This is a genomic window from Sphingomonas panni (genome assembly GCF_022664435.1).
In the GTDB taxonomy this organism is placed as follows: domain Bacteria; phylum Pseudomonadota; class Alphaproteobacteria; order Sphingomonadales; family Sphingomonadaceae; genus Sphingomonas; species Sphingomonas panni.
Genome location: NZ_JAKREU010000008.1, coordinates 111,583 through 161,335 on the forward strand (window position 1 = coordinate 111,583; position 49,753 = coordinate 161,335).

Below are 49,753 nucleotides of genomic sequence, written 5' to 3' on the forward strand. Positions count from 1 at the left end.
CATATTCACCGGCTTAGCTGCGCTCGCCGGTGCGTCCAGGCCCCGCGAACCGCGGTTGTGGGCGAACGCGGTCGTCGCTGGCCTCCTGCTCCAGGGAATTTATCTGGCGGGCGTGTTCTGGTCAGTCAGCCATGGCCTGCCGGCAGCGGTCTGCGCCCTCATCACAGGCCTGCAGCCGCTCCTGACCGCAGCGCTGGCCGGGCCGATGCTTGGCGACCGCGTCACCCGTCGGCAGTGGATGGGAATCCTGGTCGGCTTGATCGGCGCGACAATGGTGCTCGCCCCGCAGGTGACCTCGTCCGTCCACGCGGCGGCTCCCGTCACCGTCGCGGTCGCGGCGCTGGCGACCGTCGCCATCACGCTCGGCACCATCTGGCAGAAGCGCAGCGGCGGTGGCGTTGACCTACGCGTCGGCGCGGCGATCCAATTCGCCGCCTCGGGCCTCGTCATCGCGCCCGTCGCGCTCCTGACCGAGGATATGCGCTTCGATGGCAGCTGGGAGGCGTGGAGCGCGCTAACCTGGTCGGTAATCGGCCTGTCGGTCGGCGGGATGACCTTGCTCCTGATGATGATCGGGCGCAGCGCGGTCTCGGTCGTCGCCTCGCTGTTCTACCTTGTGCCGCCCGTCGTGGCGGTGCTGGCGTTCATGCTCTTTGGGGAGGCGCTCGGCGCGGTGCAGATCGCCGGCCTGATCGTCGCCTCCGCGGGGGTCGCGATCACGACACGGGACAGAAGCTGACGTATGTTGATGGTCTAGGAAGGGCGCCGGTGAGAGGATGGTTCAAGTCGTACGCTAAGCCCGGCGACTGCTCCGATCGGGATGGTGAAAGGGGAATGCTAGCGGGAGGTCCGCTGGCTTGGGATTAGCGCCCGATCCCGGACCGGCCGTTCGCGACACCATTTCAAAAGAGGATCGTTTTCTCAGGGAAGGATGCTGTTAGATGTCATTGGAGCTAAATAAGGCGAACGTGATCGCCTTTTACGAGATGATGTTCAACGACTGCCGACCTGCTGAGGCAATCAAGCAATATGTCGGCGGAGAATATATCCAGCACAACCCTCAAGTCGCTACCGGAAAGCAGGCATTTATCGACTATTTTGAGCGGATGGCACGAGAGTGGCCTGGCAAGAGAGTCGAATTCAAGCGGACTATTGCAGAAGGAAATACCGTGGTCCTGCACTGCCATCAGCACTGGCCCGGAGACCACGACTACGCTGGCATCGACATCTTCCGATTAGATGATGAGGGTCGTATCGTCGAGCATTGGGATGTGCTTCAAATTATCCCCGACCACTTTGAAAACCCGAACGGCATGTTCTGATGAGGGGTCCGTACTCCCACATTCTGCCATTGAGCCTGCTCCGTACGGTCCCGAAGGCTGCCAGCCATTTATCGATCGAGTACCGCCTTTGAGCGCCCGCCGGTTCTTCGTAACAGGGAGCCTGCAGTGAGACAGCCGGGAAGTATGCGCTGATCGCACGGGCAGGCGATGGGCTTGCCTACCCTGACCGATTCTGCTGAGCCTACGTCCTTGATGCGGGCACCGACGGCTGACGGCCTCAGGCGGGTAGCGCGGCCCCCGGCAGCTCGTCCGGAACGTGCGACCTGTACCGCCGAGCGAAGAGCATCATCGCCGCGACCGAGATCAGCCCCGGCACCGCGAAAGCGACGAAGTTCAACGCCATCGGCAGCTTGGCAGCGAGCAGCAGTCCGCCCAGCAGCGGCCCGACGATCGCTCCGACCCGACCGACTCCCGAGGCCCAGCCGAGCCCCGTCGTCTTGATAGAAGCGCCGTAGAAGTCCGCCACGGTCGCGTAGAGGAGGATCTGCGTGCCCGTCGTGCCTGCTCCCGCGACGAATATCAGCAGGTAGAGGACGGCCGTCGGGCTCTTCGCGCCGAGCAGCGCGATACACGTCGCGCCGATCGCGAAGGAACTGACCACAACGCGCACCAGTCCGTAACGGTCGGCAAGCCGCCCGCCGCCGATGGCGCCGAACATACCGCCGAAGTTGAGGGCAAGAAGAAACGACAGGCTCGAGCCGAGCCCGTAGCCGGCGGTGCGCATCAGCTGCGGCAGCCAGGAGCCGAGCGCGTACACCATCAGCAGGCAGCAGAAGAAGCATGTCCACAGCGCCAGCGTTCCACCCGCCCGGCCATCGTGAAACAGCGCGGCGATGGAGGATGAGCCCGCTTTAGCGTCCCGCAGGACCAGTTGGCCGCCCGGGACCGTGCGGCCGGGTGCGATCTTCGTCAGAATGGCACTCGCACGTCCCTCGTCCCCCCGACGTATCAGAACGGCGAGCGACTCAGGTAGCTTCCAGAGCACGATCGGGAGCAGACAAAGAGGCACCGCGGCAGCGAAGAACATGGCACGCCAACCAAACGTCGGCAGCAGCCAGATGCCGAGCCCGGCGGCTACCATGCCGCCGACTGCGTAGCCACTGAACATCAGCGCCACGAGCGTCGTTCGCAGGCGTTTCGGTGCATATTCATTCGTCAGCGCCACGGCGTTGGGCATGAGCCCACCGCATCCTAGTCCCGCCAGGAAGCGCATGACCCCGAACTCCGTTGTGTTCCCGACGAAGCCGTTGACGATCGTCGACACGCTGAAGATGGAGAAGCAGATGGCGATGCAGCGCTTGCGCCCGATCCGGTCGCCCAGCGATCCGAAGGTTAGCGCGCCGATCATCATGCCGAACAGCGCCCAGCTTGCGAGCGAGCCCGCCTGGGGTGGGGTGAGGTCCCACTGTTCCATCAGCTGGGGCAGGATCGCGCCATAGATGAAGACGTCGTAGCCATCGACGATGAGGAGCAGGCCGCAGAGGACGACGATTGTCCAGTGGAAGCGGCCGAACGTGGCCTCGTCGACAATGTCGTTGACCACGGTGCCTGCCATAGACCTACTCCCCTGCAAAATCGGTGACGTCTCAGACACGCTCCAGCATGAGCGCGATCCCCTGGCCGACGCCGATGCACATGAATGCCATGGCGTAGCGACCACCGGTGCGATGCAGCTCCTCAACGGCCGTCATCGTAATCCGCGCACCCGACATGCCGAGCGGATGGCCGTACGCAATAGCCCCTCCGTTCCGATTTACGCGCGGATCATCCTGCGCGATGCCAAGATCACGCAACGTAGCGATGGCCTGACTGGCGAATGCCTCATTCAGCTCGATCACGTCGAGCCGATCAAGGCTAATCCCGGTATTCCTGCTCAGCTTGCGCGCCGCCTCGATCGGACCGACGCCCATGATCCTTGGCGCGATGCCAGCTGCTGCCATGCCAAGCACACGTGCGCGAGGACGAAGCCCGTTACGTGATGCGGCGTCTTCGGAGGCGACGAGCATAGCTGCTGCGCCGTCATTTAGCCCGGAGGCGTTCCCCGCCGTCACCGTACCGTCGTGGCGTACCACCGGCTTCAGCTTGGCAAGAGCGCCCAGGCTTGACGCGCGCGGATGCTCATCCTGTGAGAAATCGATCGGATCGCCCTTTCGCTGAGGAACGCTGACCGACACGATTTCAGCCGCCACACGACCACTAGCGATAGCTGCTGCGGCCTTCTCCTGGCTGGCGAGGGCGAAGCGGTCCTGATCTTCGCGTGATACGCGCCACACGTCAGCGACGTTCTCGCCGGTTTCGGGCATGGAGTCGACGCCATAGGCGTGACGCATCGCGGGATTGACGAAGCGCCATCCCAGCGTCGTGTCCTCAATCTTCTGAGAGCGGTCAAAGGCTGAATTAGCCTTGCCGAGCACGTACGGTGCCCTGCTCATGCTCTCGACACCGCCGGCGATTATGAACTGTGCATCCCCGCAGCGTATCGCCTGCGCCGCGATGCCGACAGCGTTTAGGCCTGAGCCGCAGAGGCGATTGACGGTTGTACCTGGCACGGCTTCAGGCAACCCGGCCAAAAGCACGGCCATGCGCGCGACGTTGCGATTGTCCTCTCCCGCTTGGTTGGCACAACCAAGGATCGTGTCGTCAACGGTTTCCCAGTCTACGCCTGCGTTGCGTGCGGCGAGCTCGCGGATGGGGATGGCCGCGAGGTCGTCGGCGCGGATCGATGACAGGCCGCCATTGAGCTTGCCGATGGGGGTACGGATGGCGTCGCAGATGAAGGCGTCAGGCATGGGACCTCAGACGAAGGCGTCGATAATGGCGTCGGCAAGGGCGTTTGGTGCGTCAAGCGGAGCAAGGTGAGCAGCATCGAGCATGACATGTTGAGCACCCGAGATGCGTTCGATCAGGTGCTCGCCATGACCGACGAACGGTGTCGAGGTATCGCGGTCCCCCGAGACGACGAGCGTTGGAACGGAGATTGTTTGCAAGCGATCAGCGATGTCCATGTCACGGATAGCAGCCGCGCACCCGGCATAGCCTGCCGGCTCCATACAGAGCAGGCCACGTCGTACGCTGGCGGCGATCTCGGGCCTGGCTTGCACAAAGCTTGGCGATAGAAACCGCGACATGGCAAGGTCAGCGATCCCAGCTACGCCTTCCTCCCGCACCTTCTCGACCCGAGCCGTCCAGGCGGATCGATCCATCGTTGCCGAGGTGCATATGAGCGCCAAGCCGGTAACTCTTTCCGGCGCGTCCATTGCAAGCTGCATGGCGATCATGCCGCCCAGGGACACGCCCGCCACCAATGCGGCTTCAACGTCAGCTGCATCCATAGCCGCTGCCACGTCGCCTGCGAGCATCGACAGCTCATAGTCTCCTGCCGGGGCATCGGATGCGCCGTGACCACGGGTGTCGATGCGCAAAAGCGAGAACCGATGCCTAAGCGCGGGAATTGCCGCGTCCCACAGGTCCATGTCGGTCCCAATGGAATTCAGCAGCACCAGCGACGGAGCAGCGGTGTCGCCTTCGACCTTCCAGTAGATGTCAGCGCCTTGCGATCGGATGAAAGGCATCAGGCAGCGCGCTCTAACGCGGTTTCGTCTGTGAATGATGCATCAGTCTTCGCCCGCACCTCGTCCACGGTGATGCCTGGGGCCAGCTCGATCAGGCGTAATCCAGGCTTGTCGCATGCGAGAACGGCCAGGTCCGTGATGATCAGATCAACGCACGCCTTGCCGGTGAGCGGCAAGGTGCAGGCCGGCAGTATCTTAGATACGCCTGCCTTGTTGGCGTGATCCATGACGACCACAACACGCTTGACGCCGGCGACGAGATCCATCGCGCCGCCCATGCCTTTCACCATCTTGCCCGGGATGGTCCAGTTCGCGATGTCACCAGTCTCGCTGACCTCCATCGCGCCGAGAACGGCCATGTCGATGTGCCCGCCGCGGATCATCGCAAAGCTGTCCGCCGACGAGAAGAAGCTGGACGTGGGCAGCGCTGTAATCGTCTGCTTGCCGGCGTTGATGAGATCAGGATCGACCGCATCACGCGTAGGAAATGGGCCAATTCCGAGCATTCCGTTTTCTGACTGAAGCGTCACGTCAAGACCTTCAGGAACGTAGTTGGCTACCAGCGTCGGTATGCCGATGCCGAGATTGACATAGAACCCGTCTTGCAGCTCGCGAGCGGCCCTCGCCGCCATCTGTTCGCGGGTCCAGCCCTTCGTATCGCCGGCCATCACGCGTCCTCCTTCTCGCGAACCGTCAGCTTCTCGATCCGCTTCTCGTTGATGGTCGACAGGACGACCCGGTCGACAAAGATGCCGGGCGTGTGGATGCAATCGGGGTCGAAGCTGCCCGCTTCCACGATCTCCTCGACCTCCGCCACAGTGACCCGACCCGCTGTCGCCATGTTCGGGTTGAAGTTGCGCGCGGTCTTGCGGAACATGAGGTTGCCCGCCGGGTCCGCCCGCCAGGCCTTTACGATCGACAGGTCGGATCGCAGCCAGGTCTCGCGGACGTACTCCTCTCCGTCGAAGTTCTCGACGGGCTTGCCCTCCGCCACGACGGTGCCGACGCCCGTTTTGGTGTAGAATGCCGGGATGCCCGCACCGCCCGCACGAATGCGCTCAGCCAAGGTTCCTTGCGGCGTAAGTTCAAGGTCAAGCTCGCCCGAGAGGTACTGCTGCTCGAAAAGCTTGTTTTCGCCCACGTACGACGAGATCATCTTCGCGATCTGTCGGGTCTCCAGCAGCATCCAGAGGCCGAAGCCGTCGGCGCCGGCGTTGTTGGAGATGACGGTCAGCCCCTTCACCCCGCTTGCGCGAATTTCCGGGATCAGGCTTTCGGGATTGCCGGACAGGCCGAAGCCGCCCGACATGATCGTCATGCCGTCGAAAAGCAGCCCGTCGAGGGCCGCCGCCGGATTGTCGTAGACCTTGTTCTTCATGTCGCTCCGATCAGCCCAGGTCACCGCCCGCGACGGGCAGGATGGAGCCGGTGATGTACGATGCCTCGTCCGAGGCGAGGAAGAGGATCGGCGCGATCTGCTCATCGAGCGTCGCGTACCGTCCGAGGAACGTGGACGTCGTGACCTGCTCGACCGCCTCAGCCATCCAGGCCTGCTCACGTGCGTCGTCCCCGTCGGGATTGCGCGGCACCATGCGGGGCGGGGCCTGCGTTCCGCCCGGCGCCGTAGCAACGACCCGGATGCCGCGGTCACCGTATTCCATCGCCAAGCTTTGGGTCATTGCGTTGATGCCGCCCTTGGCCGCCGAATAGGGTACCCGTCGGATGCCACGCGTCGCGTTGGACGAGACGTTGACGATCGTACCCACTCCCTGGTGGAGCATGATTGGCAGGACGGCGTGGCAGCTCCAGAGCGTTGGCATGAGCGATCGCCGGATTTCGGCCTCTATCTGCTGCGGCTCAAACTCGGCGAACGGTCGCATACGGATCGCGCCGCCTACATTGTTGACGAGGATGTCGACGCGGCCGAACTCGGTTTCGGCCGCGCGCATCGCCGATACGGCACCCTCGCTCGTCTCGAGATCGCAAACAAAGGCGCGCGCGGCCCTGCCTGCTTCATGTGCGACATCGGCGACAAAGTCGGCGCGATCGACAAGCATGACGGCCGCACCTTCAGCGGCCGCACGTAGCGCAACGCCGCGGCCGATGCCCTGCGCCGCGCCCGTCACGACCATCGTCTTGCCACGGAACCGGTCGGCAAAGATCATGCCGCAGCCTTTACCGAACTCTCGCTGGGCGCGAATTTTTCGTAGTGGAAGTGCTTTGGCTCAACGCCCTTGTCCCGCAGAAAGGTGCGTACAGCCTCGACCATGGGCGGCGGTCCACACAGGTAGATGTCACAGTCACCGGCGTTGAGGTGGTCGTCCGAAAGATGCTCGGTGACATAACCCTTGAGGGGATGTCCGCTCTCCGGATCGGCGACGCATACCGCAGAGGTCAGCGTCGGCAGGCGGGCGGCCAAAGCGTCGATGCGCTCCATCTCGACCATGTCGCCATCTTTGGTCACGCCATAGATCAGGTGAAGCGGCTGCTCGGTGCCCTGATCAGCAAGGACCTCCAACATCGACAGGATCGGCGCTAGGCCGGTGCCACCGGCGAGGAGTATTGTCGGGCGATCGACGTTTCGCAGAAAGAAGCTGCCCTGCGGTCCGACAAAGCTCATCCGAGCGCCGGGCTGCGCCTTCTCGCTAAGCCAGCTGCTCATCAGGCCGCCCGGAATGTTGCGGATAAGGAAGCTGGCTTCCGCCGCGCCAGGTTTGGAGCTGAACGAATAGGAGCGGTGTTGCCCAGTGTCCGGAACCATCAGGTTCACGTACTGGCCCGGGAGGAAGCCTAGAGCGGCGGGATCGTCCACCCGCAGCGTGAGGATGATCGTGCTGTCGGAGACCATCTCCACGCTGGCAACTTCGCCGCCATGTATGGCGGGCTTCACCTTGCACGCCGACGACGGCACCGGCACTGCGATCACGCAATCGGACGAGACCTGCATCTGGCAGGTCAGGACCATGCCTTCTTCCGCCTCGTCCTCGGTCAGCGCTTCTTCGATGTACTCGTCGCCAAGCTCGTAGCTGCCCTGCTCGCAGCGGCACTTGCATGTGCCGCATACGCCGTCCGAACAGTCCATCGGCAGGTTGATCTTCTGGCGGAACGCGGCGTCGAGCACCTTCTCGCCTGCGTTGCAGTCGATGAAGCGCGTAGCGCCGTCCTCGAAGTTGAGTGCGATACGGTAGCCCATGTGATCCTCTCGAGCCCGGCGTCAGATGTGATAAATGTCGATCACCTGGCGGATGTAGTCGTTCTTGAGCACGACCTTCTTGTTGGTAATGACCGGCTGATCACCAGTCGCGTCGATGGTGTAATAGGATGTCCCGAAGAAGCTCAGCGTCTCCTTGTAGCGGTGACTGAGCGTATGCCAGTTGAACCGTACCTCAAGCACACCGTCTGTCTCGCTCGTCACCTCAATGTTTGTGACGGCATGGTTCGTACGTGGCTCGGGCATACTTGCTCCCGATCGCTCGGTCTTGATGCGGAAGACGCGATCTTCCAGCCCATCCCGATTGGGATAGTAGATCAGCGAAATCTCACGCTGAGGGTCTTCGACCAGTTTGTCGTCGTCGTCCCAAGCCGGCATCCAGAACACTGCGTTGGGCGCGTAGCAGGTCAGCCATTCATCCCACTGCCGATCGTCGAGCAGCCGCGCCTCCCGAAAGAGGAACGCGGCAACCCGGTCATAAGCGAGTGTCATGCTGCCACCCGCAAACGGTCGACCTGCCGGACAGTGCTGCCGCCGTCGCCACCATCGTCCTTGTCGAGGGCCGCGATCAACGTCTGCGCCCAATATTCGTGCTGCCGCACGAACAGACCCTCATCCTCGCTGCGATTGCCGCTGAGCGTAGGCTCTAGACCCATCGCCGTGGCGTTCTCATCAGGACCCGCGATCCAGTGCGTAGCGCCGCGGCTCAGATCATTCCACAAATCGCCTGCGCCTTCGTAGGCGGTCTGGCAGGAGCGGAACTCCTCCAGATCGTCAGGCGTGCCCATCCCACTGACGTTGAAGAAGTCCTCGTACTGACGGATGCGAAGCGCCCTTTCGGCGTCCGCCTCGCCTTTCGGCGCGAAGCAGTAGATCGTGACCTCGGTCTTATCCACGCTCACCGGACGGATGACCCGGATCTGCGTCGAGAACTGGTCCATCAGATACACATTGGGGTAGAGGCACAGGTTGCGCGTCTGATCGACGATCGGCTTGGCACGCTCCTCGCCCAGTCGCTCCGCCAGCTCCTCGCGGTGTGCGTATACGGGGCGAACCTCAGGGTTGAGGAGCCGTGTCCACAACAGAATGTGGCCGTTGTCGAAGCCGTAGACGCCGCCAACGCTCTTCGACCAACCATCGGGGTCGACTGCCTTGGTGGCCTCCTCCTTGCGCCGGCCGGTCGTTGCCGAGTAATTCCAGTGGACTGCGCTGACGTGATAGCCGTCCGCGCCATTCTCCATCTGAAGCTTCCAGTTGCCGTCGTAGACGTAGGATGAGTTCCCGCGAAGCACCTCCAGCCCTTCTGGCGCCTGGTCGACCATCTGGTCGATGATCACGCGGGTCGAGCCAAGCCAATCCTCCAACGACTGCACGTCGGGGTTGATGCTGCCAAACAGGAAACCGCGGTAGTTCTCGAAACGCGCTACCTTGGTCAGATCGTGCGAACCCTCAGTGTTGAACGCCTCGGGGTAGTCTCCCGTCTTGCCGTCCTTAACCTTGAGAAGCTTGCCCGCGTTGCTGAACGTCCAACCATGGAACTGGCAGGTGAAGCTGCCCTTGTTGCCATGCTTCTTGCGGCAGAGCATCGCGCCCCGGTGCGCGCAGGCATTGATGACCGCGTTGAGCTGGCCAGTTTTGTCGCGCGTGATGATGATCGGCTGACGGCCGATGAAGGTCGTGAAATAGTCGTTGTTCTCCGGTATCTGGCTCTCGTGGGCGAGATAGACCCAGTTCCCCTCGAAGATGTGCTTCATCTCGAGGTCGAACAGGGCCGGATCGGTGAATACGTCGCGTCGGCAGCGGAATGCGCCCGTGGCGGGATCGTCAACGACCGCGGTTTCGAGGCGTTCGCGGATATTTGCGCGAAGGTCGGTCATGGTGCTTCTCCTTTGCGACGAATGTCAGGCGACGGCGAGCCGGGCGCGGTTTGAGAAGGCCTCGTCGTCTGCCACCTCAGCGCGCTGCAGCTGGAAATCGAAAGCGATGTGAGCGCTGTCGCCCTGCCGGTTCGGCACGGGCAGCAGGCCTTCGCGGGTGCCGAAGGCGAAGTCGTCCGCGGCGAAAGGATCGTCACCGAAGTTGATTTGTGTCGTCAGCTGCCTGTAGCCGGGAGCCTCGATGAAGAAGTGAACGTGGGCAGGGCGATTGCCGTGTCGACCCAAGACCTTCATCAGCTGATCTGACGCACCACCCGGCGGGACGCTATAGCCGTTCGGCATCTTGGAATGGAACGAGTAGCGCCCATCGTCGCCGAGCTTGATCCGCCGGCGGTTATTGAAGGGCGTCTGTTCGTGGGTCGGATCGAAGTGCGAGTAGAACCCACGCGAGTCCGCGTGCCAGACGTGAAGTATGGCATTCTTCACCGCCTCCCCGTCAGGTCCCGTGATCTGACCTGTCATGTAGAGGGTGGTCGTCTCATCCGGGTCATCCGTCAGATTGGCGTCGTTCTCGACTAGCGGAGCGCCTTCGACGTAAAGGGGGCCTTCGATCGTACGCGGTGTGCCGCCGGTCTTGCCCGCCTCCGCATCCTTGGCGTCCATGTACAGGTCGAGGAAATGCTCGATGCCCGTACCGGGCATGAGGAGGCCAAATTCTCCGGCAGCCGATTGCAGATAGTTGACCGCACTCCAGACCTCGTTCTCACTGATATCGTGACGGACGATGATCGTCATGGTTGCTTCGACGAGATCGCGCATGATGGCCTTCACCCGAGGATTGCCGTCGGTTGACGCTGTACCGGCAACGCGGTCGAGCAGGTCCTGGATTGCGGGGGTCTGTACGAAGGAAACGTCCATGGGGGTCTCTCCTGGAATTCTATCTGGTCGCCGCCTTGGGCGGTCTATCAGTTGCGGCTGCTTCAGCGGTCGTCGTCGTGGAGCGATGACGGGTGGCGGCACAGGGCAGTGACCCGCATCGTCATGAAAGGGTAGAGCGGCAGGCTCATTAGAATGTCATGCAGTTCGGCATTCGAAGCGACATCGAAGATGCTGACATTCGCGTATTGGCCTACGACCCGCCAGATGTGCCGCCATGTGCCCGCACGCTGGAGATCCTGGAACCGCGCCTTTTCGGCAGCTTTGAGGCGGGCGCCTTCTTCGGCGTCGAAGCCGATCGGTATGTTCACGTCCATCTCTACCTGGAACAACATGGTCGTCAGGCCCTCTCTGCAACGACGTGGAGTGTGGGTGCGGTGCGGTCTCGACGATGGAAAGCCACGCGGTCCTCATCGAGCGCCACACCGAGGCCGGGACCGGTCGGGACCGCGAGCTCGAAGTCGGCGTAGCGAAGCGGTTCTGCCAGTATGTCCTGGGTAAGCAGCAACGGACCGAACAGCTCTGTGCCCCATGCGAGCGTCGGAAGGGTTGCACACAGATGGGCCGACGCCGCTGTCCCGACACCGCCTTCAAGCATCGTCCCGCCGTAGAGGCCAACACCGCCGGCATGGGCAATCGTCGCGACAGCATGTGCGGGTAGCAGACCACCCGATTGCGCGATCTTCACCGCGAAGATGCGGGCGCCCGAGCAGGCGGCAATAGCGAAGGCGTCACAGGGACCATGTAGCGCCTCGTCCGCCATCAGCGGCACGATGTGCTTAGCCGACAGCCGCGCCATCGATGCGTGCGCATGCCTTGCGACTGGTTGCTCGACGAGGTCGACACCGGCATCTTGCAATAGACGCATACCGAGATCGGCCTGTGCTTCATCCCAGTTCTGGTTGACGTCGACACGGACGCTGCCGCGGTCACCAACCGCCTTTTTGATGGCAGCGACATGCGAGACGTCGTCGCGGACCGATCGCTTGCCGATCTTGAGCTTGAAGATGTTATGCCGGCGAAGATCGAGAACGCGCTCCGCTTCCTCGATGTCGCGCGCGGTGTCACCGCTCGCCAGCGTCCACGCAACCGGAAGACTGTCGCGGACGCGTCCCCCACCGATCAGCTCGGACACCGGTACTCCCAGGCGCTTGCCTGCCAAATCTAAAAGCGCCGTCTCCACCGCACACTTAGCGATATGGTTGCCGAAAACGCTTTGCGTCACCTTGGCCATGGCGGCGCCGACTCTAGTCGGGTCGCAGGTCCTGAGCACAGGAGCGATGTAGCTGTCGATGGCGAGTTTTATACCTTCAGGGCTCTCCTCACCGTAGCTGAGGCCGCCGATCGTCGTGCCTTCACCGATACCTTCTAAACCGTCGGAGTCGCGCATTCGCACCAGTACGATCGACTGGTGATGCATCGTCGCCATCGCTAGGACATGCGGACGTATCGTCGGAATATCGACGATGAAGGTATCGATCTCTGCGATCGTGACCATGACCTCTCCACATCCTCAGCTCTACGTTATCCCAGCATAGGTACGTCGGAGGGGCTGGACGCGCAAAGATCAATGTGGTTTGCTCACGATACTCACAGGGTATTCAAGCGATGGATCTTCGTCAGTTTCGCTATTTTGTGACCGTCGCGGCCGAACGGAATTTCAATAAGGCGGCAGAGCGGCTGCACATGGCGCAGCCGCCCCTCAGCCGGTCAATCCAGCAATTGGAAGCCGAGATCGGTGCAGAATTGATCGATCGTACGAGCAGGCCGCTTTCCCTGACGCCCATGGGGCACTTCTTCCACGATCAGGCCGTGCAAATTCTGCGGCGTGTCGAAGACATGCGTGCGATGATGGAGGCCGCGATCGCGACCGATAAGCGGCGCTTTACGATTGGGTTCGTGTCATCCACGATCTACGCCCGGCTGCCGGCACTAATACGTGAGTTTCGCTCCGAGCTACCCGATGTAGAGTTGACGCTGGTGGAGAGTACGACCCTTGATCAAATCGCTGCTCTAAAGGAAGGCCGTATTGATATTGGCTTTGGGCGCATCCGATTTGAGGATCCTGCCGTGCGACGCACCGTCCTGCGACGAGAACCCCTAATCGCAGCGGTACCGCTTGCCAGCACACTGGGCATAGACGGCGGTCCCATTTCATTGGCGGCACTCGCTCGCGAAAAAGTAATCCTTTACCCGAGCGCTCCGCGGCCGAGCTACGCCGATCAAGTTCTGTCGCTGTTTCATGACAATGGTCTCACGCCCAGCGTCATCCACGAAGCTAGAGAATTGCAGATTGCGATTGGCTTAGTGGCGGCGGAGGAGGGAGTCGCCATCATTCCAGAATCCGTAAAGCGAGCACGCCCGGACGACGTTCGTTACCTAGAGCTACTAGAACCCGCCCATTCACCTATCATTATGAGCCACCGTGTCGGCGATTTTTCACCAGAAATCTCTGCTTTCATGCGTATCATCGCGCGCAAGTACAACGACTGGAAATATCCTGTGCCCGAAGCGCTGTTGATCACGGTATAACTAAACTAGCAGCATCGACGCCCTCTTTTTAAGTAAGCTTAGGGGCCATCGCGAAACCTTCCCTGCGCGATGGCCTCGCCCAAGTCTAGGTCGATGCCTGCGGTCAGCTGAAAGTTGCTCTCCTACTTCTTGTCGGAACCGATCAGCAGGAGCCGCGAGCCCCGCAACCTGCATGGCGCCAGCTGCGAGGCGGGCTGTCGGTGGAAGCGCGTCGACGATCGGACATCGCGCTCTGTTTGTCTGACATCCGCCATGCTAATCAAAGCTCGGGGAGGCGGGCCGGTGCTCACACAGATACGAAGGATCAAGAACCTCGGGGTCTTCGGTGACTATTCGCGCAGCCCTGAGGTCCCCGACCTGAACCGATACAACCTGATCTATGGCGAGAACGGCTCGGGCAAGACGACGCTCTCGCGTCTGCTCGCCTGCCTCGAGGAGGGCGAGCACGCGGATCACCCTGACCTAGAGTTCACAATCGAGACCCAGTCGGGCGCGTTGGCGCGCGGAACCCGGTATGGGCGCAAGGTGCGGGCGTTCAACAGCGACTTCATCGAGGCGAACATCGGCGGTTTGGACGGGCCGCTGCGTCACATCCTCATTTTGGGTGAGGAGAACAAGCTGGTCGCGGCGGAGATCAAGTCAGAGATCGACACACGAGACGCCCGCCTCCGGCGCATCGCGGAGTTGGACGCATCGGTCGCCAAGCTGGAGACGGAGCGTGGGCGCTTGTTCTCGGGCATCGCGAAGACGATCGGCGAGGCGACGAGCGGGGCGACCCTGCGCAGCTACCGCAAGCCTGACGCGGAGGGCGCGTTCCGGAATCTTACCGGGGGCGAGCAGCTGTCCGACGAAGAACTCGCCCTCCACCACACCACCGTCCACCAGGACATGATGCCGTCGATCGTCCAAATCCAAGAGCCGAGCGTCCGGATCGGCGTTGACGAACCAGAGAGCGCCATCGCCGTAGCGCGAGGCACTGCGCTGCGCGCGTGCGACCTGGCGGCCGAGTCCGCGCAGTCGAATGTCCTGGAACGCCTGTTGGGGAAGCCCGACATCGCAAGCTGGGTCGAGCAAGGCATATCCCTGCACGGCCGGCATTCCTCGGAGACCTGCGAATTCTGCGCGCGACCGATGCCTGCTGAACGGCTCGCAGCTTTGGCGGACCACTTCAGCGCGGAGGACCAACGACTGAAGGCGCGCATCGAGCGCGAGCGCGACCGGTTGTCAGCGGCAATCGAGGGCCTGAACCGGATCATCGCGCCGGACCGCCTCGCCCTTTATTCCGAACTCCGTGACAGCTACGACGCAGCAACCAAAGAACTCGACGCCGCGCTCATAGAGCTCAAGGCCCGGCTGGGCGAGGTTGACGCCACGCTCACGAGCAAGTTGGCCAACCGCACCCGATCATACGAGGCCACGGCGTCCAGTGATACGGCCAGGCTGGCGCAGTCCTTCACGAACCTAAACGCGATCATCGAGCGCCATAATGAGAAAACCGCCGGCTTCGACAGCGCACGCAGTACGTCGCGTGACGCGATCGAGGCACATTACCTGCGTTCAATCAAGGGGCAGGCTGATGAGCTGGCCGAGCGGATAGTCGCCGCCACGGTCGAGATCGCCCTGCTGCGGAACGGTGGCGAGGGCCTGCCGGACGTGCGCGGCATCGCGGCGCTGAACGCCTCCATCGCGGCGAAGCAGGCTCAGGTCTCGAACGAGCACAAGGGCGGAGAGAACCTGACGAGGGATCTTTGTCAATTCCTGGGCAGGACCGATCTACGGTTCGACTCAGGCGTGGACGGCTACCATGTCATGCGACGAGGCAGGCCGGCGAGGCGCCTCAGCGAGGGTGAGAAGACCGCGATCGCGTTCCTATACTTCCTAGTGCAGCTGACGGACCGCGACTTCGACATGTCGGAGGGAGTGGTGGTCATCGACGACCCGATCTCAAGCCTCGACGCCTCGGCGATCTACCAAGCCTTCTCGTTCCTGAAGAACAGGACGCAGGGTGCCAAGCAACTCTTCATCCTCACCCATAACTTCGAGTTTCTCAGACTAGTCATCAACTGGCTTCAGAACATTCCAGGACCCAGAGCGGAGAAGACCTTCACGATGGTCCTCTGCTCCGAAACGGAGGAAGGCCGTTCCGCACGCCTCGCGCCGCTCGACCGGTTACTCATCGATCACGCGACCGAATACCACTACCTGTTCAAGGTGCTGCACACCTTCAAGTCGGACGGGACGATCCTCGGCTGCTACCACGTCCCGAACATAGCCCGTAAGGTGCTTGAGACGTTCCTCGACTTCCACGTGCCCTCCAACCGGAGCCTGCACCGGAAGCTCGAGGAGACCGACTTCGACCCGCACAAGAAGACGGCGATCTACAAGTTCGCCAATGACCTCTCGCACCACACCGGCAAGTCGTTCGACCCAGCCCTCGTGGCGGAAACCCAGAAGAACACGATCTACCTGCTCGAGATGATCGAGGCGGTCGCACCACTCCACTACGGCGGCCTGAAGGCACTCGCGGAGGCTTAGACCCCGCGCGCCACCTTCGCCCGCTTGACGGCACCGGCGTTCATCCGACACACCAACCCGCCCGGATTTTGCAGGCAAAGACGCGGTTGGGAGCGCCGTGGACCATTTCGGCGATCGGCGACGTGTTGATCGGCAAGGGCACCACCGCAGCGAGCCGGGGTGGTAATCGGCGAGCCGTAGCTGAACGAACGTCCGCTTACGCCGATTGCCATCCGAACTCGGTCGGGCCGTAATCCTACCAGAACGTGTAAGTTTCGCTACCGATCTCCCGTCAGGCTAATCCGATTGCCAAGATGGCGGAAGGCGCGATCACGACAGGTGAGAAGGATGATCTGCATCCGCGTTGCCGCCTCCGTCAGGATTTCAGTCATGAGATCGAGGCGGGTATCGTCCGAATAGACCAGCGGGTCGTCCAGGATCAGCGATACTGGCATTCCCTGCTCGAGGAGCATGTCGGCAAAGGCGAGCCGCGTAAGGACTGCCAGCTGCTCCTGGGTGCCCCTGGAGAGATCGCCGCAACTCTCGCCCAAACCGCCCCGCGCAATCGACGCCAAGCCAAGGTCGTCGCCAAAGCCGGGATTCGCACCCGGCAGCAGCCGTTCGATGTGCCGGCGCGCACGCCGCGCCACCGGCCCGACGAATGTCCGTGACGTCTCGGCGCGCGCACTCTCCAACATGTCGCGAAGCAACTTCAGCGTTTCGGCTTCCTGCGTCACACGTGCCAGGTTGGTAGCTGCGGCATCAGCCTCCTCGCGCGCGACTGCGGCGCGGTCGGCCAGCCCCTTGCCGCCTTCCGCCTCGATCCGCGCCTCGAGCCCGGCAATCACCTTTTCCAGGTCGGTACGCTGGGCCCGGGCCACCTCGACCCGCTTGTCCAGCAGGCCGATCTGCCGTTCGATGGTAGCAACGTCATGCGCAGTCGCTGCGCGTTCGGCATCCTGCAGGTTGACGAGCGCTGCCGCCTCCTGCTGGCGCGCATCGCGCAAAGCGTCGTCAAGCGAGGCCACCTCGGGCCTGGCTTCCAAGGTGGCAAGCTGTGCCGCGGCGTTCAGCGCATCCCGCTCGGCGCCAGCTTCCTGCACCATCAATGGAGTATTGCGCGCCTCCACCTCGCGCAACTGCTCGGATGCCACTGCATCGACACCTTCCGCCCTTGCGAGCGCCGTATCCGCCTCACCTAACGCGATGGTCAGCGCCTCGACGTCTGGTTCCTCGCCACTCCCCTCCCCTTCCGCGCCTTCCTGCAATTCGACGATGAAAAGCTTCAGGGCCGACGCGCCCACCTCGATTCCGAGCAGCGTCACGGCAGGCGTGATCCCGATGATCCGCGCCTCGAGCGTGCGAAGGTTGGCGACCGCGTCTCGCGCGGCCTCGTTGCGAGCGCGAGCCGCAGTGACGCTCTCCACCCCGTGCTCGGCCAAGGCCGCGTTCAGATCATCGGTCGCATTGGCGAGCGCCGTCTCGGCGCCTTGCAGCCCGACCGGCGGACGGATGATCAGTTCGGCATCGCCCAGTTGGATGCGCGTCTCGCGAGACAACATCCGGTCTCCACGCTCCGCCGCAGATCCGTCGATCGTCAGGCCGCTGACATCACCGGCGAACTCGATCCGCGTCGCACCGGCATCCACGGCCGCCCGCGCCTTGTCCACGGCACGTTCACGTTCTTCGAGGGCCTTGATGACGGTGGTGGGGATCACCGCAGTCGCGAGCTGTCGCGTCACTTCGTATTCGGCCTCCAGCGCAACCAGCTCGGCATATCGCCGTCGTGCCTCGCCGACTGCTACCCGGCGCTCGCGCTCGGCAGCCCGTATCCGAGCAGCGTCAAGTGCCGCGTGGGCGGTCCGCCCAGTGTCACGAGCACGGGTTAGCAGCTCACGGGCTGTCGTCGCTCGTTCCTGCGCGGCCGCCAACTCCCCGATCAGGCTGGATCGACTATCCCGTGCCTTGCTGAGCGCTGTAGCCGTGTCGCTGACAGCTTTGCGGGCGATTGCGAGGCGCGATGCGAGATCCTCAAGTGCCCTGACACGGTCGACAAGGCGGCCCTGCTCAGCGCGGCGTGTGTCGAGCAGCTGAGCGGCAGAGCGCGCCACGTCAAGCTGGCCTACCAGCGCCCGACGCTGCTCAGCATCGGTTGTATCGGCAAGATCGCGGTCGAGCAGCTTCAGCCGCGCCCGTGCGGCCTCGAGGTCGGAAAAGCCCTGCTCTAGGGCGGCAAGCCGAGTGGCCGCCTCGCTCGCGGCGCGCTGCGCGGCGTCATGCTCGTCGCGGGCCGCAGTCTGGCGACCAGTCAGCCGACCGCTGTTGGTCCAGTATTCCGCGTACTGACTGTCGATGCGGGGGCGAACACGCTGGTAGGCAACACCGCCCATGATCGTGCCGACCTCAGCTTCCAGGGTAGCGCGAACGCTGTCGCGCACGATCTCGCCTGGCGCAGTCACTTCAAGCGCCTGCGCCTGCCCGACCCACAACAGACCGAGTGCGCCGTGGGCGGCCGCGTCGCCGCCCTGGCTGGTGTCGCGACGCGCGCCGAGCAGTGCTTGCAGCTGCGCCTCGGCATCCTCGCCCTGCGCACGCCCGTTCGGTCCCCGAACCTCGACCGAAGCACTCTTCAGGAAGCGCTTGCTGACTTCCCACGCCTCGCCTTTCGCCTCGAAGCCGATCTCGATCTGCGGGGCGACGGCCTCGCCGTAAGGCGCATAGCTGCGCGCAAGCCGGTTGGCGGTGTTGTGCCGGATGAAGAAAGCGGCGCGCATCGCTTCCAGCAGCGTCGACTTGCCGGTCTCGTTGGGCTCTATGATGACGTTGAGCCCATCCGTCAGCCCGTCGAGCACGAAGGGGTCGCGGTATTTGCGGAAGTTTGAGAGCGCGATGCGCCGGATCCGAAGGCTCATGCCGCGTCCTGCCCACGCTGATGTTCCACGAACAGGCGCTCGAGCGCCCGCCTGGCAATGGCGCCGTCGCTGCCACCGGCCTCTATCATGCTCATCAGCTTGGCCGCGGCCGTGCCGATCATACCCTCGACCCGCAGGTCTGCCAGATCCTGTTCGCTCGGCCGACCGACGAGATCGTCGGCGGTGACCGTCAGATGGCGGAGGCGATGGCGCAGGTCATTGTCGAGGCGCGCAAGGATCGCGATACGATCGGATAAACTGACGATACCCGAGAGCGAGAGCTGCAGGAGGGTTGCCGATGGTTCGACCTGCGCAAGCAGCCGGTCGCACTCGGCGGCAAAGCCCTCCGCGTCGGCAACCGTCCACGAACGCATCAGCCACTGGAACCTGCCAGTACGGATTGGCGATACCGACGGCTCCGCCCCAGCCTCAAGCGTCACGAGCAGAGCGTAGCCCGGCTCATCCCGCTGGAAGCGATCGGTTTCGGGCGTGCCTGAGTACCAGGTGCGCGCATCGACCCGGAGGCTCCCGTGCCAGTCGCCAAGCGCAAGATAGTCGAGGTTGGAGCGCTGCGCGCGATCAGGCGCAATCTGGTTCTGCGCCTCGCCGCGCGACGAGAAGTCGCGGATCGAGCCGTGTGCCAGACCGATGCGCAAGCTCGCGCCTGGCGTCTCCATCGTGTCGAACAGCGCGGTCGGATCGTCGAGATTATGCCGGTGGGTCAGTGGTGCCGGTAGCAGCCACTGCCCGGGCTCCAGCTCGCATGGCACCGGCTCGGCGAGGATACGGACATTGGCGGCGCCTTTGGCGCGGACACGATCCCACAAGCCGCTGTTGCGGGCGAAGTCATGGTTGCCGGGCAGCAGCCACCAGGTACAGGCATAGCGCTGCATCCGTGACACCGCCTGCACGATCACGCGGTCTTCCGGTCCCTCAGTATCGAACACATCGCCAGCGACCAGCACATGCGCGACATCATGCTCCGCAGCTGCTTTGCCGATCGCGTCAATCGCATCGAACCGCGCCTCGCTAAGCGCAGCGCGCACGTCGCTGTCGAAGCGGCCATACGGCTTGCCGAGTTGCCAGTCGGCAGTGTGGATCAGGCGTAGCATGGAAACCTTCTGGCGGTGTGGGTTATGGCTGTCGAGCCGGACGTCCTGCCCCCTTCCCTACCCCGCCACCATGTAAAGTCAGCGGATCGCGACAACCTTGACCTCGACGGCATCGGCGATCTTCTTCCAGTTCTGGTCGCTGGTCCATGCGGGCAGACCGTCCCGTCGGGCAAGAGCCAGACAGAAACGGTCACCAAGGCTGAGTCCCGCCTCCGCTGTTGCCGCCCGCAACCGCCCGGCAATCTGCGCGAGTGCCTTGTCGGCCGGCACGACCGTCAGCGGCAATGGATCGAGCATCGCATCGACTTCGCGCTCGGGCATGCCGGCATGGACGAAGTGACTGACTACCTCGGCATAGTTAACGCTGCTCACCCGCGCCCCACCGATCTCAGCCGCGACCTTTGTCGCGCCGCGTTCGCCCTTGAGCATCGCGATGATCGCAGACGCGTCCAGCACCACGCTCATTCGCCGCTCTCTTCCCGACGTCGGGCAAGGAATGCGTCGACGGATGCGTCGGGATTACCGCCAGTGTACTGCTTGGCCAGAGCCTGGGCACGTGCCACAGCCTGACTTGCCGTCCGCAACACCACGCCGTCCTCCGTCTCATCAAGGTAGACCGCACCACCGCCACTCAGGCCAAGGCGCTTCCTCACGTCTGCCGGCAGGCTCATGCGCCCGTTAGGCGTAATGTTGATTTGCAAGGTCATGTTTGCACGCCAGCCCTGATGTACCACGTTGACGCAACATAGCTGACGCCCCCGCCGACGACAACAATGTCGATATTGCGTCTGTCCCTTATACTAATGTCACAGCTGGTACGTTGTGCCACGCCGCCACGATTCTGCCAAATACGCATTTTAGGAGGTACGGTTTGGGTATACCTCTGAAAGACCGGAGCGCGCCCGGTCTTTTTTCCGTCAAACGCGCTCTCAAAAAAGACTGGACATAACAAGACCGTTCATAAAGGACTGAAGCATGTTCGTCCGGGCTTATCTCCGCGCATCGACCGCTGAACAGGATGCGACCCGCGCTCGCGCAGCGCTGGATGCGTTCGCCGCCTCACATGGATTCCGTATCGCATCGCGCTATGTTGAACACGAGAGCGGCACTCGCCTCGCCCGGCCGGAGCTTTTTCGACTACTGGACGATTGCGGCCCCGGTGACGTGTTGCTGGTCGAGCAGGTCGACCGTCTATCGCGCCTCAGCTCGGCCGATTGGAGCAAGTTGCGATCGGAGATCGAGGCACGCCAGGTTCGGATCGTGTCTCTCGATCTGCCAACCTCCTGGAACCTGATCGCTACCCCCGACGACTTCACAGCTCGGATGTTCGCCGCGGTAAATGCAATGATGCTCGACGTCCTCGCCGCGGTCGCTCGCAAGGATTATGATGATCGTCGGCGCCGGCAAGCCGAAGGCGTCAGCCGAGCTCGAACCGCAGGCCTCTACAAAGGCCGCGTTGAGAACACTGCCCGCAACGCCGCGATCGCCCGGTCACTGAAGGATGGGCAGAGCTGGCGCGAGATCATGATCGGCACGGGCTGCAGTCGGACGTTGCTCGCTAAGATTGCTCGCCGCCTGAAGAACGAACGGTCGGGCGACGCCAGCGGCACTGATCCGTGCGCTGTCGAGGACATCGCCTGAGCGCCAGCAATTCGGGCTTCCCCTGCCCTTCCAACTCGCCAAGCCGCTGTGCCGTAGCGTCGACGCCGTCGTCAGGCGCGTTTTCCCAAGGCTTTAACAAAATTCCTTCTGGCTAACGATCCAACAGTCGTTACGGGCGTTATCAATATCGCTGAGCTGATTTCCCAGATACGGTAGACGGCGCAGCAGATGCTGCCTTTTGGCAGTATTTGGGAGGCGTCGGTTAACCATGATGGACAAGGAACTGCTTCGCGGTCTTGAGGAGCATCACCGAGTCATCCGGGTTGGCCTCACGTTAATTCAGAGTCACTGCGCAACCGACTGCGCGAACATTGCCGGTCTGGAAAAGGCTCGCTTAGATCTAACCCGCGCAAGCCGCGAAAGGTCGGCGTTTGTTAGCGACTGCATTATTCCGCGTTTACTGGAAACGGCAGACAGCGACGATCGTGCTGCGCTGTCGGATTTCCTTGTCGCCTTCACCTCTAAGAGGCTCATCTCAGACAAACACATCGAAAGGTGGACCGACGACAAGATCGCAGCCGACGTACCTGGCTACTGCGCGGCCGCTCGTACCATCTGGTCAATGATGGAGGAGCAAATGGAACGCGAAACTCGCGTGCTCGGAGCGCGCTTGCTGCGCAACTCCGAGCTATGCAGCGCGCGACGCTGAGCCTTTACCGTCGCCGCGACTGACGGCGGGGTTGTCTCAAGCGGAGGCGATAGGCGAGCGCCCATACTTTTCGAACAGCAGGTTCAGGGCTTCCGCCATGAGTTTGACTTGGTCGGTGTCGTGCTCGACAGCCAGCATCGCAAGCTGCTTACGAACCGCGGGATCGAAGTAACCGGCAATGTTCACCTTGCCGTTCCGGCGAGGGCCCGGCGCCGCCCGAACAGGCCCGTCCCCCTCCCCCGCCTCGACCGCCTCGGCCGGTCGAGCGATAGGCGACGGCGCTGGCGCAACCTTGCCGCCAATCTCTCCCAGCTTACCCAGACCTGCTGCGAAGCCAACCTTTCTAGTCATGCCGCCTCACCCTTCTTCTTACGCTGCGCAGGTGCACGTGTGCGAGTGTGCAGCTGTGCGACCACCCAGTCAAACAAGGCGGTCACCTCTGCGGCAGCTTTTCCGTTCGGCTCGACCTCCTGCGCTGCTTGGCCCGAAATCATACAGCGGCTGAAGGCGACGCGATCCCCAAACGACGGGTCCGCGACCTGAAGCCCGAACGACGAAGCGATCGTCTCGGCCGCCTCCTGGCCACCAGTGCCTTGGTGAGGCACGCTGTTGAGGACCGCGAACGCCGTTTTGCCAACCAGCTTCAACAGCTCGACTGTCTTCGCCATAGCCCTGAGATCCATGATCGTGGGCTGACACGGTACGAGGATCAGATCTGCCGCCTTTGCCGCCTCGAGAGCTGTGCTCTCGCTGTGCGGAGCCGTGTCGAGGATTACCACGTCGGCCCCCATCGACTTCGCTTCCTCGAGAACCTTTGTCAGCCTGGATGGCTGGATCGATAGCACTGCGGGCGTCTCATCCGCGCGATGATCCTTCCATTCGGCTGCGCTGGCCTGTGGATCGAGGTCGAGGAGCAAGGTGTTCTTGCCGGTAGCGGCGAAAGCTGTCGCAAGGTGGATCGCGAGCGTCGTTTTTCCGACCCCGCCCTTCTGCGCAATGAGAGCCACTGTCTTCATCTTGATATCCTCGCTTTGCCCTATGCACAGTCGTGACTGTGCACACGTGCGCGATTGCGTTGGTACGTATGCCCACACTCGCGCTAGCGCACAAGCGCGAAAACGCACGTGCGCGCGTGTGCACAGGTGCACGGTCGCACCAGTGTCTGAACCGTTGTTGCGTTGAATGACCTTGTTCAATGGTGCCAACACAGCTGCTCAAGCCAGCTCGGCTCAAAGCAATGACGCTGCGCCGGTGAGCCGACTGGTTTCTGGGGCGGGTCTCGCACGTGCGGGCTCTACCCTGCGTCGCTTAGCTGGCGGCGTCAGGCCGCCCCTAAGCACCTCCTCTTACCATCCTCGGTGAGCCCTTCCCGTTCAACATCCATCAGCTACCCACACGACAAGCAGCCCGACTACAGATCCTTCGCACTATCGCGTAATCACGACCGTGCGACGACGCACCCTCGCACCTGTGCACACCTGCGACAGTGCATTATCGCAATAGTGCGCCGAGCCAATGCAGCCCTTAGCGCCGTGTCGCAGAGATCGCGTCGGCGACCTGTCGTCCCTCGGCCGAGCCAGAGCCATGCGCCACGCAATCACGGCGGTCGCATCGCACCTGTGCACCAGTGCACCGGTGATTCATTCCATCGCAGGGTGTGGAGCATAACGCTTTCGCACGATCCCCAACGCTAAGGGGGCGGGTGAAAAGGGAGCTTCTGAACTAGCTGGCGCCTTCGGGGGGAGGGCACCCCACGACCTTGGCAGGCTAGAGCCAAGCGCACTCGCTCACGCATACGCTCCCAGACATACGTGCATCGACGCGCGGGTGCGCTGGTGCACAGAAGCGTAATTGCGACGTCGCAGACGTGCAAGTGAGCACCTGTGCACAGGTGCGCGGTCGCACACTCGCGATACCTATATCAGTATGCCGACGATGACCAACATCAGGGCGGCGTTGGACGCGAGGATCTTCCCGACGCCCAGCGCGCGAGCCGATCGGCCTTTCCTCCTGGTAGACCAGGTGCGGTCGATCCCGGTACGTACTGCCAATATCCCGTCGACGGCTAGGACGGACCCTATAACGAACAGCATCAGGGTGAAGGCCTTCACAAATTCTCGACCTGATGACGGCGATATGGCGAACGCAGCCACGAGACAGACCGTCGCGATCCCGTAGAGCGATGCGCCAGCATCGAGGAGACCGGACATCAGGAGACGGCGAGGTTGGCTCCACGGGATCGGCACAAACATCGTCGGCCTTCTGCAGACGCGGCACGGCTCAACCGGACTGGCGGGCGGCCACGCTCCGAGGCGATTGCCGCAATATCCGCATGTCGGCGCAGTGGGGGAGGGGGCCGTTTGCATCGACTACGCTGACGGATCCGTGATGGTTTCGTCTGCCGGCACGTCGGCGCGCATGGAGGCATTGTAGCAGGCGGGGTCGCAGAACAGCATAGGACGGCCTCTACACGTCATCTGGTGCCCCTCCAGCATGACGGGCCTGCTTGCCAGTCGCTGGCATCGCTCGTTGGTCTTCGTCATGAAGCCGCAAGGGATGGCGATCGGTTCACCACGCGGCGCCTCCATCTCGGCCGCGTCTAGCGGCTCTATGTTGAGGTCCGGGGCAGGATCGAAGAAGTCCCGCTGCTGGATACGCGCGTGTTTCATATGGACACCTGACGACGATGGGGGAGGGGGCTCTCGAGCGATGCTCTCGCTCGCCTGCTAACTCCCTCTCCCCTCTAAAGCTTATTGCCTCGGCGCTGGTGGTGCCATCGGAGGCGCCGGGGAGGGCGCCGGTCCGATCGAAGCTCCAGTTGGTTGGGGCAACCGCGTCTGTGCCTGATTGGTCAGCTTGACGAAGGCGTCGAGCATCGCGACCGAAGTGATCTTGCCCATGTCGGTGCTGGTATACGCACCTCCGAGAGCGCCGACGCCGGCGTTGGTGAGCAGACCGCCTCCCAGGATCGACAGATCCTTTTTGCGGGCCGAGCCCGTCGCGATCGCCTGTTGGATGCCGGTTTTCACCTCGATCAAGGTAAGCATGGTCTGGCTCGACTTGACCTTCTGTTTGAACCCGAGGCCGCCGGGGAACATCGTGCCGAGCCCGCCTCCGCTGCCACCCGCATCAGAATCCGAATAGAGCACCTTGGCCTGGAGAAGGTAATCCGCGGCCTTCAGAGTGGCTTGGTTGTTCGCGCCAGCGACGCTTCCACCCGCTGCGAGCTGACGCTCTCGCTGCAGGGCGTCGAAGCCTTCTCCACGATCGACGACCTGGAAGCAGCCCGATTGAGCAACGAGAAGCTTCAGCAGGGGGATCGGATCAACACGCTGACTCCCGCCGTTCTGGGCTTCTGCCATCCGCATCAGCGCCGCAAGGCCCGGGGGAATGCCCTCGGCGGTTCCTCCAGCGGCGCGCTCCTCCACCAACGCGATGGTCCCGTAGGGTCGATCGCAGCGTGGAACCTGCGTATTCTCGTCGATCCCGATCCCCCCCTTACCCGCCTTCTGGGCGAGCGCCGGCGAAGCCGACGCTGCGAGCAATGCCATGATTGCGATAGTACGGCGCATTGTATCCCTCCCTCGTTCGATGATCGTGTACCATAGGTTTGTTGCTATCTCAGTGCGTTGCGACTGAAATGACCTATTCCAGAAAGCCCTTTGCGCTGTCGGCTTTGACCTCGAGAGCGCGAGCAAGACCGGTCTGCAGCCGGATCGTCTTGTCTGTTGATCCGACCACCTTCACCGGAGCCATCATTTCCTTTGCTGTGGTCGAGCCGAAAAGGCGGTCATTCCCGTGCCAGAAGGCCGTCAGCCCCTCCGCAATCCTGACGCGGTAGGTCCCGACCTGGACCGGTGTTGCCGTCTTCTTCCCCCCAGCTACGTAGATCCCCAACACATCCTTGTCGGTCGCGACGTCGTTCAAGACGACCACGTAGCCATGATTGGGCCTGTCTGGAGCGCGAAACCTTAGAATGCCCTGTCGACGGTTAAGGTCGGTTGCCGGTGTGGTGAACACCGTGCCGCTTTCCGGGAATGGCACTGGAATCATCCTCTGAAATGCCGACGTCATCACCGAGGTGTACGTCCTATAGATGACATACATGCCCCCGAGCGCGACGGCCGGAACTAGGATTGCTTGAAGTAGCGCACGTCCGACGCCGGCCATTTGCCATCTTGCGTTGGTCCATGACGATCCCTGGCCCATTTCCACACGCCCGCGCTTGTCGTTCCAGATCGTCGGGCCGTCATCGATACCCTGGCGCCTCCGATACCGGGCCCGCATATAGTCGCGATCATCAAGCCCCATGACGTGCCGCTCCAGTTGTTATGGCGCGCTTCGTCACGGCGCGGTGATGCAGAATCTTCAGCTGCTGCATGAAGTCGGCGATGACGAAGGAAAACTCGTCTGCGACCTCCTTCTCGGCCGCACATTCCGGCGCGATCGAAGCCGCGGCGAGCACCAAATGAGCCGCTGCAATCGGATGCTCATCCATGAGGTGAAAGGCTCTCGTGCGAAGATCGTCGGCCAGCTCCTCGGCGGGGGTGTGTACCCCGGCTTGGCTGGTAGGGGCGCTCTGAGCGTCATCTAATCCGCTGGCTTCGGCAGATGGACGTGATCGTTCGGCTATTGCCATGGCTACATGACCTCGTGGCGGGGAAGGTTCTGTGCGGGGAGGGGTCGCAGCGACGCGACGATCGGCATGACGTCGTTGAAGTTGGGCTGCACGCGCCCGGGCACGCGGATCGTGCGATATCCCGCATAAGCCGTCATTTCGTCGCGAACGCGGTCCTTGAACGGGTTATGCGACCAGTCGTCGACCTCGATTAGCGCGACGATCAGGCCCGTCGCACGATCCTGCGCCACGAAGTCGACGATCTTCTGCGAAAAGGCATTCCGGTCGGAAATCTTGCTCTTCCGCATTGGGCTTTGCGGTACGCGCAGAAGCGCTCCCATCGCGACTTGCGCATGGATACGGCAGTGCGGCAGGGCGCGCTCGAGGACGTTGAGCATGGCCGTCTCGCGCGGGGTCAGGAAGCGTTTCGCAACCGGGCGCGGTGGACCGAATATGTTTCGAACACCTAGCGCCTTCAGGATGAGGACGGCCGAGACCAATGCGATCAGGAGGGGGAGGGGCTTGTCCATCATCGGACGGCACTCAGAGGGATCGAATCCGATGTTTTGCCGCTCTCAGCCGCTGATAGCCGGTTTTCGGACATAGAAAGCCACTGCACCTCTTTTGATGATGCTGGCCTTCCGGGGATGAGCTGCGCGGCGACGACGATGATCGCGAATATGACTAGGACCCGGGCGAGTTGAACGATCATGCGCCGATCGATCGATCGGCGCGCATCGTCCTTCTTCTCCAGTTCGGCTGCACCCTGCAGACAGGCGAGCGCTCCGTCACTCAGGATACGAGCATTTTGGGTTTCGTCGTCAAACAGGGTGGCGTCGCCACTCGAAAACCGACTGGCTCGAATAGCGAGCAGATCATGCGCGAGCCTGCGCAACTCTTCGGACGTGGGTTTGCTCTGAAATATCGGGCTCATGGCGTTCCTCACATATCCAGGCTTAGATTTTTCTGAGGGAGCCCCGGCAGCTGGTCGCCGTGGCCAGGCATCGCGGGCAGGGAGCTCAAATCGTCCATGTCGAGCGGGCGCATTCCCAGCTCGTCGTCCTTCCGCGTCTCCGGGCGCTTCTGGCGATCCTCGTCATCCTTGCGGTCGAGCGCGAGGCCGTCACGCTCCATCTGCTTCGGATCCGAGTAGTCGTTCTCCGACTTGCCCATGGGTGGGAGGTCGTCAGCCGACGTCAGCGATGCGTCGAAGATGATCCGCTGCCCGTCATCGCGATCGAGTGTCGCTGCTGCTGCGCTAAGCGCGTCGTCGGCCGCCTTGGTATGTCGCCCCGGGCCGTCGATATCGAGGCGTCCGAGGGTCTCGAGCGACGCCGTCTTGTTGCCGGGGTTGCTGTCGAGTTGTCGGTCCAGCTTCTGAAGGTTGTCGATGACCATCGTCAGCTCGAACCGCACGCGGGTGACGGCGACGTTGAAAAGGCGCTGGTTGGACAGGTTGCGCTCGAAGCTGCGCATGGCGACTATCGCGTCGTTGGTCGTGACGCCCTGTGCCATGTGCATGTTCAGGGCGTATGCGAGATCCATGCGGTGCATCATCCGGTCACCGTTCTCGAGCGTGACCTCGTCTTTGTTGGCCAGCTGTACGGTGACCTTCCCGTCCTCGATCCGAGTGATGGTGCCGAGCGAGGCGTTGAAAATCCCGCGGTCCTTGTCGTTATCCGTCCACCTGATGCGATCGCCCTCATGGATGCGGATCGTCTCCAAGGTCGCGAGCGACATGCGATCCTTGCCGATCATGGGGTCCATGCGCTGGGGATTGAATTTGATGGCGCGCCCATTCTGGACCACCTCCACCCTGCCGTTGGCGAAAGTGCGTCTGACCTCCGCCACGCCGCGGCGCAGGCCGAGCTCCGGGATCACCTCCTGTATCTGAAGCTGCTGACCCTTCTCGTAGGATTGGGCGTACCGCAGCTCCTCGCGGGTCAAATTGATGTTCTGCAGGACTGTAACGAACAAGCCATCGCCCTTGAGCGTGCCCTCGTCCCGCAAGCCCTTCTGGACCGCATCATTGATGTCCGCTCGTGTTTCGCGCCCGGAGGCGAAGATCGCCGTTTCAGCGCGCTTCTCCGGCGACAGGTCGAGCCATAGCTCCGCCGCACGCGCGGCCGGGTCTTGGTGTTCGACCACCTTGTCACCGAGCACTTTTAGCGCCTGGCCCGCCTTTCCGACGTTGGCGAGTGCTGCAACCGTCCGAAGCTGGTCGGTCTGCTGTCGCAGATTTTCATCCATCCGAGCCATGCCGATCATCGCCGCCTGCATCATCGCGAACGCCTTGCCGGCGTCGATCGGGAGCAGCTGCTGTCGGTCGCCGATGAGCGCGATACGTTCGATGCCGAGCGCCTCTGCGATCGTCAGCATCTTCAACATCTCCTGGTTGGAGACCATCGACGTCTCGTCGACGACGATGACCGTGTCCTTCAGCTCGTCCCGCCGCGCCTGAGCAGCCGGCGTGTTCGGGTTTATGGCGTGCTTCTCATTGTGCCAGATGAAGTGCGCGATCGTCTCGGCGCTGACGCCGGCGGCCTGCATCTGGTCGACCGACATCTCCCGATTGGGGATCGCATCGGGCCGGGCCATGCCCTCCTTCATGTCGGCGACCATCTTGTTCTGAAAGGCGAGGCCTAGCACCGACTTGCCTTCAGATTCCGCCACGCGTGCGACAGCTTGGAGCATCGTCGACTTGCCCGCGCCGGCGATGCCCTGCACCGCGACGATCTTGTCAGGCGAGGACACGACCAGCGTTGCGGCTGCAAGCTGTCCTTCGTTCAGCGCGTGAGGGGAGGCGGCCTGTAGGCGGTCTGGTGCCTCCGAAGGGGCAACCAGCGGTGTCGCAGTGCCTTTGCCGGCCTCTACTCGCTCAAGGATCCGTTCCTCGGTTCTGAGGGATTCCGGCGTCGTTACGGCGGCCACCATCCCGGCGCTGCTACGGATCTCGCCGGCAAGCAGCTTGCCCTTCTCGGTCAGCTGATCGATGCGCGCCTCGACGTGATCGATCGTCACGCCCTTCAAATTGAAGTCGAGTGCCTTCTTGGCGACCTGGTTCTTCTCGAATGCCGCCTCGCGCTGGCCCAAGGTCCGGATCGCCGAGGCAACGGCGAGCTGCGCGTTGGCTTGCCCGGCGCTCTGCGCCATTCGCACGAAACCGCGGTCGACGAGCGGGTCGGGCGAACGCATCAAGCCCGACACCGTTTCTCTCGCCACCTTCACGGCGTCTGCGATGGCATTGTAGCTGCGGCCAATAGCCCCGGCGTTCTCACGCTGCTCCATCTTCGCGGCGGCGTTCATCGCACCCTCAAGCAGCGCCTTTCCGTCCCAACCGGCTGCGGCTGCATCCTTCATCCAGTCGAGGACCAGGCCGTCCCGATCCTCGAGGTTGAGTTTGGGATCGCGGGTTGTGACGGTGACACCGTCTCGCCCCTTAGGTGATACGATACCCAGCTCGGCCGCCTTCTCGAGGATCTGCTCACGGCGCTGGCTGAAGGTCTCGAGGACGTCCTTGGGCACCCCGACAATCTCGAACGTGCCGTGCTTTCCGGTCGCTACAAGTTGGTAGCCGAGCTTCTCCAACTCATTGCGGAGATACGCATGGTAGATTGCGCCGATCACGGTGTTGTTCGCCCAGATTTTGTCAGCGTGGAGCGCATGCCACTCGCCATCCGGCCCCTTCGTCAGGTTGGCCAGGATCGCATGGATATGGAGCTGGGGATCGAGCGCGCGGCTCGTGTCGTGCTGAAAGAGTGCGTAGACCAAATTGCCGGTCTTCACCGCCTCCGTTTTGCCGTCCTTCGTGATGCGCGTTTCAGCGAGGTTCTTCTCGATCCATGACAACGTCTGCTGGACCGCCTTGGTATGGGCTCCGTCCGGGCCGAGGATACGCTTGTCCCCTGCCACATAGGCCATGAGCGAGACTGACTTCGGTGCCGAGAAGGTGAGGTCGTACCCCGGCCGCCGACCCTCTCGTTGGTCGACCTTCTCTCCTGAAGGCAGCTCGCCATGCAGTGCCTTCGCGAAAGCCTCTTGGCTGACCGCGCCGGTAAGGCCTGCCGTGGCGGCGCCTTCCCCGCCCCAAAGGCTGACGTCTCCAGCCTTCTCGTCGGTGTAATAATCACCTGCGACATAGTCGTCCTTGGTGAAATACTTCGCCGCGCCGGAGGCCGATTTCACGGTAGCGATCGAGTGCATCGTTACAGCCCGATCCCGTCGTCTTCAGGGAAGGCGTCACGCGCTTCGCGGACGGACAGATCCTCCGGCCGCTCCGCGGTCGGTGTCGGATCGTCACGCAACCGTTCGTCGCTGCGCGCAGGGGCGCTGCGCCCATCCATGGACCGGGCCCGGTCGTCACGCTCATCATCGCTGGTCCGGCCGCGATCGGCCGGCGATCCCGCTTCGGTGCTGCTCACCACCGTCGCCTCCGACGATGGGCCGTCACGGGAGTTATCGACCTCCCCTTCGCTGGGCTGGGAGAGGATATTCGCGGCGAGATTGTTCGCGACGTTGGCCGGTTCTACCTCCTCCTCCGACAGTGCCAGCGACTCCCCACGCCCGCCGTCATCACCACCGCTGTTCGGCTTTCCACCACCTCCGCGACCAGACGCCGCAGGCGCGTCAGGATCGCGCGGTTTCCGCGGGACGAAACCTTCCGCGACCTTCGGGTAGTGCTCCCACTCGAGCTGGATGCGCGCGGCAGGGAAGCCGTCAGGAAATTTGACGAAGCCGTGCATGGATGGAAGGTTCGTAATGTCGTCTGGGATGACCAGCGGCTCGACCTGCTTCCGAGGCGTCAGGGTCGAGGCATCGCGGGTGTTGTTGTAGCCGTAGCTATACCCCTCATCCATCTGCCGGATTTCACGGTTGCCGATGTATCTGGCGCACTGCTCCGCGGTATCGAGATCGGCCGCAGCCAGGATCAATTTGGTGCGCGCGAGCGACGACAGATTGCGGGCGTTTTCCTCGCCGTAGACCTGCACCAGCTTGTCGAAGGAGTGGAGCCCAAGGATCATCGCCCCGCCGAAATTTCGGGCGGTCTGCAGGCCGCTTTCGATCGCCGGGAGCCGGTGAAGGGCACCGAGCTCGTCAAACATGAACCACGTCCGCAGCGACCGGGTTTTCGGCATCGTCATGAGCGAGTGGATGGCGAGGTTCGACCACAGCGTGAGCAGCGCCCGGTTCATCTCGAGATCGGTGTAATTTGAGGTGATGAAGAGGATCGAACCGGGCTTCTTGTCGCCGGTCATCCAGTCCTTGATCGAGTAGGTGCGCCCCTCGTCGGGGAGGAAGCGCAGGACCTGCGCATTGGTGTTGAAGACGGCGCGGATCGACTCCGCCATGCGCGCGGCTTCAGGCGCCGTCAGAGGGTCTGCGATCGTCTTGGCTAGGTGCTTGTGAACCTGCTTCAGGTCGGCCGTCATGAGGTTGTCCGCCAGTGCCTGGTTCGTTGTCATTTTCTTCTCGATGAGCTTCATGCACATCTCGATGAACAGGGTCCGCGCGGCGAGCGCCCAGAAGGGCTCGGAGGAGCCGCCATCGGACGGAATGAGGGCGGCGGCAGCGGCCGTGAACTCGCTGTAGGTCCGGCAGTCGTTGAAGATCGACCAGGCCGGGCAGCGCGCGTCCATCGGGTTCAGGATCGTGTCCCGTTCGGGGTCGTAGAACGCCTCGACATAAGCCCCTGTCAGATCGAACACGACGGCGCTGTCTTGGCGCTGCCGGATCTGTGCGATGGTCTTGCGGAGGGCGGTCGTCTTACCGGCGCCGGTCGTGCCGAGAAGCAGGGAATGGGACTGCTCAAGGCGGTGCGGGTAGGGGATGCCCGCGATCGTGTACGGATGGTGGATGCCTCCCGCTTTGCGGGCTCCAAACGGCAGCTTCAGGACCTGCTCCGGCGTCTTGTTCGGGAACAGGCTTTGAGCCTCTTTCACGAACTCGATTTTGTTGTGCTGGACGATCTCGGCATAGAGGACATCGCGCTCGACCAGCATGGCTCCGCGCTCGTGACGCTCCTGAACCATTGCCTTGCCGCGCCGCTTGGAAAAGTCGACGTACCAGATGGCAAGGGGCACGGTGACGCAGGACGCGATCATGGCCGATCCGATCACCCCGCGGACGGCTTTCGTCCAAGCCCGAGCGACTTCCGGAACGTAGGGCACATAGCCCATGATCGTGCGGTGCAGACTGTTGTCGGGCATCCGCAAATCGACCTGCTTCAGGTTGTCCAGGGCGACCCAATTCCAGAGACCCGCTAGAACCCGCATGCAGATCAGCTGGACGTTGTTTTCATCGAGGGTGATGGACAGGATAATGACGTAGGCGAGAGCGAACACGCCGAGCCACATCAGGATCGGCAATTTGGCCCCCTGCAGCCACATCAGCACCTGAGTGTTTAGGAGCTGCGAACCACGCGTGAAGTTGCCCGAATTGCGGGGGAGTTCGCCTCGCGCCGAGTGGTGTTCCTGAGGGATAGGACGGCCGTCATTGCGGATGTCACGCCGCATGGCCTTGGGGTCATCGCGCGCCATGATACTGCTCCATCCGAAGGTCAGTCTGGGCGATCAAATGGTCGCGCAATTCGGGGTGGTTTTCGCGAATGATCGCGTCGAGCGCGATCTGCGTATATTCGGTCACGCGCATGTGGCGGAGCTGGCTGTCGTCGGCACGCTTCGCACCGGCGACGAATTGCTCGATCGCCAATCGGATCACGTCTGACGTGCTGCGATTTTGGCGTGCCGCTACCGCATCGACCTGGTCACGTAGATCCCGCGGGATCCGGACCGTGCAGTGTGTTTTGGTACTCAAGAACCAGCTCCCTAGCAGGGGGGCTGGTGGGCACTCCGTGGTGTAGTTTTTAGCGGGTCTTCAATGCTCATTCAAGCCGCTCGTTGATTTGCGCCTCGAAATCGTGCCACATCGTAACACGCAAAAAGCGCGGTTTTCTGCGGTTTTCTGAGTGTGTTACGTTGTGCCACAAAGCGTAACACATTGTGACCCTCATTCGTCATCTGCTAACCTGTTGAAATTGCTCGGGAAAAGGCAAGCGAAGCTTGCGTAGGGTGTGCTCTACTGTAGTCCCGATTCCTTCGTATTGCTCTGGCTGTTCCGGTCCGTCGAGACGGCTCGGGATCGCCTCGGTTTTCCGCCGGGATCCAATCCGCCGCTAGGCGGAAAGCAGCTGCCTGAAGGGCGCTGCGCGCCGGGCGTATGGTCCTCTTGTAGGGGGATAGCCAAGGGTTTCGCTCCATGGTCGTTCGAGTGGCTTCCTGTGCGATCCATAGGCGGCTATATCGGTCCCGTTCAGAGCCGATAAGCCGTACCGAAAAGGACACTTTATGGCGAAGTCACTGGACGCTGAAATGGCCGCGATCGCGGCCGACGAACGCAAGCTCGCCGAGCGCCGTCAGGCGCATCAGGCGAAGGTGCGGGAGGCGGCTGTCGGAGCAGTCGAGAAGGCAGGGCTGTTCAAGGTCCCGCTCGATCGACTGGAGGGGCTGATGAAGGCGGTGAAGACGCTGGGCGTCGACGAGGTTGAGAAGCGGCTCATGGCGCAAGCCTGAGCCGGTTCGAGGCCGATGGTCACGGCGATGGCCGCATGGGGCTGCTACCTCATGCGGCCATTCTGTTTTCTGGTCAGGACGCGGCGCAGCCGGCTTGAGGTTGGCAGGCAAAAAAAGGGACGCGCCAGCCGATAGGCTGGGCGTCCCTGCGGGTCGCTGAGCGTGGCTCGCTTGGCCGTCAGGCCCATGCGAGGTGGTATTCTCCCTCGACCGGCTTCAGCGCCGCCATGGTGGTCAGCGCTTCGACGTATCGAGACATCTGGGGATCCTCGTCGAGCCGTCGCCGGATGCGCGGATCCATGAGCCGCTGTCGGAGCTGCGACAGCGGGATCGCGCCGCACGATTCCTCGTCCAGACCGAGGCTGGCGAGAAGGGCGAAGGCGTTCCCGTTGGCGACCTCCAATTCGGGTGCGCCATCGGGATTGAGGCCAAGGCCGAGCCGCAGATCGCCGGTCGGTTCCTGTTGCCAGACGCGGACGCGGCGTGCCCGGAACTGGGCCTCGTCGATGACGGCAATAACGGCCGGATCGTGGTCGAAGCAGCGCGCGATTGAGGCGAGCGCGAGAGGGCACACCCGGACCTCGATCTCGAACGACCCGGAGGCTGGTTCACCGTGGATCGGGATGACCATCGGAGCCCCGGTCCGGCCGCTATGCTCGTCGACAAGATCGCGGAGCGCGCCGAGCTGGTCGGGAGTGATAACGGCGGGTGAGGGCGACAGGACATTGTGGCCGTCGTCGACGCGGAACGTGATGGTCATCTCGACCTCCTTCGTTGAAACCGCTTCTCCCTTTCTCTCTCCTCTCCGGCGACGATCCCGGCCCCCTGAGACTGGGCGCGAGCAATGTGTCAGCGTGCGTGCTGGAGAATGGTTTTATGAGCGCGTCAGCAGCGCCAGGGCGGGCTCGATGCCCGCACTGGCGCTTCCCGGCCGAGGCGTAGCAAGGGCGGCCCGAAGGGGCCGCTCCGCAGCGAGCGAGCCGGGTAGGGCGCGCGGATCGCAGACAGGAAAAAGGCCGCCCGGATCACCGAGCGGCCTGTTGGAATGGCAACCGGAGAGCGTCGCCGCCCGGCCAAGTTACTTGAGGAAGTTGCTCCAGATGGCGGCAGCGCCGAGCAGCGCGAGCAGTGCTGTCTGCACGCCGAACCAGATGGTCAGCGTCGAGCGCGTCGTCTCGATCTTGCTGTCGATGCCCGTCAGCTTCGCCTCGAGCGCCTTGTTTGCCTGACCGACTGCCACGTCCACGTGCTCCTCGATCGCTGCCACTACGGCAGCCGCCTTGTCGTCCTCGACATTAGCGTCCTTCAGAGCACGAAACAACAGAACCTGCATAACCATTCCTCCTTTGTCTTCATGACGGAGATCACGCGTCGGTCGGGGTGGCGAGGGTCAAGGACCGCGTAGCGGCCGCGGCAGCGGCGGTGGGGGTCACGATTTTGCGTAGCAAAATGGTGGGGCCCCGCCGTCCTTGAGGCTCGCCGCACCGGCCGACAGACTGGGACGACTTGAGATAGAGGGTTTACCCCGCGGCAGCAGCGCCAGGGCGGGCTCGATGCCCGCACTGGCGCTTCCCCGGCCGAGGCGTAGCAAGGGCAGGCCGAAGGACCTGACCGATGCGAGCGAGCCGGGTGACGGCCGGGCCTTGAGCCTCACCCCGGGGAGGGGCTTGCCGCGAGGATCATCAGCGCCGCTTCGTCGGTGCGGCCCTGTGCGATGATGATCCCGCGCGCGTTCCCACGCGCTGCCTCGGCGGCTATGCCCTCGGCGATCTGATGCGCCTCGTCGAACTCCCCGGAGCAGTCGTCATCGATCACCATCTCCTCCAGCTCGTGATCGAAGCGTCCCGTGTATCGGCCGGCCCATCCGTCACGCTCCCGGAGCGCGTCTTCCAGTCGCTGGATCGTCCGGAACCCGTGGCGCTGAGCGGCCAGATAGCCGGCTTCGTGCGTGGCGTAGCTACGCTGCGTGTTGATGCTGTTCATGACCGTCTCCTTCGTCTTGATGACGGTGTCCTCGCGTCGGTCGGGGTGGCGAGGGTCAAGGACCGCGTAGCGGCCGCGTCAGCGGCGGTGGGGGTCACGATTTTGCGTAGCAAAATGGTGGGGCCCCGCCGTCCTTGAGGCTCGTCACCCCGGCCGACAAACTGGGACGACTTGAGAGAGAGTTTTTCCCGCGGCAGCAGCGACGGGGCGGGCTCAATGCCCGCTCCGGCGCTTCCCCGGCCGAGGCGTAGCAAGGGGAGGCCGAAGGGCCGGACCGAAGCGAGCGAGCGGGGCGGGGGCGGGGTTGTCCACGGCTGACCCGAAACCCCTTTCAGCGGGAAGACGGTCGCCAATATGGCGGTGGCAGATCCCGGGTGCCGCTCGCCAGCTGGCCGGGCCGTCATCCCCCGGTCAGCCGTGGACGCTGCGGCTTTAGCGCGCAGATCCTAACAACATGCGGTTGAGCCGCGAACACGCGCTGCCGGCGCTGCGGGCGTGCGGCAGCGCCTTACCGGAAGGGGGAAGGTGACCGGGCGCGCGCTGACCAGGCGCGGCCCGACGGGGCCGTGCCAAGGCAGTGCGCGCCCGGTCACCTGGCGTGGGGGAAACCAGTAGGGTTTCCCCCACAAAGCGACGGTGGCGAAAAGGGGCCAGCGCCGGGGATTTCTCGTCGCTGGCCTAGTCATTCCTGCCAAGGAAAGGGGATGGGCGGCGCGTAGGGGGAAAGCGCGCCGCCCGATGGGTTCAACCGAACGCGGCGCGCTTGGTTGCGACGGGGGCGGGGGCCTGTCCGTCGATCCGGAAAGCGTGGGTCGGGATGCGGGCGGTTTTCAGCACCTGCAACAGGTTGGATTGCAGCCCGGACCCCTGACAGACGATTGCCTCGACCGGGTTAAGGGCGGCAAGCTGTTCGTTACGAACGAAGCCCGCGCGCTTGCCATAGCGGCCCGTCTGCGGGGTGAAGGCAACAACCGTGACGCCTCGGCTTGCGGCCCATGCTGCGGCGATAGCATCGCATCCCTTGCGCTGCGCGGTCGTGCACAAGGTCATGTGCGGAACGCGCGCCTTGATGGCGTCGAGCCGGTCCCAAAGCTGTTGCCAGTCGTGCCACTCTGCGCCGCCCGAAAAGACGACAAGCGGGCCGGTGGGGTTGCGCTTCTCGCGGTGGTCCTGCGCGCGCGCTTTGAGGAAGTCGATTGCCGCGATCTGGCTTGCGGTGCCTCCGCTCGAAACCTTCGATCCGCGCGCCGGGGACCATGGGTGGCCGGTCTGCGCGCGGTAACAATCGGCGGCATAATCGCGCATACACTCGATGGCGGCGCGCTGTTCCGTCTTGGTCTGGGCGCGGAGTTGCAATTCCTCCATCTCGACCGCGTAAATCTCCGACGGGTCATAGCGGCGGGTCATCTCGCCAAGGTCGGCGCAAAGCCGGTCTTCCTCGCGTTCCAGCTTCTGCGCCTCGTAGTGGAACGAGTTGACGAAGCCCCATGCGATCGCCTGCGCGCTCGCCTCTAGGCGAGTGTCGCGGAACAGGTCGAAAAGGGTCGCCATGATCGCCGCGCAATCGTGTTGCGCCTCGATCGGCTCGGGCATGTCCAGTTCCTGCCGCTCGCCCCCCATTTCGACGATGGAAAGCGCGCCAACGTCGCCGAACGCGTCCTGAAAATTGGTCGTCGCGGTCGCCTCGGCGTAGCTCTCCGCGATCTCGTCGGCCGCATCGGTCGCCGTCGCGCTGTGCTCGGCGTTATCGTCGGCGGGGTGGCAATCGTTGGTGTCCGTGCGCGCGGCGTTCGCCCGGCGCGTCGCCCATCCCTTGCGGGCGGCGTCTGCGCGGGTGGTGTCGCTCGTTGCGAGGGCTTCGCCCATGGCGGCAAAGCTGCTAAAGCGCTGCGAGGTCGTTTCCTTGGTCATGGCGTCAATCCTTGGCAATTGGTGGCGGCTAGGGTCGGGGGAGGGTTGCACCCCTCTCCCCGCCCGTCTGGCTGGCTTAGAAGGCCGGGACGTAGTCGTCGGCGGTCTGGTCGTCGCTCACGCGGCCATCGGCGGTCGCGTTGCCTGCGAAGTCGTCGGCGTTGTTGGTGCGGCTGCGGCGACCGGTCCGGCTGCCGTCGAGGTTCTCGCGCCGCGGGGCGGGGCGGTTCCAGACGACGCGATAGCCTTCCTCGACGTCGCCAAAGAGCATGATCTGGAGGGGTTCGGGGAGGCTCGGGTCGTCCAGCTTGCCCTGATAGAAGCTCTCGCCGCTGCTGTTGCTGGTCATTTCCCAAAGCGCGCCGATCTGAACCCAACGCTTCGCGACGTTCAGGACCATGATCTCGAAGGCGGGCGCGCGCTCGTTGTTGCTCTCGACCGGGCGGAGACCCAAGCGAGCGAGGTCGATCGTGGCGGTTGCGACCGAACCGAGCAGCTGACCATTGACCGACTTGAAGGAACCGATGTTCATGATCTTAACTCCTATTTGCGGGGGCCTCTCCCCCTGTTTGCCGGTGCTTGGGGCCTTTCCCCTTCCGGCATCTTTCTTTTACCCCTTCCCCTATAAGTATTGAAGCGCATTGTTTTCTTGACACTAAAGTCATCGTACACGGTGAGTCCGAGCATAAATAGCTCCTGACTAGGGAGCGTAAATAAACAAATCAAAGGCGTATTGATCGCCCAAGCGATCAATTCCCCTTTTACTGTGCTGATGGGCAAGGCCCGGCCTCTGTTCTCATCGCACCCGGAGCCGTCCTCGCAGGGGCTCAAGAGGCAGGCACGGCCGGCGGGGTCAACATGAATGACGGAGGCTCCGCCGCTTTAGCGGTGGAAACCGTAGGGCCTTTAGGCCCGGTATTCTTGTTGAGGCGTCTTCAAACAAACAAAAGCATTGCCCGCTTGCGGGCAATTCTCCTTTGACGCCGACCCCGTCGGACGGGTCTGGCACGCCGAGACACTGGGAGACGGCGCAGGGTGCGATGAGAACATAGGCCCACAAAGCACTCATCATGCGCCTAGCGCATGATTCAACAGCCGAAGGCTGCCAGCGGTGAACGTCGTGCGCGCGTGACTTCTGGGGCTAGGGGAGGGGCAAGCCTCTCACATCCGCGTAGATCGCCTCAGGAGCGCCGTGGGGTCGTCTCCGGGACCCGGACAAGGGATCGTCACCCGTCAGGGCGGAGACCCGCTCTTGCGGGGCTCCGGTCGGCTCTTGCCGACTAGAGCCCGGCCCCGCCCACCGGGCGGGGATGGCCCTCACCCATCTTCCCCTTATGCCGAGATGCAGCCACGATGTCCGGCATACGAGGGGCAACCGGGATCATCGTCATGTCGACATTCGACAAAGGCCTGTTGAGCGCGACGATCGATGCAAATGGCATCGCATGGGTCACCTACGCTGGCCCGCCGTTCACCCTCTGGCAGTTGCTTGAAAGCAATGCAGTCGGCGCCGTTACCCGTCGATCGTCAGCCGACTCCAGCGACGTGCTCGAACCGATCTTCCGGGCCGGGCCGTGCTGCTGGATTCTCTGCCTCCAGTATTGCGGCGACGGCCTACCGCCTCCCTTTCCCCTCGCCACGCTGGCTCAGGTCGCTTACTGGCATCAACGCGTTGTCTGAGCGCTACCCTGCGATTTCAACCGACTGGAACGTGGTCACCGAAGGTGTCGTTTAGGATCACGCGGCAACTGGGCGCGAGGGCGCGATCTCGTTTGCCTCGCACCTGGGTTTAGGTCAGCATCGACCCATGATCGTCATCCTGCTGCTCGTCATCATCGCCATTCTGTTGTTCGGTGCGGCAGCGGTCCGCAGCGCGATCGGCATCATGGTATCTGGCATCGTCGCGCTCGTGTTCCTGCTCTACCTGCTGGGTACTGGCTGGCATGGCGTCGCGACGATCGGTTTGGTACTGCTCGGCGTTGGAGCCGCCTTTGTGGGATCGGTGGTGCTGAAGGCGCGCGCTGATGAACGTGCCACTGAGACGCGGACGCAACAAATCTTGGCGATGTCGGACGAGGACCGAGCGCTAAGGATTGCCGCCATCGCCGAGAAGCAAAAGGCTGATGCATGGCAACGGCGTTACGAAGCGGGGCGAAAGGCCGGTCCGCACAAGCGCAAATAGGTTCGCCGCTCAAGGAAATTGCACGTGACTGGCGAACCCGAGATCAATGAAACGGCATCGCGCGGCTATGAGCCACCAGCTCGAGTGCGCGACTATTTCGCGGAGATGTACGTCGCCGGCGTCCTCGCCGACGCAGGGTGGGATATCTATTTCCCTCGCCGCGATAACGGCTTCGACATGATCGTCAGTCGCCCGGCCACGAACACGACGATCGTCCGGCCGGTGCAGGTCAAGGGCAAGTACGCGAGCGACGAGAAGACCGACAAGAGCGCCTATGGCTATGTGGGCCGGCTGACCGCCTTCCACGATGACATGATCCTCGCCATGCCGTTCTTCACGTCACAAGACGCCCATGCGCCAGCTCTGATCGCATGGCTCCCGCGCGCGGCGCTTCGGCCTCATAGCAGGGGGTGGCGCTGTCAGCCCGCTCGGTTCGTGAACTCGGCGCCCGAGCCGCGGCCTGGTTACGCGCAGTATTTCGGCGAGCCCGGGTTGATGGTGTTCGCCGCTGAGGTTGGCGTGTCGATCATCTGATCGATGCCGATGGAGTGAGCGCTCGGCTATTGGCGCGGCGCTGGGCGGCGCAAGTGCCGAAAGGCCTCTACCTCCGGGAACATCAGCCGGGGCAGGTCGAGCAGCCAGCCCGACGCCGTCCAGCAACCGATGCAGGCGACGACCCAAACGGCGATGTACGATCGCCCGTCGACGTAGGGCAGGGCGGCATAGGCATTGAAGAGCCAGATGAACAGGGCGGCGAACAGGAAGACCCGCTTCCAAGTATAGCGATCGGTGATGCGCCGCATGCTCCGCTCCACGTCCTCAAGAGACTGCGGTCGGGTGTCGCGTTCGATTGGCTGCACGGCGCTGTCCTCCATGGTCGTCAACGTAGCCACGTAGCCGACGGCAAGAAAGCCGGAGCGAGCAATCTACCCTCGTGCGCCACCACCCATGGTGATCGCGCGCCATCGACCTCTTCCAGCCTTCGGGCCGGACTGGTAATCATCAAGTCAGCGATGGGAGTCTGTTGGATGAACAAGGCACTTCGGGGGATCGCAGCCTTTATGCTTGCAGGCATAACTTCGCTGCCGCTATTCCTCCTGGCAAATCATTATGCAGGCGGCTTGATATCGTTCTTCCTTTTTATGTTCGTGCTCGTCCCGAAAAGCATAATGATCGCGCGGCACGTAACAGGGTATGATATTTTGGCCGAGGCCGGTTTCCCGCCCTCTTGAACGCGTATTTAACAGGCTGTGGTGACGCCAAACGCTGACGCACCATCGTCTATCGAGGCATGGCCCAATGTTATCAATTCGCTCGTTCTCAATCGGCGCTGCTTGTGCGATAAGTATGCGGTTACCGCACGTCTGCGGTACGCTGCTTAATAGGAGCAGGCGAGTGAAGTTACGTCTGACGGTTTCTTTCTGCATCCTTGCGGCGTTGGTCGCGGTGGATGTCATTTTCGCGCTCTGGGCCGTTGATCTCGCGCGCGCCACCTTTGCCGGCCGCCTTGAGCCACTGGCTGTTGCCCTCGGTGCCTTTCTCGCTTTGGGCATGGGCGGCGCGGTGGTGACCGCAGGGCAGGCATTGCTTGGCCGCTGGGTGAACGAGGCCGCATCACGCAGAGGCGATGCTGTCTGACTAGCTGCGATCGCGCCACGGCGTGATAGGTTAGTCGGTATCAGGCCTGAAAGCGGATAGAATGTCGTCGAGCTGCTGCTGCGACAAAGTGATCGTCGGTTGTGTAGGCGTCGCCGTCGCCAGCGGTTGTCGGAAATCGAGCAGCGGTCGAAATTCGGCGGGCCAGGTGTCGCGCAGCTGCGCCTCGATCGCGGGCAGTGCCTCGTCGGGGGTAATGCTCCGGCCGGACCGGGCAAGCTGGCCGTTCGTCATGCCGATGGTCCCGCAGCGACAATCCATACCGAACGGCGGTTGCCACCGCGTCCAGAACGGATGCTCGCGGGGGAGCAGCACGTTGGCCAGCGGAAGATGCGAGGAATCTGTGCGGGCGTCGCCTACGATCGTCCCGTACTTGAAGGGGAGGGCGGTCGCCTTGCCGTCCTGCGCGTGCCGGTGGGCAGCGCGAGCAAGCTTCAGCGTGACGCCGAAAAAGCGCTCGGCGAGGTCGCGCTCCGTTCGAGGGTCGAGCCCGGTGTTACTCCTCGCGACCAGGTTGAGGAAGTTTGCCTCGGCGCCTCCGCGCAGGAGTGACGTGACCATCCCGTCATGAAGCTCACCGGCGAGCGCCTCGGCATAGGGCACTTCCCAGTCGGTCATTGCCGCGATCTGCGGGGTCCATGCTGCGATCAGGAGATCGCCGCGATCCGAAACCCAGTCGACGATGTCGTCTGCTGCGATAATCATGTCTTGGTCTATCCGCACGGCCGGCGGGTGACACGCTGCTATTTCGGTGTCGCTCGCGGGAGCGGTCCGCAGGCAAAAACGTATGGCTCGCCCCGTCGGCAAGTGGTTTGTGTCTGATGTTCTAAGCAGTCTGCGAAAACGTATCCGGCCTTCCAACACGAGGTCGTTGGCCAAGATGGAGATCCGCGCGTCCTGGTCCTCATAAAGGGGCCGGCATCGAGTGCCATTTTTAGCCATAGGGTTCCGGGACACCGGTCGACTGTCAGGCCATCTTTCACTCACCTCCCGCAGACATCATCCAGCTGGCGCAAGGCGCGCCGGCCGAGCTTGTTCAGGCTGCTTGTGCAACCGGATCGTAGGTGCGCTCGTGTCGCAGCAGCGCCCACACGATACGCGCCATCTTGGCGGCCAATGCCACCACGACGGTGTTGTGATGAGAACGTGAGAGGAGGCCGCGTAGCCAGGCGCCAAGTCGCGTATCGCTCTTGCTCATGACCGGCAGGGACGCGCGCGCACCTTGGATCAGGTTCTTGCGCAGGTAACGGCTCCCACGCTTGGTGATACCGAGCAACCGCGGTTTGCCTCCGGTCGTTGCCTGGCGTGGCACTAAGCCTAACCATGCGGCAAGGTCGCGACCGCGCCCGAAGGTCCGGGCGTCGCCGATGGCTGCCACCAGCGCGGTTGCATTTAGCGCACCAATGCCAGGAATAGTGAGCAGGCGCCGCGCTCGCTCGTCTGTGCGAGCAGCCTCGGTGAACTCAGCGTTGAGATCTTCAATCCGCTCGTCGAGGGCAGCCCAGCGCAAGCGCATGTCGCTCACCAGCCGGTGAATGCGCGGGCCGAGCACTGGTTCGTCACCATCCAGCATCTCGCCAAGCCGGACGGCGAGCTTTGCACGTCCCTGTGGGACGATGTAACCGCGCTCGAGGAGAAGACTCCTGATCTGGTTCATTAACGAGGTGCGGTCCCCGACGAGCTGGTCGCGGATGCGATGCAACGTCTGCATGTCGAGTTGCTCCTCGGTCTTTAACTCGACGAACCGCATAGTCGGCCGGGTTGCCGCTTCCGCGATCGCCTCAGCATCACGGTCATCGTTTTTCTGCGCCTTGACGTAAGGCCGGACGTATTCCGGCGACATCAATCGCACTGCATGCCCTTGTCTCGCCAAGACACGTCCCATGTGGTGCGCACCGCAGCAGGCTTCCATTGCTACAACGCAAGTCGGCAAGGTCGCCGCGTAGGTGACGACCGTCTCACGCCGCATTCGCCGGCGGACGACAACCTTGCCAGTGGCGTCTAGCCCAACCACGCTGCAGCTGTTCTTGCCAAGATCGATCCCGAGCACTGAAACGTCCATGACCTTCGCTCCTTCCGCAAACGACCCGCTGTCGTGAAGCAACAACGGTTCGGATAAGGGGCGAGCCATCCATAAAAGGGGCCGGCGCTTGCCGACCCCTTTGGTTTCAGGGAGGGCTATGCCAGCCCTTGAGGAAGACGCAGCATGGATACGGTAGTGAGGCCGTCGACGACCTGGCTCCTGTTCGCCGACGCATGGCGCGCGCGCGATCAGCGCATCGACGACTGTCAATCGGCGTCCAAAAAGGACCCCCTATCGGCGTGCAAAAGGGACCCCCTTCGTCGAGCAGCGTGACGGGTATGACGGGCGCACCGTTCGCGCTGGTTGCGGCGTAGGGCGGGCGTAGCCCGACCGGAGGCGCAACCAGCGCGAAGCGTTCTCTGCCGGGTGTTCCGGGCGTTAGCTGCGGTGCTTGAAGCGCCAGCTGTCGTTGCCGGTCTCGACGATGTCGCAGTGGTGGGTAATGCGGTCGAGCAGCGCGGTGGTCATCTTGGGGTCGCCGAAGACGGTCGGCCACTCGCCAAAGGCGAGGTTCGTCGTGACGATGACCGAGGTCTGCTCGTAAAGCTTGCTGACCAGGTGGAAGAGCAGCTGACCGCCCGAGCGGGCAAAGGGCAGGTAGCCGAGTTCGTCGAGCACCACGAGGTCGAGCCGGGAGAGCTGGTTGGCGAGCGCACCGGCTTTGCCGAGGCGCGTTTCCTCCTCGAGCCGGTTCACCAGGTCGACCGTGTTGAAGTAGCGCCCGCGGGCGCCGGCCCGCACCACGTTGGCGGTAATCGCGGTGGCCAGATGCGTCTTGCCGGTGCCCGTTCCACCGACCAGCACGACGTTGCGCCGGCCGGGGAGGAACGAGCCACTGTGCAAGGAGCGCACCAGGCCCTCGTTGATGGGGGTGTCGTCGAAGACGAAGGCGTCGAGGTCCTTCACCGCCGGCAGCCTGGCGGCCGACATCCGGTAGCGGACGGACGCCGCATGGCGGTACGTTGCCTCGGCACGCAGCAGGTCGGTCAGGATCTCCATGGTCGTGCGCTTGCGCTGCAGCCCGGTGGTGACGGCCTCGTCGAAGGCGCCAGCCATGCCCTTGAGGCCAAGGTCCGCCATGGCCGTCATCATCTCATGCCGCTGCATGGAGGCCTCGCAGGCTGTCATAGCGGGTGCAGTCGGCACGCGGCGGGTGGCGCAGCGCCAGGTCCTCGGGCGTGACGATGGTCAGCGGCCGGGGCGGCTCGCGTCGGCGGGCCAGGATGTTGACGATGACGTCGTCGCTGGCGGTGCCCGCCAGCAATGCTTCGCGCACGGCCGCTTCCACCGCCTCCAGCCCGTCGTCGAGCACGGCTGCCAGCACGCGCACGAACCGCCGGTCGGCATCGTCACCGGCGCCGAGCTTGCGGCGCAGTCGTGACAGCGCAGGCGGCAGCTCCCAGCCCTGGAACGGCGCGCCATTGCGCAGGGCGCCCGGCTTGGTCACCAGCACCGGCAGGTAATGCCAGGGGTCGTAGATGGTCCGGTCACGCCCGAAGAACCGGGGATGGTCGGCGACGACCTGGCCGTCGCAGCGCACGACGATGCGGTCGGCATAGGCGCGGACCTGGACAGCCCGCCGAACCGCCCGGGCGGAGACGGAGTAGCTGTAGGCGCTTGCAATCGTAGCGGCGTCTGCTCGCAAACAGCCGGTTTTCTGCTCACGCTCTCTGCCACTGGCGGGTGGCATCCTGCTCGAATTATCTGCCAGCGTGCTCGCCATCATCCGGGGCTGCTCGCAATCGGACATGGCTGCTCACATTATCCGCTCCGGGCGGATGCTAAAGGCGGGTTCATTGCACGGGCGGGATCGTCCCATTTCTCCGTCTCCAACCGGCCATTTCGGGAAGGAGCAATCGGGAACATATTTTGGGAAAACGGCTATTTCCCTACCGTCCGGTGCGCCTTGCGACCGTCAGCCGTCTCCCTGAACCTTCCCAAACGAGACGGTGCCGTTTCGCTGGCTCCTCGCGCCAGCATTTCAATCTACAGAACTGGAGGTTGTTTCTATGATGTTCTCGATAGTGGCGAGGCGCCGATCTGGATGCTAGCGTGCCGCGGAAGGGCAAATCGTGGTAAACAATGACTGATCTTGGAGCGCGTGAGCAGCGGCGTTTGGCGGCGCTCGCAAAATTCGAGGTAATGGACACCCCGCGAGAGTCGGCTTTCGACGAGCTGGCCGAGCTGGTCGCCGCGATTTGCGAGGCGCCGATCGGGGTCGTGAATCTGATCGGGGAGTGCCGCCAGTTCTTTAAGGCAGAGGTGGGTCTGGGGGTTCGCGAAACGCCGCTGGATACGTCGTTCTGCGCGCACGCGCTTTTGGAGCAGGATTTCCTCCTTGTTCCCGACGCGACGGCCGATCCGCGGTTTGCGTGCAACCCCCTGGTTACCGGCGAGCCTCACATCCGCTTCTATGCCGGTGCACTGCTAAAGACGGACGACGGACTTCCAATCGGGACGCTGTGTGTGCTCGACTACCAGCCGAGGCAATTGTCGGACGTACAGATACGCTCGATCCGCGTCCTGGCTCGACAGGTCATGGCGCAACTCGAACAACGTCTTGCGGCACGGCAGGTCGCCGCATCCGAGGCGCGGCAGCGCGCCATCATGGACAGCGCTCAGGATTTCGCGATCGTCACGACCGATCTCGATGGCCATATCGTTGAATGGACTTCCGGCGCGAAGAACGTGCTTGGCTGGTCAAGGGACGAAGTGATTGGAAAGAGCGCTTCGATCCTGTTCACCGACGTAGATATCAGCGCCGGCAGGCTGGCATTGGATCTGGCGCAAGCTCACGACGAAGGCCGAGCGTCTGTTGAGCATTGGATGGTTCGCAAAGACGGGAGACGCATACTGGCCGTCGATGTGACGTCCCCATTGATGGACCAGCACGGCCAACATGTCGGCTATGTGAAGGTGCTGCGTGATCGCACCGAAGCGCATGCCGCGAGCGAAGCCCTGCGGGAGGTGGAAGCCCGCGCCACCGGCAGGTTGCAGGCCAATGAGGAGAAATGGCGCACCCTGTTCAAGACGCTCGAAGAGGGTTTCATCCTCGCCAGAGTCGTGCGCGATGCAGACGGCAGGATCTGCGACTGGCGGTATGAGGAAGTGAACGACGCCTGGTATAGCCTGGTGGGTATCGAGCGGGGCACGGCGATCGGAAAGACGATGCGCGACCTCTTCCCGGGAATTGAGGACGTATGGGTCAACGAGTTCGCCGAGGTTGTCGATACCGGCGAAGCCAAGCGCTTTACCCGTCAGTTCGGAGGGCTGGATCGTTGGTATGACGGGGTGTGCCAACCCATTGGGGAGGATCGGTTCACCGTCATTTTCCTCGAAGTGACGGATCGCATCCGCGCCGAGAAAAAGCGCGAGGCGCTCACCGACATCGGGCACGTTCTGTCGGAGTCATCCGATATGGAACATGCGATCGATCAGGCGACGGAGATCGTGGCCAAGACGCTCGGCGTGGTTCGGGCTGGGTACGGTACGCTGGATGCAGACGGGGAAATGATTACCGTGCCGGAGCACTGGACGGCGGATGGCTGTCCCCGGCTTGTCGGTCAGTACCGCGTCGATGATTATGGTGACTACGCTATCGACCTCCGGGCTGGTCGTCCCGTCGTCATTCCCGATGTGCGGTATGATCCACGAACATCGCCTCGAGCGGACATTTTCGAAAGCCTCGCCGTTCGAACGATGATCAATCTTCCGGTGGTGGGGAATGGTCGAACCGTCGCGATCTTCTTCGTGAACGATAACGTTCCGCGCCAATGGACGACGCAGCAGGTGGCATTCGTCGCAGAGGCGGCCAGTCGTATCCGGGTTGCGATTGAGCGCCGCCGGGCAGAACAGGACCTGCGCGAAAGCGAAAGCTTTATGCGCAGCGTTCTTGCTGCCTCGACCGATTGTATCAAGGTGCTCGACCTTAACGGCGATCTCACCTTCATGAGCGATGGCGGCATGAAGGTGATGGAGATCAGCGACTTCAACGCGGTCAAAGGCTGCTTCTGGCCGAGTTTTCTGAAGAATGACGGCGTTGGTCTGGGCAAAGAGGCGCTTGCAGCGGCAAGAGCGGGTCGATCGGCCCATTTCGAGATCGCAGCTGACACATTCCTGGGCACCCCGAAATTCTGGTCGGTGTCGGTTTCGCCCATCTTCGGCGAGAACGGCGAGGTGGTGCGCATCCTGTCCGTATCGCGTGATCACACGACTTTGCAGGAGGCGCGTGAGCAGCAGCTCCTGCTCAATGGCGAATTGAGCCATCGATTGAAAAACGTCTTGTCCATCATCCAGTCGATTGCCAACCAGACGCTGCGTGATGCGGTGACACTGGAGGATGCCTCTGCTGCCTTCTCATCACGTCTGGCATCCTTGGGCCGGGCGACGGATGTGCTGACCGCGACATCGTGGGAAGCGTCGGACCTTGATACGGTCTTGGAAGCCGGCTTGGCGGCCGTTGCCGATAAGCGGGACCGGATCGCGATCAATGGCCCCGCGGTGCGTCTCAATCCGCAGTCGGCACTCGCCCTCACGCTCGCAATCCACGAGCTGGTCACCAACGCGCTGAAATACGGTGCCCTGAGCAACCATACCGGCACCGTGACGTTGACGTGGGAGGTGAGTGGATATGACGCAAACCCAGAGTTCACCTTGCTATGGCAGGAGCGCGACGGTCCGACCGTCTCGCCCCCCACACGCAGGGGCTTTGGAACGCGGCTAATCGAACGTTCGCTGCGATCGTACTTCAGGGGCGAGACGGTGTTGAGCTACCCGCCTGAAGGTGTCGAATTTCGGATCAAAGCGCCGTTAGTCGGTGCAGGCGAATTGGTAACCGCGTAATGGGTCAGGCAATTCCGCCACGGGCAATCCTCATCGTTGAAGATGAGGTGTTTATACGTCACGATCTGATGGATTTTTTCAGCGACCGTGGTTTTATTGCGTTTGAAGCTGAGGACGGCGACGAAGCGATCAAGATCATAGCCGATCATCCCGAGATTGGAATTGTCCTGACAGACATCCAGATGAAGGGATCGATGGATGGTCTGCGACTTGCACGCTACGTTCGTGATAGGTACCCGCCAATGCTGATCGCGGTTGTCTCCGGTAACGTCCGTCCTTCACAAGCTGACCTGCCGGAACACTCTTTCTTCGTCGCCAAACCTTTTGACCCTCGATACGTGCTGTCAGAGATTGATCGGCTTAGTTCCTGATTTCCGCAGGCGAGGGGTACCTGGGAGAACGCTCCTATCCCGGAATACCATCGTTTGAGGGAAAGGGGGTGACCGCCGAGGAGTGGTGATTATGAGCAGCCCCCACCGGGTGGTCCGGGTTGATAGTTAGTGCATTGTCGTCTCCGCCGCCATTGCCGGTCGGAGGTGGAGCGAAGCGGAACCGGAGGCCGGCAATGGCGGTGTCGCCGCTTCCGGGGC

General features: G+C 62.9%; 52 protein-coding genes and 1 pseudogene (1 of these 53 cut by a window edge). 14 read left to right on the forward strand and 39 right to left on the reverse strand.

Annotated features, from left to right (window positions below):
- Positions 1-739, forward strand: partial view of a DMT family transporter gene (locus tag MF609_RS15515; protein WP_066667189.1) — the 3' portion only. 107 nt of this gene lie to the left of the window's left edge; the window shows 739 of its 846 coding nt (coding positions 108-846); the start codon falls outside the window, past its left edge; it ends in the stop codon at positions 737-739.
- Positions 740-941: 202 nt separating this feature from the next.
- Positions 942-1,322 carry a nuclear transport factor 2 family protein gene (locus tag MF609_RS15520; RefSeq protein WP_022674932.1) on the forward strand — a complete coding sequence of 127 codons (381 nt, stop codon included), beginning with the start codon at positions 942-944 and terminating at the stop codon, positions 1,320-1,322.
- Positions 1,323-1,560: 238 nt separating this feature from the next.
- Here the strand turns inward: MF609_RS15520 and MF609_RS15525 are convergent, their stop codons facing one another.
- The 12 genes from MF609_RS15525 to MF609_RS15580 form a co-directional block, all read right to left on the reverse strand.
- Complete coding sequence (locus tag MF609_RS15525) at positions 1,561-2,898, reverse strand: MFS transporter (RefSeq protein ID WP_022674933.1); 1,338 nt, start codon at positions 2,896-2,898, stop codon at positions 1,561-1,563.
- Between the two features lie 31 nt (positions 2,899-2,929).
- Positions 2,930-4,132, reverse strand: coding sequence for a 3-oxoadipyl-CoA thiolase (gene pcaF, locus MF609_RS15530; protein WP_022674934.1), 1,203 nt, complete (start codon positions 4,130-4,132; stop codon positions 2,930-2,932).
- A 6-nt stretch (positions 4,133-4,138) separates the two neighbouring features.
- Positions 4,139-4,915, reverse strand: a complete 777-nt coding sequence (gene pcaD, locus MF609_RS15535) for a 3-oxoadipate enol-lactonase (RefSeq protein WP_066667190.1) — start codon at positions 4,913-4,915, stop codon at positions 4,139-4,141.
- Positions 4,915-5,583, reverse strand: a complete 669-nt coding sequence (locus tag MF609_RS15540; RefSeq protein WP_022674936.1) for a 3-oxoacid CoA-transferase subunit B — start codon at positions 5,581-5,583, stop codon at positions 4,915-4,917. The genes pcaD and MF609_RS15540 overlap by 1 nt, the downstream gene beginning before the upstream one ends.
- A complete protein-coding gene (locus tag MF609_RS15545) occupies positions 5,583-6,293 on the reverse strand; it encodes a CoA transferase subunit A (protein ID WP_022674937.1) in 711 nt (236 codons plus the stop codon). The genes MF609_RS15540 and MF609_RS15545 overlap by 1 nt, the downstream gene beginning before the upstream one ends.
- A 10-nt stretch (positions 6,294-6,303) precedes the next feature.
- Positions 6,304-7,080 carry a benzoate diol dehydrogenase BenD gene (gene benD, locus MF609_RS15550; protein WP_022674938.1) on the reverse strand — a complete coding sequence of 259 codons (777 nt, stop codon included), beginning with the start codon at positions 7,078-7,080 and terminating at the stop codon, positions 6,304-6,306.
- Positions 7,077-8,108: a benzoate 1,2-dioxygenase electron transfer component BenC gene (gene benC, locus MF609_RS15555; protein WP_022674939.1), complete on the reverse strand. Its 1,032-nt coding sequence runs from the start codon at positions 8,106-8,108 to the stop codon at positions 7,077-7,079. Before benC ends, benD begins: the two co-directional genes overlap by 4 nt.
- A 21-nt stretch (positions 8,109-8,129) precedes the next feature.
- The gene (gene benB, locus MF609_RS15560; protein WP_022674940.1) at positions 8,130-8,618 is read right to left on the reverse strand and encodes a benzoate 1,2-dioxygenase small subunit; all 489 of its coding nucleotides are present in this window, start codon (positions 8,616-8,618) and stop codon (positions 8,130-8,132) included.
- A complete protein-coding gene (locus MF609_RS15565) occupies positions 8,615-10,003 on the reverse strand; it encodes a Rieske 2Fe-2S domain-containing protein (RefSeq protein ID WP_022674941.1) in 1,389 nt (462 codons plus the stop codon). Before MF609_RS15565 ends, benB begins: the two co-directional genes overlap by 4 nt.
- A gap of 24 nt (positions 10,004-10,027) precedes the next feature.
- Positions 10,028-10,921 carry a dioxygenase family protein gene (locus MF609_RS15570; RefSeq protein WP_022674942.1) on the reverse strand — a complete coding sequence of 298 codons (894 nt, stop codon included), beginning with the start codon at positions 10,919-10,921 and terminating at the stop codon, positions 10,028-10,030.
- A gap of 62 nt (positions 10,922-10,983) precedes the next feature.
- On the reverse strand, positions 10,984-11,274 hold the full coding sequence (catC, locus tag MF609_RS15575; RefSeq protein ID WP_022674943.1) for a muconolactone Delta-isomerase: 291 nt from the start codon (positions 11,272-11,274) through the stop codon (positions 10,984-10,986).
- A 5-nt stretch (positions 11,275-11,279) separates the two neighbouring features.
- Positions 11,280-12,437, reverse strand: a complete 1,158-nt coding sequence (locus tag MF609_RS15580) for a muconate/chloromuconate family cycloisomerase (protein ID WP_066667191.1) — start codon at positions 12,435-12,437, stop codon at positions 11,280-11,282.
- A gap of 110 nt (positions 12,438-12,547) precedes the next feature.
- Between MF609_RS15580 and MF609_RS15585 the strand changes: the two genes are divergently transcribed.
- Complete coding sequence (locus tag MF609_RS15585; protein WP_022674945.1) at positions 12,548-13,471, forward strand: LysR family transcriptional regulator; 924 nt, start codon at positions 12,548-12,550, stop codon at positions 13,469-13,471.
- Positions 13,472-13,753: 282 nt separating this feature from the next.
- Positions 13,754-16,006 (forward strand): AAA family ATPase, encoded by a 2,253-nt coding sequence (locus tag MF609_RS15590; protein WP_066667207.1) that lies wholly within the window; start codon positions 13,754-13,756, stop codon positions 16,004-16,006.
- Between the two features lie 257 nt (positions 16,007-16,263).
- Here the strand turns inward: MF609_RS15590 and MF609_RS15595 are convergent, their stop codons facing one another.
- From MF609_RS15595 to MF609_RS15610, 4 genes are all read right to left on the reverse strand, one after another.
- Entirely contained in the window at positions 16,264-18,897 is a 2,634-nt protein-coding gene (locus MF609_RS15595; RefSeq protein WP_022676110.1) for an AAA family ATPase, read from the reverse strand.
- Complete coding sequence (locus tag MF609_RS15600; protein WP_022676111.1) at positions 18,894-20,009, reverse strand: metallophosphoesterase family protein; 1,116 nt, start codon at positions 20,007-20,009, stop codon at positions 18,894-18,896. Before MF609_RS15600 ends, MF609_RS15595 begins: the two co-directional genes overlap by 4 nt.
- 78 nt (positions 20,010-20,087) lie before the next feature.
- Positions 20,088-20,474: a type II toxin-antitoxin system VapC family toxin gene (locus MF609_RS15605; protein WP_022676112.1), complete on the reverse strand. Its 387-nt coding sequence runs from the start codon at positions 20,472-20,474 to the stop codon at positions 20,088-20,090.
- Complete coding sequence (locus MF609_RS15610) at positions 20,471-20,716, reverse strand: AbrB/MazE/SpoVT family DNA-binding domain-containing protein (protein ID WP_022676113.1); 246 nt, start codon at positions 20,714-20,716, stop codon at positions 20,471-20,473. Before MF609_RS15610 ends, MF609_RS15605 begins: the two co-directional genes overlap by 4 nt.
- A 268-nt stretch (positions 20,717-20,984) precedes the next feature.
- Here MF609_RS15610 and MF609_RS15615 point away from each other — a divergent pair, with 268 nt between their 5' ends.
- Entirely contained in the window at positions 20,985-21,650 is a 666-nt protein-coding gene (locus MF609_RS15615) for a recombinase family protein (RefSeq protein WP_022676114.1), read from the forward strand.
- 232 nt (positions 21,651-21,882) lie between these two features.
- Positions 21,883-22,320, forward strand: a complete 438-nt coding sequence (locus MF609_RS15620; RefSeq protein WP_158441968.1) for a hypothetical protein — start codon at positions 21,883-21,885, stop codon at positions 22,318-22,320.
- 36 nt (positions 22,321-22,356) lie between these two features.
- On the opposite strand, the gene MF609_RS15625 is transcribed toward MF609_RS15620, so the two are convergent.
- The 12 genes from MF609_RS15625 to MF609_RS15680 form a co-directional block, all read right to left on the reverse strand.
- Entirely contained in the window at positions 22,357-22,671 is a 315-nt protein-coding gene (locus MF609_RS15625; RefSeq protein WP_022676116.1) for a ribbon-helix-helix domain-containing protein, read from the reverse strand.
- Positions 22,668-23,336 (reverse strand): ParA family partition ATPase, encoded by a 669-nt coding sequence (parA, locus tag MF609_RS15630; RefSeq protein WP_066667192.1) that lies wholly within the window; start codon positions 23,334-23,336, stop codon positions 22,668-22,670. The genes MF609_RS15625 and parA overlap by 4 nt, the downstream gene beginning before the upstream one ends.
- A gap of 900 nt (positions 23,337-24,236) precedes the next feature.
- On the reverse strand, positions 24,237-24,530 hold the full coding sequence (locus MF609_RS15635) for a hypothetical protein (RefSeq protein WP_022675752.1): 294 nt from the start codon (positions 24,528-24,530) through the stop codon (positions 24,237-24,239).
- Positions 24,531-24,689: 159 nt separating this feature from the next.
- On the reverse strand, positions 24,690-24,989 hold the full coding sequence (locus MF609_RS15640; RefSeq protein ID WP_022675751.1) for a hypothetical protein: 300 nt from the start codon (positions 24,987-24,989) through the stop codon (positions 24,690-24,692).
- A gap of 81 nt (positions 24,990-25,070) precedes the next feature.
- Positions 25,071-25,892 carry a CsgG/HfaB family protein gene (locus MF609_RS15645; protein ID WP_022675750.1) on the reverse strand — a complete coding sequence of 274 codons (822 nt, stop codon included), beginning with the start codon at positions 25,890-25,892 and terminating at the stop codon, positions 25,071-25,073.
- Between the two features lie 73 nt (positions 25,893-25,965).
- The gene (locus MF609_RS15650; RefSeq protein ID WP_022675749.1) at positions 25,966-26,631 is read right to left on the reverse strand and encodes a hypothetical protein; all 666 of its coding nucleotides are present in this window, start codon (positions 26,629-26,631) and stop codon (positions 25,966-25,968) included.
- A complete protein-coding gene (locus MF609_RS15655) occupies positions 26,621-26,959 on the reverse strand; it encodes a hypothetical protein (RefSeq protein ID WP_148291664.1) in 339 nt (112 codons plus the stop codon). The genes MF609_RS15650 and MF609_RS15655 overlap by 11 nt, the downstream gene beginning before the upstream one ends.
- Before the next feature lie 2 nt (positions 26,960-26,961).
- Entirely contained in the window at positions 26,962-27,471 is a 510-nt protein-coding gene (locus MF609_RS15660) for a DUF2726 domain-containing protein (protein WP_022675746.1), read from the reverse strand.
- Positions 27,468-27,872 (reverse strand): hypothetical protein, encoded by a 405-nt coding sequence (locus MF609_RS15665; RefSeq protein WP_022675745.1) that lies wholly within the window; start codon positions 27,870-27,872, stop codon positions 27,468-27,470. The genes MF609_RS15660 and MF609_RS15665 overlap by 4 nt, the downstream gene beginning before the upstream one ends.
- A gap of 8 nt (positions 27,873-27,880) precedes the next feature.
- On the reverse strand, positions 27,881-31,141 hold the full coding sequence (gene mobF / locus MF609_RS15670; protein WP_242417106.1) for a MobF family relaxase: 3,261 nt from the start codon (positions 31,139-31,141) through the stop codon (positions 27,881-27,883).
- A gap of 2 nt (positions 31,142-31,143) precedes the next feature.
- The gene (locus tag MF609_RS15675; RefSeq protein ID WP_066667199.1) at positions 31,144-33,474 is read right to left on the reverse strand and encodes a type IV secretion system DNA-binding domain-containing protein; all 2,331 of its coding nucleotides are present in this window, start codon (positions 33,472-33,474) and stop codon (positions 31,144-31,146) included.
- Positions 33,461-33,751, reverse strand: a complete 291-nt coding sequence (locus MF609_RS15680) for a ribbon-helix-helix protein, CopG family (RefSeq protein ID WP_066667201.1) — start codon at positions 33,749-33,751, stop codon at positions 33,461-33,463. The genes MF609_RS15675 and MF609_RS15680 overlap by 14 nt, the downstream gene beginning before the upstream one ends.
- Before the next feature lie 530 nt (positions 33,752-34,281).
- Here MF609_RS15680 and MF609_RS15685 point away from each other — a divergent pair.
- Positions 34,282-34,506: a hypothetical protein gene (locus MF609_RS15685; RefSeq protein WP_066667202.1), complete on the forward strand. Its 225-nt coding sequence runs from the start codon at positions 34,282-34,284 to the stop codon at positions 34,504-34,506.
- Between the two features lie 178 nt (positions 34,507-34,684).
- Here the strand turns inward: MF609_RS15685 and MF609_RS15690 are convergent, their stop codons facing one another.
- The 5 genes from MF609_RS15690 to MF609_RS15710 form a co-directional block, all read right to left on the reverse strand.
- Positions 34,685-35,266, reverse strand: coding sequence for a hypothetical protein (locus tag MF609_RS15690; protein WP_066667203.1), 582 nt, complete (start codon positions 35,264-35,266; stop codon positions 34,685-34,687).
- Between the two features lie 318 nt (positions 35,267-35,584).
- Entirely contained in the window at positions 35,585-35,839 is a 255-nt protein-coding gene (locus MF609_RS15695; protein WP_066667205.1) for a hypothetical protein, read from the reverse strand.
- Between the two features lie 317 nt (positions 35,840-36,156).
- Positions 36,157-36,489 carry a hypothetical protein gene (locus MF609_RS15700; RefSeq protein ID WP_066760017.1) on the reverse strand — a complete coding sequence of 111 codons (333 nt, stop codon included), beginning with the start codon at positions 36,487-36,489 and terminating at the stop codon, positions 36,157-36,159.
- A 744-nt stretch (positions 36,490-37,233) separates the two neighbouring features.
- The gene (locus tag MF609_RS15705; RefSeq protein WP_082730931.1) at positions 37,234-38,400 is read right to left on the reverse strand and encodes a DUF2493 domain-containing protein; all 1,167 of its coding nucleotides are present in this window, start codon (positions 38,398-38,400) and stop codon (positions 37,234-37,236) included.
- Between the two features lie 76 nt (positions 38,401-38,476).
- On the reverse strand, positions 38,477-38,932 hold the full coding sequence (locus tag MF609_RS15710; RefSeq protein WP_066667206.1) for a DUF736 domain-containing protein: 456 nt from the start codon (positions 38,930-38,932) through the stop codon (positions 38,477-38,479).
- Between the two features lie 857 nt (positions 38,933-39,789).
- On the opposite strand from MF609_RS15710, the gene MF609_RS15715 reads away from it, so the two are divergent.
- The 3 genes from MF609_RS15715 (at position 39,790) to MF609_RS15725 (ending at position 41,116) form a co-directional block, all read left to right on the forward strand.
- Positions 39,790-40,080 carry a hypothetical protein gene (locus tag MF609_RS15715; RefSeq protein WP_183937291.1) on the forward strand — a complete coding sequence of 97 codons (291 nt, stop codon included), beginning with the start codon at positions 39,790-39,792 and terminating at the stop codon, positions 40,078-40,080.
- A gap of 127 nt (positions 40,081-40,207) precedes the next feature.
- A complete protein-coding gene (locus MF609_RS15720) occupies positions 40,208-40,582 on the forward strand; it encodes a hypothetical protein (RefSeq protein WP_066667121.1) in 375 nt (124 codons plus the stop codon).
- 24 nt (positions 40,583-40,606) lie between these two features.
- Positions 40,607-41,116: a sigma-70 family RNA polymerase sigma factor family protein gene (locus tag MF609_RS15725; RefSeq protein ID WP_156442234.1), complete on the forward strand. Its 510-nt coding sequence runs from the start codon at positions 40,607-40,609 to the stop codon at positions 41,114-41,116.
- Positions 41,117-41,142: 26 nt separating this feature from the next.
- Here MF609_RS15725 and MF609_RS15730 read toward each other — a convergent pair whose 3' ends face one another.
- A complete protein-coding gene (locus MF609_RS15730) occupies positions 41,143-41,385 on the reverse strand; it encodes a hypothetical protein (RefSeq protein ID WP_156444659.1) in 243 nt (80 codons plus the stop codon).
- Between the two features lie 225 nt (positions 41,386-41,610).
- On the opposite strand from MF609_RS15730, the gene MF609_RS15735 reads away from it, so the two are divergent.
- Both MF609_RS15735 and MF609_RS15740 read left to right on the forward strand, forming a co-directional pair.
- Positions 41,611-41,814 (forward strand): hypothetical protein, encoded by a 204-nt coding sequence (locus MF609_RS15735; protein ID WP_066667130.1) that lies wholly within the window; start codon positions 41,611-41,613, stop codon positions 41,812-41,814.
- A 163-nt stretch (positions 41,815-41,977) separates the two neighbouring features.
- A complete protein-coding gene (locus tag MF609_RS15740) occupies positions 41,978-42,220 on the forward strand; it encodes a hypothetical protein (protein WP_156442232.1) in 243 nt (80 codons plus the stop codon).
- Between the two features lie 30 nt (positions 42,221-42,250).
- Here the strand turns inward: MF609_RS15740 and MF609_RS15745 are convergent, their stop codons facing one another.
- The 4 genes and pseudogenes from MF609_RS15745 to MF609_RS15760 form a co-directional block, all read right to left on the reverse strand.
- Positions 42,251-43,117: a phage head morphogenesis protein gene (locus MF609_RS15745; protein WP_242417107.1), complete on the reverse strand. Its 867-nt coding sequence runs from the start codon at positions 43,115-43,117 to the stop codon at positions 42,251-42,253.
- 157 nt (positions 43,118-43,274) lie between these two features.
- Positions 43,275-44,300 (reverse strand): IS110 family RNA-guided transposase, encoded by a 1,026-nt coding sequence (locus tag MF609_RS15750; RefSeq protein WP_242417108.1) that lies wholly within the window; start codon positions 44,298-44,300, stop codon positions 43,275-43,277.
- Positions 44,301-44,699: 399 nt separating this feature from the next.
- Entirely contained in the window at positions 44,700-45,428 is a 729-nt protein-coding gene (istB, locus tag MF609_RS15755) for an IS21-like element helper ATPase IstB (RefSeq protein ID WP_061781607.1), read from the reverse strand.
- Positions 45,415-45,927 (reverse strand): annotated as a pseudogene (locus MF609_RS15760) (Mu transposase domain-containing protein); the annotation flags it as partial. The gene istB and the pseudogene MF609_RS15760, both read right to left, overlap by 14 nt.
- Positions 45,928-46,403: 476 nt before the next feature.
- On the opposite strand from MF609_RS15760, the gene MF609_RS15765 reads away from it, so the two are divergent.
- Together MF609_RS15765 and MF609_RS15770 are read left to right on the forward strand one after the other, a co-directional pair.
- Positions 46,404-49,163 (forward strand): PAS domain S-box protein, encoded by a 2,760-nt coding sequence (locus tag MF609_RS15765; protein WP_018250463.1) that lies wholly within the window; start codon positions 46,404-46,406, stop codon positions 49,161-49,163.
- Positions 49,163-49,534, forward strand: a complete 372-nt coding sequence (locus tag MF609_RS15770) for a response regulator (RefSeq protein ID WP_018250464.1) — start codon at positions 49,163-49,165, stop codon at positions 49,532-49,534. The genes MF609_RS15765 and MF609_RS15770 overlap by 1 nt, the downstream gene beginning before the upstream one ends.
- 126 nt (positions 49,535-49,660) lie before the next feature.
- Here the strand turns inward: MF609_RS15770 and MF609_RS15775 are convergent.
- Positions 49,661-49,753 (reverse strand): integrase catalytic subunit (locus tag MF609_RS15775; RefSeq protein ID WP_242417109.1); only part of this gene is annotated, 93 nt, incomplete at its 5' end.

Bases quoted from the DNA above. Each gene is read 5' to 3' on its own strand.
- MF609_RS15710 (WP_066667206.1), bottom strand. From the start codon at position 38,932: ATGAACATCGGTTCCTTCAAGTCGGTCAATGGTCAGCTGCTCGGTTCG.
- benB (WP_022674940.1), bottom strand. From the start codon at position 8,618: ATGACACTCGCTTATGACCGGGTTGCCGCGTTCCTCTTTCGGGAGGCG.
- MF609_RS15695 (WP_066667205.1), bottom strand. From the start codon at position 35,839: ATGCAGGTTCTGTTGTTTCGTGCTCTGAAGGACGCTAATGTCGAGGAC.
- MF609_RS15700 (WP_066760017.1), bottom strand. From the start codon at position 36,489: ATGAACAGCATCAACACGCAGCGTAGCTACGCCACGCACGAAGCCGGC.
- MF609_RS15580 (WP_066667191.1), bottom strand. From the start codon at position 12,437: ATGGTCACGATCGCAGAGATCGATACCTTCATCGTCGATATTCCGACG.
- MF609_RS15520 (WP_022674932.1), top strand. From the start codon at position 942: ATGTCATTGGAGCTAAATAAGGCGAACGTGATCGCCTTTTACGAGATG.
- MF609_RS15620 (WP_158441968.1), top strand. From the start codon at position 21,883: ATGGACAAGGAACTGCTTCGCGGTCTTGAGGAGCATCACCGAGTCATC.
- MF609_RS15540 (WP_022674936.1), bottom strand. From the start codon at position 5,583: ATGGCCGGCGATACGAAGGGCTGGACCCGCGAACAGATGGCGGCGAGG.
- MF609_RS15610 (WP_022676113.1), bottom strand. From the start codon at position 20,716: ATGACCTTGCAAATCAACATTACGCCTAACGGGCGCATGAGCCTGCCG.
- MF609_RS15770 (WP_018250464.1), top strand. From the start codon at position 49,163: ATGGGTCAGGCAATTCCGCCACGGGCAATCCTCATCGTTGAAGATGAG.
- MF609_RS15665 (WP_022675745.1), bottom strand. From the start codon at position 27,872: ATGAGCCCGATATTTCAGAGCAAACCCACGTCCGAAGAGTTGCGCAGG.
- MF609_RS15765 (WP_018250463.1), top strand. From the start codon at position 46,404: ATGACTGATCTTGGAGCGCGTGAGCAGCGGCGTTTGGCGGCGCTCGCA.
- MF609_RS15645 (WP_022675750.1), bottom strand. From the start codon at position 25,892: ATGCGCCGTACTATCGCAATCATGGCATTGCTCGCAGCGTCGGCTTCG.
- MF609_RS15640 (WP_022675751.1), bottom strand. From the start codon at position 24,989: ATGAAACACGCGCGTATCCAGCAGCGGGACTTCTTCGATCCTGCCCCG.
- MF609_RS15565 (WP_022674941.1), bottom strand. From the start codon at position 10,003: ATGACCGACCTTCGCGCAAATATCCGCGAACGCCTCGAAACCGCGGTC.
- MF609_RS15635 (WP_022675752.1), bottom strand. From the start codon at position 24,530: ATGTCCGGTCTCCTCGATGCTGGCGCATCGCTCTACGGGATCGCGACG.
- MF609_RS15545 (WP_022674937.1), bottom strand. From the start codon at position 6,293: ATGAAGAACAAGGTCTACGACAATCCGGCGGCGGCCCTCGACGGGCTG.
- benC (WP_022674939.1), bottom strand. From the start codon at position 8,108: ATGGGCTACCGTATCGCACTCAACTTCGAGGACGGCGCTACGCGCTTC.
- MF609_RS15605 (WP_022676112.1), bottom strand. From the start codon at position 20,474: ATGAGCGTGGTGCTGGACGCGTCTGCGATCATCGCGATGCTCAAGGGC.
- MF609_RS15730 (WP_156444659.1), bottom strand. From the start codon at position 41,385: ATGCGGCGCATCACCGATCGCTATACTTGGAAGCGGGTCTTCCTGTTC.
- MF609_RS15735 (WP_066667130.1), top strand. From the start codon at position 41,611: ATGAACAAGGCACTTCGGGGGATCGCAGCCTTTATGCTTGCAGGCATA.
- MF609_RS15650 (WP_022675749.1), bottom strand. From the start codon at position 26,631: ATGGGGCTTGATGATCGCGACTATATGCGGGCCCGGTATCGGAGGCGC.
- benD (WP_022674938.1), bottom strand. From the start codon at position 7,080: ATGATCTTTGCCGACCGGTTCCGTGGCAAGACGATGGTCGTGACGGGC.
- MF609_RS15570 (WP_022674942.1), bottom strand. From the start codon at position 10,921: ATGGACGTTTCCTTCGTACAGACCCCCGCAATCCAGGACCTGCTCGAC.
- MF609_RS15685 (WP_066667202.1), top strand. From the start codon at position 34,282: ATGGCGAAGTCACTGGACGCTGAAATGGCCGCGATCGCGGCCGACGAA.
- MF609_RS15525 (WP_022674933.1), bottom strand. From the start codon at position 2,898: ATGGCAGGCACCGTGGTCAACGACATTGTCGACGAGGCCACGTTCGGC.
- MF609_RS15750 (WP_242417108.1), bottom strand. From the start codon at position 44,300: ATGGACGTTTCAGTGCTCGGGATCGATCTTGGCAAGAACAGCTGCAGC.
- MF609_RS15655 (WP_148291664.1), bottom strand. From the start codon at position 26,959: ATGGCAATAGCCGAACGATCACGTCCATCTGCCGAAGCCAGCGGATTA.
- MF609_RS15625 (WP_022676116.1), bottom strand. From the start codon at position 22,671: ATGACTAGAAAGGTTGGCTTCGCAGCAGGTCTGGGTAAGCTGGGAGAG.
- catC (WP_022674943.1), bottom strand. From the start codon at position 11,274: ATGTTGTTCCAGGTAGAGATGGACGTGAACATACCGATCGGCTTCGAC.
- MF609_RS15675 (WP_066667199.1), bottom strand. From the start codon at position 33,474: ATGGCGCGCGATGACCCCAAGGCCATGCGGCGTGACATCCGCAATGAC.
- MF609_RS15720 (WP_066667121.1), top strand. From the start codon at position 40,208: ATGATCGTCATCCTGCTGCTCGTCATCATCGCCATTCTGTTGTTCGGT.
- MF609_RS15660 (WP_022675746.1), bottom strand. From the start codon at position 27,471: ATGATGGACAAGCCCCTCCCCCTCCTGATCGCATTGGTCTCGGCCGTC.
- MF609_RS15615 (WP_022676114.1), top strand. From the start codon at position 20,985: ATGTTCGTCCGGGCTTATCTCCGCGCATCGACCGCTGAACAGGATGCG.
- pcaF (WP_022674934.1), bottom strand. From the start codon at position 4,132: ATGCCTGACGCCTTCATCTGCGACGCCATCCGTACCCCCATCGGCAAG.
- MF609_RS15585 (WP_022674945.1), top strand. From the start codon at position 12,548: ATGGATCTTCGTCAGTTTCGCTATTTTGTGACCGTCGCGGCCGAACGG.
- MF609_RS15690 (WP_066667203.1), bottom strand. From the start codon at position 35,266: ATGACCATCACGTTCCGCGTCGACGACGGCCACAATGTCCTGTCGCCC.
- istB (WP_061781607.1), bottom strand. From the start codon at position 45,428: ATGCAGCGGCATGAGATGATGACGGCCATGGCGGACCTTGGCCTCAAG.
- MF609_RS15715 (WP_183937291.1), top strand. From the start codon at position 39,790: ATGTCGACATTCGACAAAGGCCTGTTGAGCGCGACGATCGATGCAAAT.
- MF609_RS15705 (WP_082730931.1), bottom strand. From the start codon at position 38,400: ATGACCAAGGAAACGACCTCGCAGCGCTTTAGCAGCTTTGCCGCCATG.
- mobF (WP_242417106.1), bottom strand. From the start codon at position 31,141: ATGCACTCGATCGCTACCGTGAAATCGGCCTCCGGCGCGGCGAAGTAT.
- MF609_RS15600 (WP_022676111.1), bottom strand. From the start codon at position 20,009: ATGCTACGCCTGATCCACACTGCCGACTGGCAACTCGGCAAGCCGTAT.
- pcaD (WP_066667190.1), bottom strand. From the start codon at position 4,915: ATGCCTTTCATCCGATCGCAAGGCGCTGACATCTACTGGAAGGTCGAA.
- MF609_RS15595 (WP_022676110.1), bottom strand. From the start codon at position 18,897: ATGAGCCTTCGGATCCGGCGCATCGCGCTCTCAAACTTCCGCAAATAC.
- parA (WP_066667192.1), bottom strand. From the start codon at position 23,336: ATGAAGACAGTGGCTCTCATTGCGCAGAAGGGCGGGGTCGGAAAAACG.